The sequence below is a fragment of the Streptomyces sp. NPDC090108 genome (assembly GCF_044747185.1).
Classification (GTDB): Bacteria; Actinomycetota; Actinomycetes; order Streptomycetales; family Streptomycetaceae; genus Streptomyces.
On the sequence record NZ_JBIVDQ010000003.1, the window covers coordinates 726,197 to 783,867 of the forward strand.

At 69.8% G+C, this 57,671-nt stretch carries 54 protein-coding genes (2 of these 54 running past the window's edge); 21 read left to right on the top strand and 33 right to left on the bottom strand.

Annotation, left to right across the window (positions count from 1 at the left end):
• From ACIPRD_RS13390 to ACIPRD_RS13465, 16 genes are all read right to left on the bottom strand, one after another.
• Positions 1-145: the 5' portion of a GMC family oxidoreductase gene (locus tag ACIPRD_RS13390; RefSeq protein WP_401562739.1), read on the bottom strand. It extends 1,364 nt beyond the left edge of the window; 145 of the gene's 1,509 nt are visible here — the first part of the coding sequence; its start codon is at positions 143-145; the stop codon falls past the left edge of the window.
• Entirely contained in the window at positions 142-312 is a 171-nt protein-coding gene (locus tag ACIPRD_RS13395; protein WP_401562740.1) for a hypothetical protein, read from the bottom strand. Before ACIPRD_RS13395 ends, ACIPRD_RS13390 begins: the two co-directional genes overlap by 4 nt.
• Complete coding sequence (malQ, locus tag ACIPRD_RS13400; RefSeq protein ID WP_401562742.1) at positions 309-2,561, bottom strand: 4-alpha-glucanotransferase; 2,253 nt, start codon at positions 2,559-2,561, stop codon at positions 309-311. Before malQ ends, ACIPRD_RS13395 begins: the two co-directional genes overlap by 4 nt.
• A 20-nt stretch (positions 2,562-2,581) precedes the next feature.
• Positions 2,582-3,403, bottom strand: coding sequence for an HAD family hydrolase (locus tag ACIPRD_RS13405; RefSeq protein WP_401562743.1), 822 nt, complete (start codon positions 3,401-3,403; stop codon positions 2,582-2,584).
• Positions 3,400-4,059, bottom strand: a complete 660-nt coding sequence (locus ACIPRD_RS13410; protein ID WP_401562745.1) for an NUDIX domain-containing protein — start codon at positions 4,057-4,059, stop codon at positions 3,400-3,402. The genes ACIPRD_RS13405 and ACIPRD_RS13410 overlap by 4 nt, the downstream gene beginning before the upstream one ends.
• Positions 4,056-4,976: an SDR family oxidoreductase gene (locus ACIPRD_RS13415; RefSeq protein ID WP_401562747.1), complete on the bottom strand. Its 921-nt coding sequence runs from the start codon at positions 4,974-4,976 to the stop codon at positions 4,056-4,058. The genes ACIPRD_RS13410 and ACIPRD_RS13415 overlap by 4 nt, the downstream gene beginning before the upstream one ends.
• Positions 4,973-6,001 (bottom strand): ROK family protein, encoded by a 1,029-nt coding sequence (locus tag ACIPRD_RS13420; RefSeq protein ID WP_401562748.1) that lies wholly within the window; start codon positions 5,999-6,001, stop codon positions 4,973-4,975. The genes ACIPRD_RS13415 and ACIPRD_RS13420 overlap by 4 nt, the downstream gene beginning before the upstream one ends.
• A complete protein-coding gene (locus ACIPRD_RS13425; RefSeq protein ID WP_401562750.1) occupies positions 5,994-7,133 on the bottom strand; it encodes a sugar phosphate nucleotidyltransferase in 1,140 nt (379 codons plus the stop codon). Before ACIPRD_RS13425 ends, ACIPRD_RS13420 begins: the two co-directional genes overlap by 8 nt.
• On the bottom strand, positions 7,126-9,240 hold the full coding sequence (locus ACIPRD_RS13430) for a glycogen/starch synthase (protein WP_401562752.1): 2,115 nt from the start codon (positions 9,238-9,240) through the stop codon (positions 7,126-7,128). Before ACIPRD_RS13430 ends, ACIPRD_RS13425 begins: the two co-directional genes overlap by 8 nt.
• A gap of 16 nt (positions 9,241-9,256) precedes the next feature.
• A complete protein-coding gene (locus ACIPRD_RS13435) occupies positions 9,257-10,723 on the bottom strand; it encodes a hypothetical protein (RefSeq protein WP_401562754.1) in 1,467 nt (488 codons plus the stop codon).
• A gap of 3 nt (positions 10,724-10,726) precedes the next feature.
• On the bottom strand, positions 10,727-11,623 hold the full coding sequence (locus ACIPRD_RS13440) for an ABC-2 family transporter protein (RefSeq protein ID WP_356401379.1): 897 nt from the start codon (positions 11,621-11,623) through the stop codon (positions 10,727-10,729).
• Complete coding sequence (locus ACIPRD_RS13445; protein ID WP_356401377.1) at positions 11,620-12,435, bottom strand: ABC-2 family transporter protein; 816 nt, start codon at positions 12,433-12,435, stop codon at positions 11,620-11,622. The genes ACIPRD_RS13440 and ACIPRD_RS13445 overlap by 4 nt, the downstream gene beginning before the upstream one ends.
• A complete protein-coding gene (locus ACIPRD_RS13450) occupies positions 12,432-13,454 on the bottom strand; it encodes an ATP-binding cassette domain-containing protein (protein WP_356401375.1) in 1,023 nt (340 codons plus the stop codon). The genes ACIPRD_RS13445 and ACIPRD_RS13450 overlap by 4 nt, the downstream gene beginning before the upstream one ends.
• Positions 13,451-14,752, bottom strand: a complete 1,302-nt coding sequence (locus ACIPRD_RS13455; RefSeq protein WP_401562756.1) for an aspartate aminotransferase family protein — start codon at positions 14,750-14,752, stop codon at positions 13,451-13,453. The genes ACIPRD_RS13450 and ACIPRD_RS13455 overlap by 4 nt, the downstream gene beginning before the upstream one ends.
• A complete protein-coding gene (locus tag ACIPRD_RS13460) occupies positions 14,749-15,195 on the bottom strand; it encodes a cupin domain-containing protein (RefSeq protein ID WP_401562757.1) in 447 nt (148 codons plus the stop codon). Before ACIPRD_RS13460 ends, ACIPRD_RS13455 begins: the two co-directional genes overlap by 4 nt.
• A gap of 217 nt (positions 15,196-15,412) precedes the next feature.
• Positions 15,413-16,639, bottom strand: coding sequence for a sedoheptulose 7-phosphate cyclase (locus ACIPRD_RS13465; protein ID WP_401562759.1), 1,227 nt, complete (start codon positions 16,637-16,639; stop codon positions 15,413-15,415).
• Positions 16,640-17,257: 618 nt separating this feature from the next.
• On the opposite strand from ACIPRD_RS13465, the gene ACIPRD_RS13470 reads away from it, so the two are divergent.
• From ACIPRD_RS13470 to ACIPRD_RS13480, 3 genes are all read left to right on the top strand, one after another.
• Positions 17,258-18,262 (top strand): ParB N-terminal domain-containing protein, encoded by a 1,005-nt coding sequence (locus ACIPRD_RS13470; RefSeq protein WP_401562761.1) that lies wholly within the window; start codon positions 17,258-17,260, stop codon positions 18,260-18,262.
• A 230-nt stretch (positions 18,263-18,492) separates the two neighbouring features.
• Positions 18,493-19,539, top strand: a complete 1,047-nt coding sequence (locus ACIPRD_RS13475) for a LacI family DNA-binding transcriptional regulator (RefSeq protein WP_401562763.1) — start codon at positions 18,493-18,495, stop codon at positions 19,537-19,539.
• A gap of 186 nt (positions 19,540-19,725) precedes the next feature.
• A complete protein-coding gene (locus tag ACIPRD_RS13480; protein ID WP_401562765.1) occupies positions 19,726-20,049 on the top strand; it encodes a response regulator transcription factor in 324 nt (107 codons plus the stop codon).
• 179 nt (positions 20,050-20,228) lie between these two features.
• Here the strand turns inward: ACIPRD_RS13480 and rfbA are convergent, their stop codons facing one another.
• From rfbA to ACIPRD_RS13495, 3 genes are all read right to left on the bottom strand, one after another.
• Positions 20,229-21,122, bottom strand: a complete 894-nt coding sequence (gene rfbA / locus ACIPRD_RS13485) for a glucose-1-phosphate thymidylyltransferase RfbA (protein WP_401562767.1) — start codon at positions 21,120-21,122, stop codon at positions 20,229-20,231.
• 91 nt (positions 21,123-21,213) lie between these two features.
• Positions 21,214-22,194, bottom strand: a complete 981-nt coding sequence (rfbB, locus tag ACIPRD_RS13490) for a dTDP-glucose 4,6-dehydratase (protein ID WP_401562769.1) — start codon at positions 22,192-22,194, stop codon at positions 21,214-21,216.
• Positions 22,195-22,679: 485 nt separating this feature from the next.
• A complete protein-coding gene (locus ACIPRD_RS13495; protein ID WP_401563182.1) occupies positions 22,680-23,384 on the bottom strand; it encodes an SDR family oxidoreductase in 705 nt (234 codons plus the stop codon).
• Between the two features lie 190 nt (positions 23,385-23,574).
• On the opposite strand from ACIPRD_RS13495, the gene ACIPRD_RS13500 reads away from it, so the two are divergent.
• The 6 genes from ACIPRD_RS13500 (at position 23,575) to ACIPRD_RS13525 (ending at position 30,419) form a co-directional block, all read left to right on the top strand.
• Complete coding sequence (locus tag ACIPRD_RS13500; protein ID WP_401562770.1) at positions 23,575-24,738, top strand: beta-ketoacyl-[acyl-carrier-protein] synthase family protein; 1,164 nt, start codon at positions 23,575-23,577, stop codon at positions 24,736-24,738.
• Between the two features lie 43 nt (positions 24,739-24,781).
• Positions 24,782-25,558, top strand: coding sequence for a ketosynthase (locus ACIPRD_RS13505; RefSeq protein ID WP_401562772.1), 777 nt, complete (start codon positions 24,782-24,784; stop codon positions 25,556-25,558).
• Between the two features lie 60 nt (positions 25,559-25,618).
• Complete coding sequence (locus tag ACIPRD_RS13510) at positions 25,619-25,873, top strand: hypothetical protein (protein ID WP_356401349.1); 255 nt, start codon at positions 25,619-25,621, stop codon at positions 25,871-25,873.
• Positions 25,873-27,273, top strand: a complete 1,401-nt coding sequence (locus ACIPRD_RS13515) for a class I adenylate-forming enzyme family protein (protein WP_401562774.1) — start codon at positions 25,873-25,875, stop codon at positions 27,271-27,273. The genes ACIPRD_RS13510 and ACIPRD_RS13515 overlap by 1 nt, the downstream gene beginning before the upstream one ends.
• Positions 27,274-27,316: 43 nt before the next feature.
• Positions 27,317-29,347 (top strand): aminodeoxychorismate synthase component I, encoded by a 2,031-nt coding sequence (pabB, locus tag ACIPRD_RS13520; protein ID WP_401562775.1) that lies wholly within the window; start codon positions 27,317-27,319, stop codon positions 29,345-29,347.
• Positions 29,348-29,501: 154 nt separating this feature from the next.
• On the top strand, positions 29,502-30,419 hold the full coding sequence (locus ACIPRD_RS13525) for an aminoglycoside phosphotransferase family protein (RefSeq protein ID WP_401562777.1): 918 nt from the start codon (positions 29,502-29,504) through the stop codon (positions 30,417-30,419).
• A gap of 109 nt (positions 30,420-30,528) precedes the next feature.
• Here the strand turns inward: ACIPRD_RS13525 and ACIPRD_RS13530 are convergent, their stop codons facing one another.
• Positions 30,529-31,308, bottom strand: a complete 780-nt coding sequence (locus ACIPRD_RS13530; RefSeq protein WP_401562779.1) for an aminotransferase class IV family protein — start codon at positions 31,306-31,308, stop codon at positions 30,529-30,531.
• A gap of 217 nt (positions 31,309-31,525) precedes the next feature.
• On the opposite strand from ACIPRD_RS13530, the gene ACIPRD_RS13535 reads away from it, so the two are divergent.
• The 9 genes from ACIPRD_RS13535 (at position 31,526) to ACIPRD_RS13575 (ending at position 40,215) form a co-directional block, all read left to right on the top strand.
• Positions 31,526-31,789, top strand: coding sequence for a hypothetical protein (locus ACIPRD_RS13535; protein ID WP_401562781.1), 264 nt, complete (start codon positions 31,526-31,528; stop codon positions 31,787-31,789).
• 29 nt (positions 31,790-31,818) lie between these two features.
• A complete protein-coding gene (locus tag ACIPRD_RS13540) occupies positions 31,819-32,601 on the top strand; it encodes a class I SAM-dependent methyltransferase (protein WP_401562782.1) in 783 nt (260 codons plus the stop codon).
• A complete protein-coding gene (locus tag ACIPRD_RS13545) occupies positions 32,556-34,883 on the top strand; it encodes a xanthine dehydrogenase family protein molybdopterin-binding subunit (RefSeq protein ID WP_401562784.1) in 2,328 nt (775 codons plus the stop codon). Before ACIPRD_RS13540 ends, ACIPRD_RS13545 begins: the two co-directional genes overlap by 46 nt.
• Before the next feature lie 158 nt (positions 34,884-35,041).
• The gene (locus ACIPRD_RS13550) at positions 35,042-35,752 is read left to right on the top strand and encodes an FkbM family methyltransferase (protein WP_401562786.1); all 711 of its coding nucleotides are present in this window, start codon (positions 35,042-35,044) and stop codon (positions 35,750-35,752) included.
• A 76-nt stretch (positions 35,753-35,828) separates the two neighbouring features.
• Complete coding sequence (locus tag ACIPRD_RS13555; protein WP_401562788.1) at positions 35,829-36,323, top strand: (2Fe-2S)-binding protein; 495 nt, start codon at positions 35,829-35,831, stop codon at positions 36,321-36,323.
• A complete protein-coding gene (locus ACIPRD_RS13560; protein WP_401562790.1) occupies positions 36,320-36,595 on the top strand; it encodes a hypothetical protein in 276 nt (91 codons plus the stop codon). Before ACIPRD_RS13555 ends, ACIPRD_RS13560 begins: the two co-directional genes overlap by 4 nt.
• Positions 36,592-37,452, top strand: coding sequence for an FAD binding domain-containing protein (locus ACIPRD_RS13565; RefSeq protein WP_401562791.1), 861 nt, complete (start codon positions 36,592-36,594; stop codon positions 37,450-37,452). The genes ACIPRD_RS13560 and ACIPRD_RS13565 overlap by 4 nt, the downstream gene beginning before the upstream one ends.
• Positions 37,453-37,545: 93 nt before the next feature.
• Complete coding sequence (locus ACIPRD_RS13570) at positions 37,546-38,766, top strand: serine hydrolase domain-containing protein (protein WP_401562793.1); 1,221 nt, start codon at positions 37,546-37,548, stop codon at positions 38,764-38,766.
• A 66-nt stretch (positions 38,767-38,832) separates the two neighbouring features.
• Positions 38,833-40,215 (top strand): condensation domain-containing protein, encoded by a 1,383-nt coding sequence (locus ACIPRD_RS13575; RefSeq protein WP_401562795.1) that lies wholly within the window; start codon positions 38,833-38,835, stop codon positions 40,213-40,215.
• A 154-nt stretch (positions 40,216-40,369) separates the two neighbouring features.
• On the opposite strand, the gene ACIPRD_RS13580 is transcribed toward ACIPRD_RS13575, so the two are convergent.
• Entirely contained in the window at positions 40,370-41,218 is an 849-nt protein-coding gene (locus tag ACIPRD_RS13580; protein WP_401562797.1) for a TauD/TfdA family dioxygenase, read from the bottom strand.
• A gap of 609 nt (positions 41,219-41,827) precedes the next feature.
• Between ACIPRD_RS13580 and ACIPRD_RS13585 the strand changes: the two genes are divergently transcribed.
• Positions 41,828-43,138, top strand: a complete 1,311-nt coding sequence (locus tag ACIPRD_RS13585) for a hypothetical protein (protein ID WP_401562799.1) — start codon at positions 41,828-41,830, stop codon at positions 43,136-43,138.
• Positions 43,139-43,279: 141 nt separating this feature from the next.
• Positions 43,280-43,795: a hypothetical protein gene (locus ACIPRD_RS13590; protein WP_356401317.1), complete on the top strand. Its 516-nt coding sequence runs from the start codon at positions 43,280-43,282 to the stop codon at positions 43,793-43,795.
• A 124-nt stretch (positions 43,796-43,919) separates the two neighbouring features.
• Here the strand turns inward: ACIPRD_RS13590 and ACIPRD_RS13595 are convergent, their stop codons facing one another.
• From ACIPRD_RS13595 to ACIPRD_RS13640, 10 genes are all read right to left on the bottom strand, one after another.
• Complete coding sequence (locus ACIPRD_RS13595; protein WP_401562801.1) at positions 43,920-45,710, bottom strand: ABC transporter ATP-binding protein; 1,791 nt, start codon at positions 45,708-45,710, stop codon at positions 43,920-43,922.
• Positions 45,707-47,539: an ABC transporter ATP-binding protein gene (locus tag ACIPRD_RS13600; RefSeq protein WP_401562803.1), complete on the bottom strand. Its 1,833-nt coding sequence runs from the start codon at positions 47,537-47,539 to the stop codon at positions 45,707-45,709. The genes ACIPRD_RS13595 and ACIPRD_RS13600 overlap by 4 nt, the downstream gene beginning before the upstream one ends.
• Before the next feature lie 23 nt (positions 47,540-47,562).
• On the bottom strand, positions 47,563-48,519 hold the full coding sequence (locus ACIPRD_RS13605; protein WP_401562805.1) for a Gfo/Idh/MocA family protein: 957 nt from the start codon (positions 48,517-48,519) through the stop codon (positions 47,563-47,565).
• Positions 48,520-48,531: 12 nt separating this feature from the next.
• Entirely contained in the window at positions 48,532-49,506 is a 975-nt protein-coding gene (gene cs1 / locus ACIPRD_RS13610) for a clavaminate synthase Cs1 (RefSeq protein ID WP_401562807.1), read from the bottom strand.
• A gap of 31 nt (positions 49,507-49,537) precedes the next feature.
• Positions 49,538-50,878 (bottom strand): NDP-hexose 2,3-dehydratase family protein, encoded by a 1,341-nt coding sequence (locus tag ACIPRD_RS13615; RefSeq protein ID WP_401562809.1) that lies wholly within the window; start codon positions 50,876-50,878, stop codon positions 49,538-49,540.
• Between the two features lie 90 nt (positions 50,879-50,968).
• Complete coding sequence (locus ACIPRD_RS13620) at positions 50,969-51,910, bottom strand: NAD-dependent epimerase/dehydratase family protein (RefSeq protein WP_401562811.1); 942 nt, start codon at positions 51,908-51,910, stop codon at positions 50,969-50,971.
• On the bottom strand, positions 51,907-53,052 hold the full coding sequence (locus tag ACIPRD_RS13625; RefSeq protein ID WP_401562812.1) for a hypothetical protein: 1,146 nt from the start codon (positions 53,050-53,052) through the stop codon (positions 51,907-51,909). The genes ACIPRD_RS13620 and ACIPRD_RS13625 overlap by 4 nt, the downstream gene beginning before the upstream one ends.
• Positions 53,053-53,098: 46 nt before the next feature.
• A complete protein-coding gene (locus ACIPRD_RS13630) occupies positions 53,099-54,253 on the bottom strand; it encodes a hypothetical protein (protein WP_401562814.1) in 1,155 nt (384 codons plus the stop codon).
• A gap of 20 nt (positions 54,254-54,273) precedes the next feature.
• Complete coding sequence (locus ACIPRD_RS13635) at positions 54,274-54,582, bottom strand: hypothetical protein (RefSeq protein ID WP_401562816.1); 309 nt, start codon at positions 54,580-54,582, stop codon at positions 54,274-54,276.
• Positions 54,583-54,764: 182 nt separating this feature from the next.
• Complete coding sequence (locus tag ACIPRD_RS13640) at positions 54,765-55,016, bottom strand: hypothetical protein (protein WP_401562818.1); 252 nt, start codon at positions 55,014-55,016, stop codon at positions 54,765-54,767.
• 140 nt (positions 55,017-55,156) lie between these two features.
• Here ACIPRD_RS13640 and hchA point away from each other — a divergent pair, with 140 nt between their 5' ends.
• Positions 55,157-56,038, top strand: a complete 882-nt coding sequence (hchA, locus tag ACIPRD_RS13645) for a glyoxalase III HchA (protein WP_356401295.1) — start codon at positions 55,157-55,159, stop codon at positions 56,036-56,038.
• A gap of 60 nt (positions 56,039-56,098) precedes the next feature.
• Here the strand turns inward: hchA and ACIPRD_RS13650 are convergent, their stop codons facing one another.
• Positions 56,099-57,181 (bottom strand): DUF6397 family protein, encoded by a 1,083-nt coding sequence (locus ACIPRD_RS13650; RefSeq protein ID WP_401562820.1) that lies wholly within the window; start codon positions 57,179-57,181, stop codon positions 56,099-56,101.
• Positions 57,182-57,305: 124 nt separating this feature from the next.
• Positions 57,306-57,671, bottom strand: the 3' portion of a protein-coding gene (locus ACIPRD_RS13655) for a roadblock/LC7 domain-containing protein (RefSeq protein ID WP_356401292.1). It continues 48 nt past the right edge of the window; 366 of the gene's 414 nt are visible here — the last part of the coding sequence; the start codon falls outside the window, past its right edge; it ends in the stop codon at positions 57,306-57,308.

The following is a 57,671-nucleotide window of genomic DNA, read 5'->3' on the forward strand; positions in this document are numbered from 1 at the left end:
CGTGGTCCGGACCGGCTTCCACCAGGCAGACCGTCCGAGCCGGGTCCTCGCTCAGCCGGGCGGCCAGTACGCTGCCGGCCACCCCGCCGCCGAGGATCACCACGTCGTACCCGCGTCCGCGCTCCCGGAGCGCTACAGCCGTCATACGTGTCCTTTGGCAGGCTGGGCGGCCTCGGCCGTTCGCGGCCGGACGCTCGTCGACTCCGCCTCGGCGGCACGAGCGAGGAGTCCGGGGAAGGGGACTGGTGGTTCGGGGACATGGGCGGTCGTGTCCACGCCCGCGCCGCCCAGCACGTCGATGTCGGTGGTCATCGGGTTCCTCTCGGGCCGTCGTCGTCAGCCGAGTCAAACAGCAGGCCGGGGTCGTAGCAAGAACTTGCCGAAACTTTCAGCAAGTTCATCCCGGCTGGTGGTGACGGGTGCGCGGTCGGCGGGTGCAGCTCCTTGTACAGGTCGGCGACCGCGGCCGGGCCGGGTTGCGCACACACGTCCTCCAGCGTGAGCGCGCGGCCGTCCGGGCCGGCCACCGGCAGCCGCCAGTTGGGGTACTCGTGCGACGTCCCGGGCAGGTTCTGGGGTCGCAGGTCGCCGACGGTGTCGGGCAGCCAGACGCCCACCAGCTTGGCGGGGGTGCGGGCGAGGAAGCGGTAGAGGGCCAGGGTCTCGGGACTCGGCACCGGTTCACCGCCCCGGTCGGGCGGTCCGGTGTCCGCGTCGCCCCCTGCGGTGGCCTCGGCGTCGAGGACGCCGCAGTTCGCCAACTCGGCGAGCCAGCCCTGGCGTTCGGCCGCCGCCGCGGTCTCGGCCTCGGGCAGCGGCCGGGTGAGCAGGCCCAGACGGTCGTGCAGCCGTACGTGCTCGCCGTCCAGCCACGCGGCGGTGCTGGGCAGGTCGTGGGTGGTGAGGGTGGCCAGGCAGTCGGCCCGCCACTGCTCGGCCGGCAGCGGGCCGGAGCGCTCCGCGGAGCCGCCCGTGTACTCGAACCGCAGCACCGAGGTGCCGAGGATGCCGCGCTCGGCCAGTTCCTCGCGCACACCGTCCTCGACCGTGCCCAGGTCCTCGCCGATCACCATGCTGCCCGCCCGGTGGGCCTCCAACGCGAGGACGCCGAGCAGGGCTTCATGGTCGTAGCGGACGTATGTGCCCTCGCCGGCCCCGGCACCGTCGGGGATCCACCAGAGGCGGAACAGGCCCATGATGTGGTCCACGCGCAGCGCGCCCGAACGGCGCAGGGCGCAGCGCAGCACCTCGGCGAAGGGCGCGTAGCCGGCCTCGGCGAGGGTGTCGGGCCGCCAAGGCGGCTGCCCCCAGTCCTGGCCGCTGCGGTTGAAGTCGTCGGGTGGGCAGCCGACCGTCACGCCGTCGGCCAGCCAGCGCTGGAACTGCCAGGCGTCCGCGCCCTCCGGGTGGACGCCGACGGCGAGGTCGTGCATCAGCCCGATCGCCATGCCCGCTCCGGTCGCGGCCCGCTGCGCGCCGTCCAGTTGCTCGTCGACGAGCCAGGCGAGCCTGCGGTGGAAGTCGATGCGGTCGGCGAGCCGGGCCCGGGCCGCCGGGATCTCCGGGGCGTCCGGGCTGCGCAGGCCGGCGGGCCAGGTACGCCAGCGCGGGCCGTACTCCTCGGCGAGCGCGCACCACAGCGCGTAGTCCGAGAGCCCGGTCCCCTCGACGTCGGCGTACCGCCGGAAGGACTCCTGGCGTGCGGGTGTGAGCGCGACGGTGTGAGCGAGTTCCAGTGCCCGCAGCTTCAGTGCGCGCACTGCCTCGCGGTCGATGTGTCCGCCCGTGAGCACGTCGGTGGTCAGGTGCCGTGCCCGGTCGCACAGGTGACGCGCCTGCTCCCGCTTCTCGGCCGGGAGGGCGGCGAATTCGGGGACCGCGTCGACGCTGAGGTTCATCCAGTCCGGGTAGCGGCGACTGCCGGGCCGGTACGGGGAGGGGTCGTTCAGGTCCCCGGGGGCGTAGGCGTGCATCGGGTTGAGCAGCAGGAAGTCGGCGCCCAAACCTCCGGCCCAGTCGGCCAGTCGGGCCAGGTCGCCGAGTTCGCCCATGCCCCAGGAACGCCGGGACAGCAGGGAGTACAGCTGGACCAGGAAGCCCCAGGACCGGTGCGCGGGGCCCTGGAGACGCTCGGGAGTGACCAGCAGCGGTACGGCGTCCGCGCGCGGGCCGCGCTCGGCGTGCAGCGTGTGACGGCCCACCGGCAGGCCGGCCAGCTCCCTGCCGTCCGCGGCGATCCGGCGGCGCCGGCCGTTCGCGGTCTCCACCCACAGGTCGGTTCCGTGCGGGGCGAGCGGGCCCGCCGGGGTCCGGCCGGCGCGCAGGACGACGACGGGCGGCAGCAGTCGCCCGTCGAGCGCGTGCCGGCGTTCGGCCAGGGCGTCCCGGACTCCGCCGGGCGTAGCCGTGTCGACGCCCATGGCGGCGAGGACCGCGCGCAGGGTGTCGGGGGAGGTGTCCGCTCGCCGTCCGCGATCGGTGGTGTAGTGGGTGGCGACGCCGTACAGGCGGGCCAGGTCGGTCAGCTCGCGCGGACCACGAGTGGCTCGGGCAACGGGCATGGGTGCGGCTCGGCTCTCGGTCAGGGGGTGGGTGGGAAGAGGCGCTCCAGGACCGAGGCGACCCCGTCCTCCTCGTTCGTCGGTGCTATCTCGGCGGCGTGACGGCGCAGTTCGGCATGGGCGTTGCCCATGGCGACGCCGTGACCGGCCCAGGCGAGCATCGGGATGTCGTTGGGCATGTCGCCGAAGGCGATGGTGTCGGCGGCGCCGAATCCGAGCCTGCGGGAGGCCTCGGCCAGGCCGCTCGCCTTGCTCACCCCGGCGGGCAGCAGTTCGACCATGCCCTCTCCGGAGTGGGTGACCGCGACTTGGCCGGCGCAGATCCGCTGTGCCAGCGCGGCGAGCCGGTCGTCGTCCAGCCGACGGCTGCGGATGAGCACCTTCTCCACGGGGCGCTCCCACAGGGCGGTGTGCTCCTCGACGAGCCGCCAGCCGTGGCGGACGCGATCCCCGAAGCCGCGCGTGACCAGGAACTCGCCGTCCAGGCCCGTGGTGACCACCGCGAACTCCAGCGGGCCCGCCGCTTCGACGATGCGGTCGACCAGCGCCCTTACCAGGGGGCGGTCGAGAGTCGCCGAGGACAGCAGGCGGTGCGCACCGGCGTCGTACAGCTGGGCCCCCTGGCCGCAGACCGCGAGGCCCGCGTAGTCCAGGGACTGCAGCAGGCGGCGGCAGGCCACCGCCGGACGGCCGGTGACCACCAGGTGCCGGGCGCCGAACCGTGCGGCCCGGGTGAGGGCGGCCCTGGTGCGCTCGGAGACGGTGAGATCGGCGCGGAGCAGCGTGCCGTCCAGGTCGGTCGCGACCACGCGAAAGCGCGCCGGGCGCGTGTTCGCGGTCATCGCGCGGTCTCCGGGAACGGGCCGGCGCCAGGCGGGCGCGAGGCCTCCCCGCTCGCCGCGGCCCCCTCGGCCGTCCCTGTCCCCCCGGCCTTCTCCTTCTGTCCGCTCTCCGCCGTCTCCCCGGGCTCGTCATGGAGTGTCAGCAGGGCGTGGGCGGCCAGGGTCGCGGAGTCGGTGATCCTTCCGGCACGGACGAGTGCGCGCCACTCCCACGCGTCCACCCAGCGCTGGCGCATGTCGGCTTCGGTGGGTTCGCGTTCCGGTTCGCCCGGCGTCAGTTCCTCCGCGAGGAAGACGTGGCAGCCCTGGCTGGCGTAGCCGTAGGCGACGTGGACACGGCCGAGGTACGTCATCCTCGCGGCCCGCAGTCCGGTTTCCTCCCTCAGTTCGGCACGCGCGAGGTCGAGCGGAGCCTCGCCCTGGTGTCCTTCGGGCCAGGAGCCCTGCGGAAACTCCCAGTACCGGCCCCCGACGGGATAGCGGTACTGCTCGACGAGGTGCAGCCGCGCGGCCTGGCGGGGGATCACCAGGGCGTAGTCGGGTTTGTCCACGACGCCGTACCGGCCGGGGCTGCCGTCCGGGTGCCGGATGTCGTCCTCGCGCACACTCATCCAGGGGTTGCGGTAGACCTCGCGGGACGCGACCGTACGGATCACCGGGCGGCCTCCAGCAGATCGCGGACTCCCTCGGCGACGCCCCGCACCCGCAGTCCGTGCCGGTGCAGGAAGGTCACCAGCAGGCCGCTGGTCAGACAGGTGTTGGCAGGACGGCTGGCATACCGTCCTCGGGCCCTGGGCGTCGGGGTGACGAGGAGCCGCGGAGCACCGAGCCCGTCGGCGATCGTCTCGGCCCAGGCGGCCCGGGAGACCCGGTCGGGGCCGCCGAGATGGAGCAGTCCGGGCGTGCCCGGGGTCAGGGCCGCCGCGGTGACGGCGGCGACGTCGTCGACCAGGACCGGGGTGGTCCACTGGTCGTGCGGCGCTTCCACCGGCTGCCCGGTGCGCAGCCGGTGCGCACAGGCCGCGAAGAAGTTCAGCCACTTGGTGGACTCGGCGGACTCCCAGCCGTACACCAGGCTCACCCGGAGCACGGTGGCGTCCGCGGCCTCCCGGACGATCCGCTCGGCGGCCAGCTTGGCCGAGCCGTAGGCGTTGGCGGGGGCGGTCGGAGTGGTCTCGTCGTTGGCCGGGGACGTGCCGTCGAAGACGTTGTCGGTGGAGATCAGGACGGTACGCAGACCGGGCGCCGCCGCGATGAGCCCGGCCGCCGCCGCGGTGTGCAGCTCCAGGGCGCGCTCCGGATGGGCCTCGCACCAGGTGACGTCGGAGGGACCGTGGACCAGCACCATCCGGTCGGGCCGGACCTCGTCGACGACGCGGGCGCACGCGTCCGCGTCCGTGGCGTCCAGCCGCACCCAGGGTGCGGACGTGCCGTCGGGCCGGTGCCGGGAGGCCAGGACGGCGGTGCCGCCGTCCGCTGCGAGGCGGGCGGCGACGGCGCGGCCGACGAATCCGCTGCCGACGACCAGAGTGGTGGTGCCCTGCGCGCTCTTGCGGTCCGGGGAAGGGTTCACGCGGCGGTCACCGCCGTTCGTGCGGCGCCGCGCGCGGCGAGCAGGCGTCCGGCTCCCACGAGGCCGTGGTCGTCGTCCGGGGCGCCGAGGACGACCATGCGCCGGATCTCCGCCGCGTCGAGGCCGAAGCAGCCCAGCCGCTCCAGTTCCTCGCCGAGCAGCCGGACACAGTGCGGTCCGAGGGCCAGGGCGAACCCGCCCATGAGGACGTAGCGGCGCACGCCGATCGATGTGAACACGGCGGTGACGGCGGAGGCGAGGTGGGCCAGTCCCCCGCGCAGCACGGTGGTGGCGAAGGGGTCGCCGCCGCGCACCGCGGCGGCGAACGCCGGGTTGTCCAGCCCCTCCGGGTCGGGCGCGGCCTGGGCGAGGGCCGATCGGGCGTAGCCGTCCGGGTCCGCGTGCGCGGCACGTCGGGCGGCGGCCAGGGTGCCCCGTCCCGAGGCGATGCCGCCGAGGTGGCCGCGGCCGCCGCAGTCGCACAGCGGGGCGTCCGGTGACGGGTCGCAGGTCCAGTGGCCCAGTTCGCCGCCGTGCCCGTCGGCGTCGAGCAGCACCTCGCCGGCGCGGTACACCTTGCATCCGATCCCGGAGCTGACCGTGATCAGGCAGAACGGCTGCTGGTCCGGGCCCTCGACATAGCGCCAGACGGCGGCGGTCAGGTCGTTGACGACGACCACCGGGACACCCAGGCGTTCTTCGAGGAGCAGGCGCAGCGGCACGGGCTCGCCGCCCCCGCTCCAGACGGTGGGCGCGGCCAGGACGCGGCCGTCGGCGGTGACCGGTCCGGCGAAGGCCACACCGAGCGCGGTCGAGCCGTGCCGTCGCACGGCGTCGGCGGCCAGGGAGCAGAGCTGTTCGACGACCTTGGACTGCAGGCCGGCCGCGGACGTGCCGGGGTGGCCGGCCAGGCCGGCCGTCGGAACACGGCGGACGTCGCCGACCTCGCGCGTCGCGGTGTCGTACCGGGCGATGCGCAGGGTGGTACCGCCGAGATCCACGACGGTGAAGACGGAGTCAGACACGTGCCCCTCCGGCGGTCTCGGGCTCCGCGGGCGGGGCGATGGCGCCGCGGTGAGGGGCCGGCACGTGCTGGACGGTGCCGTCCTCGAGGACGATCGCGGAGTCGATCTCGGCTCCGGCGGGTACGGCCGCGCCGGGCAGCAGCACGCTGCGGCTCACCCGGGCCCCCGTGCCGACGCGGACGCCGGGGAAGGCGACGCTGCGCTCCAGGTGCCCCTCGTTGACGAGGTCGGCGGGGACCAGGCTGCGGTCGATGCCGGGGGCCGCTGTCACGATCCGGCGCGGCACCTCGGGCGATATGGTGCGCGGGAGGCGACCGGGCGGCAGGGCGGCGCCGTCCTCCAGCAGGGCCAGGTGGGCGCGGTGGTAGCGGGCCTCCGTGCCGATGTCTTCCCAGTGTCCTGGCACCTCGTGGCCGAGGATGCGCTCGCCGGCCGCGAGCATGGCGGGAATGACGTCCCGGCTGATGTCGTGCTGCCAGTCGGTGCCGTCGAGTTCCTCCAGGTAGTGGTGCAGTCGGGCCGCGTCGAAGACGCAGAAGGCGGCGAACACCAGGTCGCTCGTGGGCTCGCTGGGCTTCTCCACGAATGCGGTGAGCCGGCCCCGCGCGTCGAACTGCACCATGCCGAAGAGGTGGACGTAGCGCCGTTCGATGCGCTGGTAGGCGACGGTGAGCGCGGCGCCGGAGCGGCGGTGGGCCTCGATCAGGGGCCCGTAGTCGAAGCGGTAGACGTGGTCGGCGTGCAGCACCAGGACCTCCGAGGTCCCCGGACCGAAGACGTAGGGCGCCTTGCGGATCAGCGCGTCGGCCGTGCCCCGCTCCGGCGGACCGGAGGGATCGAGCGGCCGGTGGCCGGCACCTTCCCGGTACGCCCGGTCGTACGGCCCGAAGTGCACCCGGAAGCCGGGACGCCACCAGGTGCGGTGCAGGTCGTCCATCAGCTGCCGCTCCTCGTACTGGGACAGCAGCAGCACCTCCGGCAGACCGGACGCCTCGGCGTTGGCGAGCGAGAAGTCGATCAGCCGGCAGGAGCCGCCGAAGGGCACCAGCGGCTTGAGCCGGCCGCGACCGAGAAGACCCATTCTGCGGCCCTCGCCACCCGCGAGCAGCGCGGCGCGCACTCCGTCAGTCATGGCGCACCACATCCCAGGCGGAGCGGCCGGAGGCCAGGGTGAGCAGGAGATGCAACGGTCCTCCACGGTCGAGCGGTTCGGCGGTCAGGACGCCGGGCGCGAGGGGTTCCAGCGGACGTGTGGTCACGGTTCTGCGTCCGGGTCCGGGCGGTGCGAGGCCGACCAGTTCGGCGCGGACGACGTCGGGATGCCGGTAGACGATCCGGCCCTCGGTGACCGTGGCACGGCCGTCGAGGCGGTCGCGCAGATCCTTGTCGTGCTCGGCGAGGCGCGCACAGCGCGCGAAGTCGGCCCGCCGCCAGGCGGTTTCGAACAGGGCGCGGGTAACCGCGGCGTCCAGCGGCCGACAGCGCGCGTAGGCGTCCACGTCGGCGAACCGGGCGGCCGCCTCGGCGATCTCGTCCTGCCGTGTCTCGTACGCCTCGTCCGTCAGCAGGTCGAACCAGCCGTGCCGGAGCAGCAGTCCGGTGTCCGGTTCGGGCCGCCGTCCCTGCCACAGGGGTGTGAACGCGTCGACGTGGAGACGGGCCACGCGTTCCCAGGTGAACGTCCGTGCGGTGGCGATGGCGTTGGCGCGCAGCCGGCGGTATTCCTCGGGGCGGTCGCGCAGCAGGCGGGCCGCCCGGTGGATGCGGTCGGCGAGGGCGTCGACAAGCCGCGGGTCGTCCTCGGTGAAGGACCGGTTCACGGCGAAACCGGTGGCGTGGGCGGCCTCGGGGCCGTTCGACGGGTCGGCGACGTGCCCGAAGTGGGCCATGCCCAGCTGGGCCGTGGCGATGGGCACGGCGCCCACGGCCATCGCCTCGCCCTGGGCGATGAGGAACGTGTCCATCTCGAACTTGGACGGGAAGAGACAGAAGTCGGCGCTCGCCGCGTACGCGACGATCCGCTGCTCCTCGACGCGTTCGCACTCCAGGTGGATGCGGTCCTTGTGGCGTGCGACGACGTCACGGACGTACGGGTCGTCGATCCCGCCGTCGCTGAGACAGCGCAGCACGAAGTTGGCGGCCAGCCCCTCGCCGAGCACACGGTCGACGGCTCGGAAAAGCTCCGTCTGGCCCTTGTGGTTCACGGCGTAGCGGGCGTTGTGGAAGAACGTCGGCAGTGCCGGGTCGAGACCGAGGCCGGCGAGGACGGCCGTCCGGTCGACGGCGGGGGGTTCTCCGGTCGTCCAGCGGTCGCCGAGGGCGCAGCCGCCGACGAAGCTCTTCGCCGCGTTGCGGCGCACGGTGTCGTGGACGGGCAGTCGAGTGCAGAGCTGTTCGAAGGGGGTGTCGGCGAAGCCGGTGTAGAAGTCCAGGTGCCCGGGCGACAGGAAGTCGACCAGGTCGGCGTGTTCGGCCACCAGGTCGTAGACGCGGAGGTGTCCGGGCCCGTACTCGTAGTGCAGATGCGTCCGCTGCTGATAGGCGCTCATGATGGTTTCGTGCGCCGAGCGCGAGCGGCCGGGGGCCTCGTCCTCGGGAGGCAGCGGGACCTGGACGCCGAGGAGGTCGAGGAGGCGTTCGACCTTGGGCCGGTACACCTTCTTGGTGATCGGCATGTTGCTCTGCACGGTGCCGACCACGAGTTTGGACGGATCGTCGCGGAAGGCCGCCGGCATCAGGTAGTGGTAGTACGGCTCGTGCGCGTGGACGAGTGCCTTCTCCTGCCCGAACCATCCGCGTACGAACCGGATGGTGTCCACCTGGTAGGCCACCGGCTTGAAGAAGACCAGGTCCCGGCCCTTGCTGTCGTAGGGCGGGTAGAACCGGTCGGGCAGCTGGTCGAGGAGTTCGTTGGACAGGAAGTACAGGTCCACGCCGTCCAGACGCAGCCGGTGCGCGGTGGTGGTCAGGGGTATGCGTGCCTCGGCCCCGAAGCGGTCGCCCCAGACGTCGGGGTCGAGGACGAGGGGGAGTTCGTAGGTGTCCTCGTAGTCGAGGCGCTCCAGCTCGTAGGAGTCGCGCAGTTCGTCGAGCCGGCCGTGGGCCGGGGTGACCACGCTGACGCGGTGGCCCTGCGCGGTGAGCGCCTTGGAGAGGTTCCAGAGGTAGACCGAGATGCCGCCCTGGAGGAAGCGGTGGTCGAAGCCTCCGCACTCGAAGTAGGTCTCGATGATGTGCACGGGTGGTGTCCGTCCTTCACCGGGCGGCCGGGAGGCCGCTGGCCTCGACGGCGTGCCGCAGGTTGATGGCCGCGTGATACGCGCGGTCGTGGGCGTACGCGTAGTCCAGTTCGTGGATCAGCCGGCGCAGCCGGAACAGCCGCCAGGCCGGGTGTTCCGCGAGGCCGGGACCCACACCGGTGAGCAGGGTGCCCGCGCGGGCGGCCCAGCCCCGGGCGGCGAAGCGCAGCCGCTGAAGTTCGGCGAGCTTGGGTCCGGTCCAGCCGGGGGTGTCGGGCCGGACGCCCGCGGCCTGGAGGAGGGCGGTGCGGCAGGTGTCCTCGGGGTCCATGCCGAGCCGGTCGGCGGCGTGGTCGGAGAACTCGTCCGCGGTGAAGATCTCCAGACCGCGTCCGAGGGCGGCGAGGTCCTGCCACGGGGACTGCGCGGTGGCCGGGTCGTCCGGGTCGGGCACCGGGGTGGACAGGTCGATCACGCACAACTCCCACGTGCCGTCGTCGAGTTCGCGGCGCAGCACATGTGAGAGGTGCAGATCGCCGTGGCAGGGCCCGACCGGCCAGGGCTCAGCCGACGGAAGGCCGGAGAGACGTTTCAGCTCGCGGGCCAGGCCGTCGGCCGCCGCCTCGCGCACGGCGGCGGGGACGCGCGTGTCCGCGAGGATCAGCGGGGTGAGTCCGGCCAGCTTCTCCGCGGCCTCGGCGAGGCAGGCGGCGACGGGGAACTCGGGGTGCGGGCCGAGCCGGTCGGCGAGGTCCTGGTGGAAACCGCGCAGGAACCCCCCGACGGCGCGCAGGGGCTCGGTGAGCGTCCGCAGGGACTCGGCGACGGCGCTGTCGGGGTCGCCATCGGAGTGCGTCCGCGTCCACAGGTCCCGGATGCCGACGCGAAGGGGGACGTTGAGCCCCTCCCCTTCGGCGTAGCGGTACAGCACACCGAGTGGCTCGCGTCGTCCGGTGGCGGCGTCGAGGTAGGTGTAGTCGCCCACGGGCTGCTGGGTGCGCCCGCTGTCCGCCATCAGGCGCAGCAGTTCGGGCTCGCGGACGCCGGTACCGATGCGCCGGTAGGTCTTGTGGGCGTGCGCGGTGCCGTCCAGGTCGAGCAGCGAGAACGCGTTGGAGCACCAGCCCGGGTCGAAGGGCAGCCGGTCCCGGTACGAAGGGGGTCGGCCGTGGAACTCGATGAGGTTGCCGCGGTGGGTCGGCAGCCGAAGGCCCTCGCGCAGCGCGGTGACCACCGCCCGGTCGAAGGCGGCGGTGCCCACGGCGCCGCGGCCGGGCTCGGCGTCGAGGACGGGAACGAACCACCGGACGCCCCCGGGACCGCCCTCGGCGGTGCCGACGATCAGCAGCCGTATCTCGCCGAGGGTGGCCTGGTCGAGGAGGTCGAAACTCCCGGTGCGACGGCCGGCCTCGTCCATCCAGGGGGCGTCCCGCAGCAGTTCGACCGTGGCGGGCGGGGGGCTGCCGAGCAGCAGGGTGTCCAAGATTCAGCTCCCGGTCATCTCGTAGCGGTCGACTCCCCGATGCCAGACGATCAGGGCGAGCGTCACCAGTGCCGCCGTCACCACGAACAGCCACGGCAGCATGCGGGCATGCCCGAAGATCAGGTAGGACACGGGGACGTAGGCGGTGAAGGCGTACGGCAGCAGCCAGGTCAGCAGCCACCGCAGCGAGGGGTGGTAGAGGTCGAGGGGGTAGCCGGAGAACTCGCCGAGCTGGTTGGCCGCGTACAGCGCGGGGAGGCTGTTGGTGGTCCAGAACGCGAGCGACGCGAACAGCGTCTTGATCGAGGCGAGGATCAGGGTGCCGCACAGCACCAGCAGCGGGCTGAGGAGCCACTGGCCGGTGCTCGGCCCGGTTTCCAGGTGTGCGGCCGCGTACCACGTCAGGGCAGCGCCGGTGATCAGCTCGCCGAAACCGTCCGGGTAGAGGAAGCGTTCGGACAGCAGCGAGAACAGCGGGTTCACCGGCCGGACGAGGTAGCGGAAGAACTCGCCGTTCTGCACCAGCTTGCGGGCCAGGATCCACAGCTGGTCGGTGAACATACGGTCCAGTCCGCGCGGCAGCAGGGAGAAGCCCAGCAGGAACAGCACCTGGTGGTAGTGCCAGCCCGCGATCACGGGGACCTGCCGGAAGACGGTGCCGATCACGGCGATCTGGCAGATCACCCGCAGCAGCAGCCCGCCCGCGCCGAGCAGGAAGTCCATGCGGTACTCGGTCAGCCGGTGCACGCTGACGGCGCTGAGCTGCCAGGTGAGCCGGGTGTAGCGGGTCAGGGTGAACAGGGCGCCGGTCCGCGGGTCCCTGGTGGTGGACGGGGTGTCCGCGGGCGCCGCCGGGGCGTGCGAAGGAGGTCGCGTCGTGCCGGTCTCGGACCGTCTCATCCGCCGAGCACCTCCACGCGACGCACGGCGCGGCTCCAGGCGAACGCGGCCAGCGCGCTGAGCACCGCGGCCCACAGGAGCTGGACGCCGAGGATGCCGGCCGCGTCGAGCGGGCCGTCGTAGCGGCCGAGGAGCAGCCGGAGCGGACTGTCGACCATGCCCTGGAAGGGCAGGACGTGGGCGAGGGCGGCGAGCGGCCCGGGCAGCAGGGCGAGCGGGACGACCTGGCCGGCGAAGAAGGCGACGACACTGTCCTTGACGATGCGGACGCCCCAGACGTTGGTGGTGACGAAACCGACGAGTCCCACCAGCAGGTTCACACCGAACCCGATGATCAGGGAGAGTCCTGCCGAGCACGCGAAGAGCACGACGCCGGCCCAGCTGGGTGCGGTGAGCGGCAGCAGCAGGGCGTAGGTGAGCACGACGGGAACGGCGACCAGCGTCGCGTTGGTCAGCGAGACCGGCAGGCCCGCCACGAACCGGGCCAGCGGGTAGCTCACCGGGCGCAGCAGCGATACGGCGATGTCGCCGCGCTGCACCTCCCCGGACACCTCTTCGTCGACGCGGCTGGCCTGCATCAGACCGAGCACCTGGGCCAGCAGCACGTACGTGGTCAGCCGAGGCAGGTCATAACCCCCCAGCAGGCCGCCGGGGCTCCCCGCGTAGACGGCCCGCCACAGGAACACCTGGACGCCGGCCGCGGTCGCGGCGGTGAGGGCGCTCATCAGGAACGTGGAACGGTACTGGAGCAGTCCCTGCAGGGAGGCCGTGGCGAACGGCAGATAGCGGCGCGAGACGGAGGCGCGTGTCATGACACCGTCTCCGGGCTCAGGGCGGGCTGCCTGGTGTAGATGCGGCGCAGCACCATCTCCAGGTCGGGTTCGGGAGCCACACAGTCGACGACGTCGAAGCTCTCCAGCAGGAAGCCCATGACCTGGCGGGCCGACCAGCGGCCGACCGGATACTCGATCCGTATGCGTCCGCCGTGCACGGCCCGTGCCGACGCTCCCGCGAGGTGTGTCTCGATCAGCGCGATGGCCGCGTCGGGACCGGCGCCGGTGTCCTGGTGCTCGAAGACCACGGCGCGGGTGTCGGCGGTGGCCAGCAGCTCCTCCATACTGCCGCGGTGCACCACCTCGCCCTGGTTGACGACGAGCACCCGGTCGCAGATGGCGCTGATGTCCCCGATGTCGTGGCTGGTGAGCAGCACGGTGGTGCCGAGTTCGGCGTTGACGTGGTTGACCAGCTCGCGCACGGCCTCCTTCAGTACGAGGTCGAGGCCGACCGTGGGCTCGTCGAGGAAGACCACCTTGGGGTCGTGCAGGAAACAGGCCGCGACTTCGGCCCGCATCCGCTGGCCCAGACTGAGCTGCCGTACCGGGGTGTTGCCCAGCGCGTCGATGTCCAGCAGGTCACGGAAGAGGGCCATGTTGCGCAGGTAGACGGCGTCGGGAAGGTCGTGGATCCGGCGCAGGATACGGAAGGAGTCAGGCACCGGCAGGTCCCACCACAGCTGGCTCCGCTGTCCGAAGACGACACCGATGTTGGCCGCGTTGCGCCGCCTTTCCCGGTACGGCTCCAGGCCCGCGACCAGGGCACGCCCCGAGGTGGGGGTCATGATCCCGGTCAGCATCTTGACGGTGGTGGACTTCCCGGCACCGTTGGCGCCGATGTAGGCGGCCTTCACCCCGGCGGGTATCTCGAAGGAGACCCCGGAGACCGCGCGCACCAGGCGGTACTCACGGCTGAAGAGCGTGCTCAGGCTGCCCACCAGGCCCGGTCGGCGTTCGGCGACCTTGAACTCCTTGACGAGGTTCTCCGCGACGATCACCGCTGCTCCCCCATGACACGCTCCAGTGCGCGGCCGAGCAGGGCGATGCCTTCCTCCAGCAGGGCGCGGTCGATGGTGAACGGCGGGGCGAGCCGGATGATGTGGCCTCCGACGGAGGTGCGCAGGCCGAGGTCGAGCGCCGCCTGGTACACGGCGTGGGCCACCTCGGGGGCGGGTTCGCGGGTGGTGCGGTCGCGCACGAACTCCAGCCCGTGCAGCAGACCGATGCCGCGCACGTCACCCAGCACCTCGTAGGTGGCCCGCAGTTCGGCCAGGCGCTCGTCGAGCACCGCGCCGAGGACGTCCACTCGCTGGATGAGCGTGTCCCGCCGTACGACTTCCAGCGTGGCCTTCGCCGCGGCGATGGCCAGCGGGTTGCCCGCGTAGGTGGAGGCCGTCGACCCGGCGCGGGAGGCGTGCGGGTGACGCAGGACGTCGGAGCGGCCGGCGAGTGCCGCGAAGGGGAAGCCGGAGGCCATGCCCTTGGAGAGGGTCACCAGGTCCGGCTGGATACCGAAGCGCTCACTGGCCAGGAAGGTGCCGGTCCGTCCGCCGCCGGTGAGGACCTCGTCGGCCACCAGCAGCACACCGTGCTCGCGACAGCTGTCGGCGATCTGTTCCCAGTAGCCGGGCGGGGGCACGATGACTCCGGCGGCACCGAGTACCGGTTCGAACACGAGCGCGGACACGTTGGACTTCTCGGCGATGTGGCGGCGCACCAGGGTGGCGCAGCGCACCCCGCAGGAGGGATAGGCGAGGTCGAGCGGGCAGCGGTAGCAGTACGGCGAGTACCCGAGCACGCTGTTGCCGGCCAGGGACTGGTTGCCGATGTCCCAGTGCACGAGCATCCGGGCACCCTGGGTCTTGCCGTGAAAGCCGTACCGGAGGGCGCCGATGCGGTTGCGGCCGGGTTCGGCGACGGCCTGGACGGCTCGCAGCGCGGCCTCGACGACCTCGGCACCGGTGGAGAAGAACGCGTAGGTGTCCAGTTGCTCCGGCAGCAGGTCGGCGAGCAGGTCGCACAGGGCGGCGCGGTCGGGCGTGGCGAAGTCGTGCACGTTCCACAGCCGCCCGGCCTGTTCGGTGAGCGCGGCCACGACCTCCGGGTGGGAGTGCCCCAGCGACTGGGTGAGGGTGCCGGCCGCCAGGTCGATGTACTGGTTGCCGTCGAGGTCGGTGAGTACGGCGCCCTTGCCCTCCACGAACACCCGGCGGCCCAGCGCGGACTCTTCCGAGGCGCCCGGGGCCAGTCGGCGGGCTTCACGGGTCAGCAGCTCCCGTTGGAGCGGACCGGTCACAGGTCGCCGCCCAGCGGACCGACCTCGAAGACCAGCAGACGGAGCGGACCGTCCGAGTCGTTGGCCAACCCGTGCTCTCCGTAGGGGCGGTTGGGTATCACGTCCCCCTCGCCCACCTCGAACTCCTCGCCGTCCAGGGTCATCCGGCCCCGTCCGGCGAGGATCACGTACGTCTCCCGGTCGTCGGCGTGGCGGTGCCGGCCGATGGAGGTGCCGGGCGGAAGTTCGACCAGGTCCACGAAGGCGATGGGGGCCGGCGCGTCCTGTCTCCGGTAGGCCCGATGGGCGCGGATCGTGCCCTCGCCGCCGTGGTCGCCGGTGACCTCGCGGAGCAGCCCGTCGTACAGATTGCTCACCCGGGCGCGGGCGGGTCCGGGAGAGAAGGTGTCGCGAGCGCGGCCGGCGTGCGTCGATGCCGGTTCCTGGTGGGCAGGCTGGTTCATGTGCGGCGACTCCCATGGGCATGCCTGGTCCTGATGGGCATGTCCGGTCTTGACGGCTGGGCGAGGGCGCCACGTGCCGCGCGTCCCGGAGCGGGGCGTGGGGCACGCCGCGTCGGAACATCGGGCACGGACGGGGGGGGTGTGCTGCGAGCAGGTGGGATGCGGAGCGAGAGGGCGACGGGTTCCACGGCCGGGCGGGACCGGCCGGGGGTCTTCGTCAATGAGCGGCGATCAGCGGATCGGCCAACTGCTGTGCATGGGACTCCAGTTGCCGCAGTGCCTCTTCGAGGGCGGCAGCCGGGACGTCGTCGAGGTCGTTCACGAAGACGGCCGAGCCGATGCCGTCGGGCACGACGAGGTACAGCCGGCGCCCGCGGCGCTCCCAGGCCGCCTTCAGGGCCCGGTGCATCAGTTCGGGAGTACAGGTGGCGGCGTCGTGGACGGGCAGACCGAGGGCCACGAGGAGGCGCATGACGCGTTCGCAGTCGGCATCGTCGATCAGGCCCAGTACGCGCGCCAGTTGGCTGGAAAGAGCCATGTCGATCGCCACCGACTCGCCGTGCGCGATCCGGTACCGGCTGGCCGTCTCGATCACCGGGCCGAAGGTGTGCCCGAAGTCCACCAGCCGGGCCAGGTCGTGCTCGCGGAGATTGGGGCAGAGTTCCTCCATCATCAGCGCCATGGAGCTGCGCAGCACGTAGTCCTCCACACCGCGCTGCCCGAGCCCCGCCTCCGCCAGCCAGGACGGAGTCGCGTACGAGGTCTGGAAGACCTTCGGGCAGTCCTCCAGGACCCGGAACAGCGCGGGGTCCTTGATGATGGCCATCTTCGCTATCTCGCCCAGACCGCAACGGATGTGACGCAACGGCAACGTCGTGAGGAACCCGGCGTCGTTCAGAGAGGCGTGCGCCGGGTGGTAGGCACCCAGCATGTTCTTGGTGCCGAGGGCGTTCACACCCGTCTTGACCCCGACACCGACGTCGACCTGGCCGACCAGCGTGGTGTTGACCTTGATGTAGCGCACGCCCCGGCTGTACATGGCCGCGGCGAACCCGACGAGATCGCAGGTCACGCCGCCGCCCACGGCCAGCATCACTCCGTGCCGGTCGAGGCCCGCCAACTTGGCCTGGGCGCAGATCTTCTCGGCCGACTCCATGGTCTTGCTGTCTTCGCCGCCCTCCAGGACCACCACGCTCCAGCTGCCCGAGGGGAGCCGGGCTGCCAGATAGGCGCGCAACCGACGTCCGTGGAGCCGCTCGACGGTGGGCCCGACGAAGGCGACGACGCGCCGGCCCTCGCAGTACTCCGCAAGTAACGGATTTCCGGGGGCGAGAACGTCGCTCGTCAGCTCGACGCGGTACGACGTTCCGTCCGGCGCGTGGAGCGAGAAGCCACTGTCGTCCCCTATGACCCCGGGCTCGACGACGGATGCTTGCACCGTCACGACACTCCTTGGATAGGCCGGTTAGGCAACCGGGCTGGCCGTCAGCTGCGATCAACGCGCTGAGTTAAACAGTGCGGGCAGGATGCTGCAAGGGTCACCCTGGTTTGCTGAATCCTCTTGCAAGCATCCGCCCCGACATGTCCCCGGACCAGCAAATCAGCCTTGCAAGGACTGGACAGCACTCGTCCGGAAGCCGCCGGAGCCATCACTTGAGATGTCCGGGTCGCCCGACTTGCGAGCAGACAGCGGCCTCGGCAAGGCCGACGTGGCGGTGATTTCAAGCCGCGGCTTCGCGTGGCCGAAACGAAGCCCTCCGGCCACCTCGCGACCACTGCACACCCAAATGTCCGGACCTCGCGGAGTCCCCGACTGACTGAAAACGATCCAAGTAATCGTTTGCAGTTGCTGTTAACTAGGAGCCGCATCAGCGATGACGCAGGTGATCTGCTCGACCATTCCGACGGTCGCTTCCGCCCCTATCTCACAGTCACCTTTGCCCGAATTGCGCATGGTTGTCCAGTCACGGGGTCTCCCAGTCGCTGCACCCGCGCCTTCACGCATTCCACACGAGGAGATGAGTTGAGTTCTGCGCGACTGACGGGGGACTCTGCATGCGACGTGCCGGCCTACATTGCCAAGTGCCGGCAGGCGGTGGCGCAAGCGCATGTGGTGACAGTGCCGATCCGCACGCTTGTCGTCGACGACTCCCTGCGTACGGCGGGAGAAGACGACGAGCACGTGAAGACACTGGCGGAAAGCGAGAACACCTATCCGCCCCTCATGGTGCACCGGCGTACGATGCGGGTGATCGACGGAGGGCACCGGCTCAGGGCCGCACAGTTGCGGGGCCATACGCACATCGCGGTCAGATTCTTCGACGGCGAGCAGGAAGACGCGTTCCTGTTGTCCGTGGCGGCGAACGCGGATCACGGCCTGCCGCTCTCCCGCGCGGACCGGATTGCCGCCGCGAGTCGCATCCTCGGCGCTCACCCTGAATGGTCCGACCGCGCGATCGCCTCGGTCACCGGACTGTCGGCCAGAAAAGTGGCCGAACTGCGCCGCCACCGCACGGGGGCGAACGGGGATTCCACGGTCCGCGTAGGCATCGACGGTCGCGCGCGGCCCGTGAACCGAGTCCAGGGACGCGAGCTGGCGGGTGAACTCATCAGGGCGAACCCCGAGGCTTCCTTGCGTCAGATCGCCAAGGCGGCGGGTATTTCTCCCGGCACTGCGGCCGACGTCCGGGAGCGTCTGCGACAGGGACACGACCCGGTTCCCGTGAAATTGCGTGAGCAGACGGCGCGTCGAGACCAGAAGGAGCGGAATACCGCGGCCGGCACCGTGCCTCGGCGCCCCGCTCGGCCGCTCGCCGACCTCGCACCCATCTTCGACGCCTTGTGCAAGGACCCCTCGCTCCGATTCAGCGAAACGGGCCGAATCGTCCTGCGGTTGTTCGACTCCTGCGCGGCTGCCACCCGGGAACGAAGCCGGGTGGTGGACAACGTACCGGCACACTGCCGCGAGCAGGTCGCCGAACTTCTGCTGAGCTACGCCGAGATATGGCAGGGCATCGCGGTCGAGCTGAGCGAAGGCCGACGCGTCGTGGCGCGTCAGGCGATATGAGCGAGACGAAGGCACCCCTGCGGATGGATCTGCCTGCTCGCGTTGTCGCACCTCCCGTGGACCGGGCGGCCCACCTGGTCGCCGAGGTCTGTCGCGGCGCCGCGTGATCACGGTGCGAGGCGAGCAACAACGAGCACATGGGGTAGTGGCCACTCAGACGAGCACTTCCTTGACGGCAGGTGTGTGGCAAGGATGTGCTGCGGTGGTCACTGAGCGTGGGAGTTGAGTCGATGACTCGGGTGCGGCTGGCGGACATAGCGAGGAAGGCGGGGGTGAGCGAAGCGAGTGTTTCCCGCGTTCTCAACGACAGGCAGGGTGTCTCCCCCAAGATGCGGCAGACCGTGCTGGACGCAGTGGACGCGGAAACCGTCCGCTCGGCGGACCGGATGGCGCGGATCATCGCCCTCGTCACCACGGAACTGGCCGGCATGCCGGTCGTCGCCGCGTTGGTCCAGGAACTCGAACAGGCGGTGCGCCAGTACGGGTATGTGCCGGCCGTCTACGTCCAGCCGTCCGACGCCGTCCTGGCGCGCGAGTCGTTCGATCTGCTCGTCGAGCACGGCGTGGCGGGTGCCGTGTTCGTGTCCGGCTGGCCCTGCACCACCGTGTTCTCCGAGGACACCCTCGCCGGGCCGGCGGCTCTGGGACTTCCCCACCTGTTCGTCAACGGCCGGGACATGTCGGGTGACGCTCCGTCCGTCTCCGTCGACCACCGTGCGGCCGTGCGGATGGCCGTCCGTCATCTTCACGAACTCGGCCACTCGCGCATCGGGTTGGTCGTCGGAGACACTCGGCGCCCCCTGCCCGACGGCGGTGTCGACGGGTTCATCGCCGCGTCGCAAGAGATCCGCGGTGCCGACGCGGCGGGAGAAGCGCATCGCGTCTATCACACGCCGTCCACCGTGGCGGGCGGCCGAGCGACGGTGGGCACGCTCATCGAAGACGGCTGCACGGGAGTTGTGTGCGACAGCGACCTGACGGCCCTGGGCATCGTGCAGGCGCTGCGCGAGCGCGGCCTCTCGGTACCTGAGCACCTCTCGGTGATCACTTTCACCGACTCGCCGTTCATGGAGTTCACCCGACCGCCGCTCACCGCGGTCCGCCAGCCGGTCGGCCCGATCGCCGCAGCCGCCGTGGTCACCCTGCTGTCGGACGAGGAGACCTGCGGGCCCGGCCACGGTGACTTCCTGTTCATGCCCGAACTCATCGTGCGCGGGTCCACCTCGACCCGCCGACCGGCACCCGAAGCCGTGCCGGCACAGGAGCGGGGCGCCTGAGCCGTGTTCGAGAAGTCGGCGGCCGGCCAGAAAAGGCTCCGCGGGAAAGAGGGGTTGACGCCATGGAAAAGATGGATTGACAATGCAATGGCCGGTTACGGATCATTCATACTCCAGGACTGGTGAAGGCGCACAAAATCCCCTTGGCACGGCATCCGTTACACGGCATTTCCACGATGGAGAAACATGATAGCTGGAAGCGGTATCGGACTGCGCGACGAGATCGACGAGATTCACTCCAGGGTGTCCGCCCTGAGCGCGCGAGAGTTCGAGGTTCTCCGCCTGGTCGCCACCGGAATGACCAATTACAGCATTGGTATGGAGCTGGGAATCTCCGAACGAACGGCGAGAGAGCACATCGCGCGCATCATGCTCAAGCTCCGCGTGAGCTCCCGGGTCGAGATAGCGGTCATCGCCACCAAATGGGACTTCTTCAGGCTGGTGCACAGCGACCGTTTCAGCGATTCCGATGAATCGAGTCGCGGGCGACGGAAGAGCACTGGACGATGACGCGAGAGAGTTCTTCCTTTTCATTCTGAGCACTCGCGCGCCAGGACCGAGCAAGACTCCTCGGACGAGGCGCGGGCGCATGGAGAACACCAGCGCAACGACCAGGAGCCCCGCCTCTTTCGCACATGCCCCGCCGGCCACCTCCTTCACCCCGCCGAGACAGGATGAAAAAGGCCCGGTCAGGAGAAATCAGCGGGCACCGTGCACTCGTCGGCCACATCTGCGATATATCGGCCGTATTCCGAGCCTATGGACAACTCCTTGCCGAGCAGGTGGAGCTGGTCCCGGTCGATGTAACCCATCCGGTAGGCCACCTCCTCGATGCAGGAGATGCGTATGCCCTGCCGCTTCTCCAGGGCCTGGACGAACATCGCCGCTTCCAGCAGGCTGTCGTGGGTGCCGGCGTCGAACCATGCCGTCCCCCGGCCGAGATCCACCAGCCGGGCCCGGCGCTCGTGGACGTACTGGAGATTGAGGTCGGTTATCTCCAACTCACCACGCGCGGAGGGGGTCAGGCGCGCGGCGCGGTCGGCCACGCCCTTCCCGTACATGTACAAGCCGGTGACGGCCAGGTTGGAACGGGGGCGCTCCGGCTTCTCCTCCAGCGACAGGACGTCCCCTGCGGCGTTCACGGTGGCAACACCGTAACGTCGAGGGTCGCTCACCCTGTATCCGAACAGTGTGCAACCGTCCAGCCTCTTCGCTTCCTCGCGCAGCAGACCGGGCAGGCGATGTCCGTAGAAGATGTTGTCCCCGAGGATCAGGCAGATCGGCTGGTCGGCAATGAACTCCCGCCCCAGCAGCAGAGCCTCTGCCAGACCTCCGGGGCGCTCCTGGGCTGCGTAGCTCAGCGAGATGCCGATGTCGCGCCCGTCACCGAGGAGAGTGCGATAGGCGCCCAGATGCTCCGGATTGGAGATCAGCAGAATCTCCCGGATCCCCGTCAGCATGAGCACGGCGAGGGGGTAATGGATCATCGGCTTGTCGTAGACGGGAAGCAGGTGCTTGGAATGGATGGTCGTCAACGGCCGTAGCCGCGTGCCGGAGCCTCCGGCCAGAACGATTCCTCGCAAGAGAGGCGGCCTTTCTTCCTACGGGGCGGGGAACGCCGTCAAGTGGACTCCGGGGCGGGGCACGAGTCTCCGTACACGGCCGCCGGCGGCATCAGTGCACGGCGGCCGGCAGCAGTGGTCGCCACCAGGCGGAGTTCTGGCGGTACCAGTCGACGGTCGCGAGGAGGCCGTCCTCGAAGCGGATCCGCGGCCGGAAGCCGAGGGCCTGTGCCTTCCGGTCGTCCAGCGCGTAACGGCGGTCGTGTCCCTCACGGTCGGCGACCTCGCGCACCATCGACCAGTCCGCCCCGCACGCCGTCAGCAACCGATCTGTCAGCTCTCGGTTCGTCAGCTCCGTGCCGCTGCCGAGGTGGTAGACCTCTCCCGGTGCACCCTTGTCGAGCACGAGCTGGATCCCCCGGCAGTGGTCGTCCACGTGCAGCCAGTCGCGCACGTGGAGCCCGTCCCCGTAGAGGGGTACGGACCCGCCCTCGAGCAGCGTGGTGACGAAGCGGGGAATCACTTTCTCCGGGAACTGATACGGGCCGTAGTTGTTGCTGCACCGGGTGATGCCGACGTTCAGACCGTGGGTACGGCCGTAGGAGCGCACCAGCAGGTCGGCGCCGGCCTTCGACGCCGCGTAAGGAGAATTGGGCTGAAGCGGGCACTCCTCCGTCCAGGACCCCTTCTCGATCGAACCGTAGACTTCGTCGGTCGAGACCTGGAGAAACCGGGGCACCTGAAAGCGCACGGCCTGCTCCAAGAGCCGCTGGGTGCCAAGGACGTTGGTGCGGACGAAGACGTCCGGATCCTTGATCGACCGGTCGACATGTGTCTCCGCCGCGAAATTGACGATCGCCCGGGTACCGGGCAGCAACTCGGCCAGTGCCCCGCCATCGACTATGTCACCTCGTACGAAACGCAGCGCCGGATGATGCTCGACGGGCGCAAGGTTGGCCATGTTGCCCGCGTACGTGAGTTTGTCGAGGACAATCACCTCGTCCGGCACCGCGCCGTAGGCCCCACCGAGCAGTCGACGGACGTAGCAGCTGCCGATGAAACCTGCCCCACCAGTCACAACAATCTTGTACATGGGTCACTCTCAGAATCGGGCTCTCGGGCATTGACGGTGATCGTGGAACGCACGTCCCGGCCGATTTCGCGAGGACGCGGACCTACCCCACCCGGCGTACGTGGATCCCGTGATGACAAGGGAGGTCGGGTGACAAGCCGGCGTCGCCGGCCGTCTGAAGCAGCCGCCCGACAGGGGACGCCGGGTGTTTGCGCATCGGGGTCTCAGGCACAACTCCCGCTGGGCCTGGCGCAATTCGCTGCTCGCGTATGCGCTGGCACAGTCCGAGTGGAAGATGCGGCCGGCCAGGCCGATGACGGTGGCCAAGCTACCACCAGCCCCCGCGGCCGGGCAGAGAGTGAGGTCGCCGGTCCCGGCGAGTGGGGCGTCGTCCAACCGAGGACACTCCGCAGTTGGACAACCCGGCTGCCGGCCGGAAGCCGGTCGTCGATCCACACCGGTTCCAGCCCGGGGCCGTGCGAGGGGAGCGGCGCGCCGGGGCCGCCTCAGTGCCCCATCCCGAACCCGCCGTCCACGGGAATGATCGCCCCCGTGACGAAGCCCGCGCCCTCCGAAGCGAGCCAGGTGACGGCCGACGCCACCTCCTCGGGAGTGCCGCACCTGCGCAGGGCCGTCTCGCCGATGACCTGCTCCTGCCGGTGCCCGGGGAGGTCCTTCGCCAGGTCGGTGGCGACCAGCCCGGGGGCCACGACGTTCACGGTGACGTTGCGAAAGCCGATCTCCCTGGCAAGCGACCTCGCGAAACCGACCAGAGCGGACTTGCTCGCCGCGTAGTTGGCCATTCCCTCGGCACCGCGGAGGGCCGCTGCGGAGGAGACGAACACGATCCGCCCCCGGCCCATTCTCACCATGTCCGGATATGCGCACCGGGTGGCGTAGAAGGAGCCGCCCAGGTTCGTCTCCAGGACGCGGAAGAACTGCTCGTCGCTCATTCTCATGAGGAGTGTGTTGTCGGCGGTCCCCGCGTTGTTCACCAGGACCTCGACGGGTCCGTGGAGTTCGCGTGCCTCCTTGAAGGCGGCGGCCACCTGCTGGGGGTCGGCAACGTCGCACTTGATCGCGTGCGCACCTGCCGGAACTTCGGATCCGCGCTGGGCGACAGCGACCCGGTCTCCCTGTTCGAGAAACGCTCTGACAATAGCTGCGCCAATGCCTCGGCTGCCACCGGTCACCAGTATCGAGCGCTGCACGAAATACCCTCCGATGTCATCACCGACGGCCATGGATCGACCGGATGCTTGCAGTTTCCCGCGTCGGCCGGCAACCCGCTTCCGACGATTTCGGAACTCTGGCGCCCCGTCGAGTGGGGCATGTACAGTGCAGCCGATTCCCGCTTTGCCGCCGAGTCGGCAAAGGGCCTACTGCTTGGAGGTTCCCAGCTTGCACGAGGTCGTCGTCACCGGTTACGGCGTTTTCACGGCGTTCGGGTTTGGCGTGCAGGCGCTCAAGGAGGGAATCTTCTCCGGAAAGCCGGCCTTTGCGAAGGTCAGCCGTTTCGACTCGTCCCGATACCGTGCACAGTATGCCGCCGAGTATCCGGGTGAAGCGCCGACTCAATTGGCCGTGTTGCGCGAATGCGTCAAGGAAGCGCTTGCCCGGGCGGGCCAGGACGGAGCGGGTGCGCCCGTTCTGCTGGGCACCGACGGGGACCACGCGGCGAACATCGACTTCTGGGCGGCTCACGCCACGGAGAACCAGCCTGAAGGAACCGGTGTGCTGCACAGCCTGCCGGCGATGCTTCCAGAGGCGATCGGTGAGGAATTCCGTCTCGGGCGCCCCCGATTGGCGTTCGTGAACGCATGCGTGGCGGCAACCAACGCGATCGCGTACGGGGCACATCTCATCAGCATCGGAAAGGCCGACTCCGTGGTCTGCGGAGGCGCCTACGTGGTCAATGAAGATCTTTTCGCTCATTTCGACTCGGGTCGGGCCCTCACCACCGAGGCCCTGATACGGCCCTTTTCGGCGGGCAGAAAGGGACTGCTGCACGGCGACGGCGCCGCCGTGCTCGTGCTGGAGTCCGCAGAGCACGCACGGCGACGGAACGCCGTCTCGTACGGCAGTGTTCTCGGATGGGGCCTTGCCGCGGACGCCCATCATCCTGTTCAGCCGCACCCACAGGGCCGCGGCCTTGCCACCGCCGCCCTGGCCGCCCTCCGGCGTGCAGGCGTCGCCGCCGAGGACATCGGTTACGTGAACGCGCACGGCACGGGCACACCGCGCAACGACCCCGCCGAGTCGCTGGCGCTGCGCCACGTGTTCGGTGACCGGGCCGGTACGGTCCCGGTGAGTTCCACCAAGAGCACCACCGGCCACATGCTGGAGGCGACCGGAGCCGTCGAGGCCGTCATCACGCTCCTGGCCCTCACGGAAGGGCTGCTGCCCCCCACCGCGGGCTTTCTCGAAGCGGACCCCGAGTGCCCCGTCGACTGCGTCCCCCACACCGCGAGGCCCGCGAGGGTCTCCCGGGCCCTGTCGCTCAACGCCGCGTTCGGCGGCGCCAACGCGGCCCTTGTACTGGGTGCTCCGCAGTCCCTTGAATGACGCCACCGCCGCGCCGTGAAGGCAACAGCAGCAAAGGATTCCCATGCCGTCAGGGCTCGTGTCCCACCGTGCCATCGTCGACGCCGCCTGTCTGACCCCCTGGGGAGACGAGGCGTCCGGTCTGCCGGGGGCGGCTCCGGAGGAGCTTCCCCGGATCGTCGGCTTCGCGATCTCACGCTTCGGCCCGCTGGTGCACGCGGTGGCGACAGCCTGTCTGGGGCCCGCGGACGCCCCGGACAACCACGTCGGGCGGTACGGCGCCGAAACCGCGATCGTGCTCGCGACCGTGTACGGTGACGCGGTCACGGTGGATACGGCGACCCGGCGAACGGTCGCGGGCGAACCACCCAATCCGCTGCTGTTCTTCCAGTCGGTCAGTACGTCCATCCTGAGTCATCTGACCAGGCGCTACGGCATTCATGGACCGCTCACCTGCATCTCGGCCGTCTCCGACCCCGCCGGGGAAGCGCTGAGGGTCGCCGACGCGCTCCTGCACGACCCGGAACTGCGGCAGGTGCTCGTCATCGGGGTCGAGACCAAGCCGAACGAACGGGTCCGCCGTTCCGGTGAGTTGGCCTCGGCCGCCGGCCGGGGGCCCCGGCTGCCCGCCGGAGACGCCGCGGCCGCCCTGCTGCTGCGTCGGCTGGAGAGCGACACCGGAGCGGCACGGCTCACGCTCGCGGAGACACCCCCCGGGACAGCCAGCAGGGACAGCGGCGAGCCGGCGGGACCCCTCGGTTGGCTCAGCAACTTCATGGAACTGTGCGCCGCTGCGCACACCGGGCGACATGAGGCCCACACCTACGAGCTCTCCCCGTGACCCGAGAGCTGTCGGACACCACTCATCAATGGTCCAACCCACCAGGCAAGGAAAACCCGGATGATCACTCTTGAAAGCGTCAAGAGCATAGTGACCGAATGTCTGAGCATCAGGGACGAGCCCGTCGAGATCGACCTCGACAGCCCCATCACGATCGACTCCTTCTCACTGGTCTGGATCCAGCAGCTGCTGGACGAGCGCTATGAGATCGAGATCGAACCCGAACACTCGGATGTCTCCTCGTTCACGTCGGTCAGGGCCTTCCACGGATACCTGGCCGAGAAGTTCCCCGATCGCGTGTCCATGGAGGGCTGATGACCGTCGTCGACCCACCCTCCTGGTGGGGGGAACGACTGCTGGGACGATGGCACGACGACGACGTGTGGACGCTGGCCGACCGCGCCGTCTCCTACGGGGAGTTGCGGGAACGTGTCGGACTCCTGGCGGCCGGGCTGGCCGCCGAGGGGATCGGCCGCGATTCCACCGTCGCCCTGTGCATGCCGCCCAGCCTCACCCTCCTGCACGCCATGCTCGCCGCGTGGACCCGCGGAGCCCAGGTCATGCTCATCGACGTCCGGTCGACGGCCTTTGAAATCGACCGGTTGCTGCGTATCTGCGAACCTCAGTTCCTGCTCTCCGCGCAGCCTGTGTCCCCCATGACCAGGTATCTCGTCGAGGACGTGCCGTTCACCCTGGAGCGTCGTGCGACAGGGCGGCCGGCCGTTCCGGAATTCTGTCTCGTCCAGGCAAGTTCGGGCTCCACCGGGGAACCGAAGGTGATCGGCCGTAGTTCCGCCTCCTTGCTGGCGGAACTCGACCGCTACGCCGCGCTGGAGGGGATGCCGGGGGCCGGGGAGCGCGTCCTGCTGCTGAACTCCGTCATCCACACCATGGGTTTGGTCGGAGGAGTGCTGCACGGTCTGAACTCCGGGGCGCAGATGGTGTATCCGTCCCGCATGCGGGCCGAGTCGATAGTGGAGAGCGCACGGGCTGCCGAAGCCGGCGCGATCTTCGGTGTGCCGGTTCACTTCGCTCTGCTCGCGCGCTCCGCGCCGGGCCCCCTCCCGTCGCTGCGCCTGGCAGTCTCCGCCGGCGAACTGCTGCCCCTCAGGGTCTGGACCCGGTTCCAGGAGCGGTACGGGCTGCCGATCAGCCCGGTGTACGGCACGACCGAGACCGGGATCATCGCCGCGGATCTCGTCACGGGCCCGGAGCCTCCGGTTCTGGGCAGGCCGACCGCCGGGATGGAGGTGGATGTCGTAGCGGGAGAACTCCGGGTACGGACGGAACGCACGCCGTACCTCTGGTCGGACCGTGCCGACCGGTTCGACGACGGATGGCTTCGGACGTTCGACCGATGTGACCGGGATCCGGTGAGCGGAGTTCTGACGTACCGCGGCAGGGCCGACTCGGTGGTCGCGGTCGGCGGACTGAAAGTCGATTTGACAGAGGTCGAGCAGACGCTGCTCCTCCACCCCCATGTACGGGAAGCGGTGGTCGTCTTCGACGGCGTCATCGAAGCGTATGTCGGCGGCGACACCGCGCTCACCCCGGCGGGCATATCGGAATGGTGCCGGTCCCGCCTCGCCGACTTCAAGATTCCCAAGGTCTTCCGGCTTTCCGCATCGGTGCCGCGCAACGCGAACGGAAAGGTGATCCGCAATCGGGACACCCTTCGAATGCAGGGGGAGACAGATGCGCACGCTCATCATTGACAACTACGACTCTTTCACTCACAACCTTGCCCATTACATAGGCGTGATCAACGGAGTCGCCCCGACCGTCATCAAGAACGACGCGGCGGACTGGAACCTGTCGATGCTGGATGACTTCCACAACGTCGTCATCTCGCCGGGCCCGGGGAATCCGTCGAAGGCCGAGGACTTCGGCATCTGCGCGGATGTCATCCGCCACGCACGGATTCCCGTCCTGGGCGTGTGCCTCGGCCACCAAGGGATATGCCACGTCCACGGTGCCCGGGTCGTCCCGGCACCCGAGATCTTTCACGGCCGTGAGTCGCTGGTGACGCACGCCGAAGACCCCCTCTTCGCAGGCGTGCCCTCGCCGTTCACCGCGGTCCGTTACCACTCCCTGGCGGTGACGGACCTGCCCGACGAACTGGAGGCCATCGCGTGGACGGAGGACGGGGTGCTCATGGGGGTCCGGCACCGGAGCCGTCCGCTGTGGGGAGTGCAGTTCCATCCCGAGTCGATCGGCACCGTCCAAGGGCGGCGCATTCTGCGCAACTTCATGCGTCTCACCCATGAGGCGGACCCGCCGCACCGGGCCGGGGCCCAGCGGCGCCGCCCTGACCGGCGCGTGGCGGTGCGCCGGCTTCCGTTCGAGGTACCGGCCGAGCGGGTGTTCGCCACGCTGTACGCCGACGCCCCGCACGCCTTCTGGCTCGACAGCAGCCGTGCGGGCGGACGAAGAGGGCGGTTCTCCTTCATGGGAGACGCCGGCGGCCCGCTGGCCCGGGTGGCCGAGGCACACGTCGACCGCCGGTGCGTGGTCGTCACCTCCGCTGCCGGGCGGGAGGTCGTCGAAGGTCCGTTCCTCGACTGGCTCGAGCACGACCTCCGCGCCCACCGGACCGAGGTACCCGATCTCCCCTTCGACTTCGCCTTGGGGTGGGTGGGATACCTGGGGTACGAGCTGAAGGCGGAGTGTGGCGGCGAACCGGCACACCGCTCGCCCCACCCCGACGCGGGAATGGTCTTCGCCGACCGAGCCGTGGCCTTCGACCACGAACTGCGCGAGATCCATCTCCTGGCACTGGTGGACGACGACGACACGGCCTCGGCGACACGGTGGTTCGACCGGACGCAGCGCCACCTGGAAGAACTGGCCGCGACGGCGTCGGACGACTTCGCGGACACCGCCACGCCCCCAGGAGCCCCGGGCACGCTCGACGAAGGGGAGCTGCGGCACGACAAGCAGCGCTACCTGGAGTTGATCGGCGCGTGCCACAAGGAGATCGACGCGGGTGAGTCCTACGAGATCTGCCTGACCAACGTGCTGCACGGCACCGGCATGTTCAGCGCCTGGGACGCCTACCGGCTTCTGCGCCGCCAGAATCCCGTACCCTTCGGCGCCCTGCTCCGGTTCGGCCCCCTGTCCGTGCTCAGTTCTTCGCCCGAGCGGTTCCTGCGCATCGGCGCCGACGGGACGGTGGAATCCAAGCCGATCAAGGGCACGCGGCCACGGTCGCGGTTCGCCCCCGAGGACGAGCGGCTGCGCCTGGAACTCGAGAACGACCCCAAGGACCGCGCCGAGAACCTGATGATCGTCGATCTGGTCCGGCACGATCTGAGCCAGTGCGCCGAAGCCGGCTCCGTGCGGGTCGATCCGCTCTTCGAGGTCGAGAGCTATGCGACGGTGCACCAGTTGGTCAGTACGGTGCACGCGCAGCTGAGGCCGGACCGCAGCGCTGTGCACTGCGTACGCGCGGCCTTCCCGCCCGGTTCCATGACGGGCGCGCCGAAGGTCCGCACCATGCAGATCATCGACAGGCTCGAAGAGGGACCGCGCGGGATCTACTCCGGCGCCCTGGGCTACTTCTCGCTGAGCGGAGCCGCCGATCTCAGCGTCGTGATCAGGACGATCGTCATGACCGGGAATGAGGTCTCCTTCGGAACCGGAGGAGCCATCACCACACTCTCCGACGCCGACGCCGAATTCGAGGAGACCGCCGTGAAGGCGGCACCCCTGCTCAATCTTTTCGGCATCGAGTTCCCCACCGGCGAAGCCGACCCGGCGGTCCGCCTTCATCCTGTCTCCGCGGGCTGAAAGCGTCGGTCCACGGGAAATGCGTGCGACCGGACGAGGCTCCTGCTGGTTGTCCGAGGAGCCTCGTCCGGTCGCGTCGTGGTGAGGCAAATGGGCTGCTGACGCGGTCAATTGACCGTCGCGAAAGATCCATGCCAGGGATACAGTTGCGTTTGTGACGCACACGGAAAATGAGATCACCGCGGATCTGATCGCAGAGTTGCTCGGCGAACAGCACCCCGACCTGGTCGGCTTGCCGCTGACGTTCGGTGCCCGTGGCTGGGACAACCAGTTGTGGCGGCTCGGCGACGACCTTGCGGTCCGGCTGCCCTGGGCCACTCAGGACGCAGGCGAACTGCTCCTCAAGGAATACGCCTTGCTGCCTGCCATAGCTTCGCGCCTCCCCTTGCGGACACCTGTTCCGAGGCGTCTCGGCCGGCCGTCCGAGCGGTTCCCGCACCCTTGGCTCGTCACCACCTGGGTCGCGGGTGAACCCGCCGACCGCGCCCCCGCGACGCGCGGCGCCGAGGCAGCCGACACCTTGGCGGCCTTCCTGACAGCCCTGCATCTGCCCGCGCCCGACGACGCGCCCACCGGCCGGAACAGTCGAGGTGGCCTGCTGGCCGATTCCGGCGATGGCTTCGCGTATTTCCTGAAGGAGACGACCGACCGTGGGTTGATCTCCGACCCGGACACCGTGCGTGAGGTATGGGACGACGCGCTGGCTGCGCCTGACTGGACAGGCCCGGCGCTGTGGCTGCACGGGGACCTGCACCCGGCCAATGTTCTGACAAGAGACGGCAATTTCTGCGGCGTGGTCGACTTCGGCGACATGTGCGCGGGGGACCCGGCCTGTGACCTTGCTGCCGGCTGGGCACTTCTGCCCGACGAGGCCGCCATCGACCGTTTCCATCGGAGCTACTCGTCGGCCGACGCGGCGACCCTGCGCCGCGCGCGCGGCTGGGCGCTGCTCAAGGCACTCGCCTGCCTGGTCATCGGCGACAACGGAGTCCACGGCCGCCCGGGCGGAAAAGCCACGTGGGGACCGCCGGCAGCCGCGGCCCTGCAACGCCTCACCGCGACTCGACGCTAGGGGGCGTCTCTCCGATCTCCGTGGCCGCGGAGATCCGTCGGAAGCCCCTGAGTGCTGTCCCGTGGCCCCCGAGCTCGGACCGGCAGGCCGCTGTCGCCAGGGCCGCGCCTCACGGCCTCTCTCCGGGGATCGACAGGTACGTCTCGCGCAGTCGGCCCAGCGCGGGGTGCTCGGCGGACAGTTCGGTGCCGTTGATCGCGGCAAGGGCCCGCACGCCGACACTCGTGTTCGTCGCGAAGGCCGCTGCCATCCCTTCGGCCTGCTCCAGGGTGATGGTGGCGTCCCTGTGATCGGCATGCTGCCTCAGCAGCGCCACGGTGACCCCGGGCAGTACGGGAGCCTGCGGCCACACCACACTGCCGTCCTGATCGACGAAGCCGACGTTCCAGGTTCCGCCTTCACTGACGAGCCCGTCGCGTCCGACGAACAAAGCGTCGTCGAACCCGGCGAGTTGGGCGGTGCGCCGTGCGTGCAGGGCGCCGAAGAGGCCGACGTGCTTCACCTCGGGCAGGTCGCGCTCGTACGGCACACTCATGGCACGCAGCGGGGCCGGTGGCGTCGTACCGGCCCCGCGAACGGTGACCAGGACATGCGGTTCGCCGGCGCCCGCGGGGTGCCCCATGTCGACCGTGGGGTCATAGACGGTCACGCGGACGACGCACGGCTGTGTCCGCCCGTCCAGGGCCTGGCGGACGTAGGTGCGTACGCGTGAGGTGTCCAGGTCCGTACCCCACACGGCCCTGCAGTCCTTCGCCAGGCGTTCCATGTGCAGGGAAAGCCCCCGGATGCCGCCGTCATCGGCGCGCATGGACGTGAAGTGACCGAGATTGACCAGGGCGAGCGCGAGCAGGGCGTCAGAGGACACCGGCTTTCCATTGAGTGTCGCCATGTCGCCCAGCATGTCAGCACAGCCGTCGCGGACGACTGCCGGCGCTCTCTGGACATGCCTCGTGACCAGCGGCTCCTGGCGCGCCGCCGGCCCCGCATGTCCGGAGCGACCCGGCTGGTGTCCCGTGGCCGAAGCGCCAGTAGGCACGCCGACAGCGCGATAGGAGTATGGGTTCGCGTTCCGACGAGCGTGAACGCGCCCGGCTACGGGAGGAAACATGGACCTGGGATCCCTGCAGCGAATCGGCTGGGACAACAAGGTGCTGAAGGGCTACAACACCACCGACATCCCGCTGGAGCTCTGCATGCTCCAGGAAAAGGCGGCCGCGGCCTTCACCGCGTGGCGAAAGGGCGAGGGGCGTCTCGGCGAAGAGCTGGCCGACGCTGTGCTCTACGTGGCGAGCATCGCCGAGATGACCGGTCTGGATCTGCAGAACGAGGTCGAGGCGAAGGTCGCCAAGAACTCGGCACGTCCCGACTGAGGACCATGGGCGACGAAAAGGTGATGGGCATGGCCGAGAGCGGAACCCGAGGGTTGTCCTTCGGTGAGATCGCCGATCGTTACGACCGCTTTCGCCCCAGCGCGCCGGCACCCGCCCTGGACTGGCTTCTTCCGGACGGCTGCGAGACGGTGGTCGACCTCGCCGCCGGCACCGGCGCGCTGACCCGGCGCCTGGTGAGCCGCGTACCGCAGGTCGTCGCCGTCGAGCCCGACCCGCGGATGCGCGAGACCCTCGCCCGCAACTGCCCGGAGGCGCGCCTGCTGGCGGGAACAGCCGAGCGGATGCCCCTGCCCGACGGCGGGGCCGACGCGCTGCTGATCTCCATGGCCTGGCACTGGATGGACCCGCAGCGTGCCATGCCGGAGATCGCGCGCGTGCTCCGGGGCGGCGGCACGTTCGGCGTCCTGTGGAACCACCGGGACCTGTCCGTCCCCTGGGTCGCCGGGCTCGACGTCTTCACCCGCGCACTGCGGGCCCGCGAGAGCGGCCAGGACGTCACCACGCAGGCGCCGACCCGCAATGTCATGGACCCGCCGACCGGGTCACTGTTCAGCCCTCTCGTCGAACTGCGCCTGACCTGGTCGATGCCCGTCACCGCCGAGGAACTCGTCGGGCACCTGGGCACCGACGCCGGCGCGATCGCGCTGTCGGCCGACGCCCGGCATGCCGTGGACGAGCGAGTGGCCGGGTACCTGCACGACGAGCTGGGCCTGTCGGGGGACCGGAAGATCGAGTTGCCGATGGCGTGCCGCTGTCTGCGCACCACCAGGAACCCGGACGCCGCAACGTGAACGCCTTCGGTACCCGGGTGAACCGGGTGGAGGACACCCGACTGCTCACCTCGGGCGGCGTCTACGTCGACGACCTGCGGGTACCGGCGCTCATCGGGGCGGCGTACGTGACCTTCGTGCGTTCCCCGGTCGCCCATGCGGTCATCACCGGCATCGACACGTCCCGGGCGAAGGCCCACCCCGGCGTGGTGGCCGTCTACACCGCTGCGGATCTGACCGACCTGCCGGCACCACAGCCCTTCCGGCGGCCGGAGCACGGCGAGGGGTTCTTCGCCGAACCCCTGCTCGCCGGGGAGAAGGTCCGGTACGTGGGCGAGCCGGTCGCGGTCGTGCTCACCGACGCGCGGTACGACGGCCAGGACGCCGCGGAGCTCGTCGACGTGGGCTACGAGCGGCTCCCCGCTGTCGTGGGACCCGCTCAGGCGCGTCTCGACGACACACTCCTGTTCGAGGAGGCCGGAACCAACGTCGCCGACCAGCGGGACCGCGACACCGACGACACCGCAGTCTTCGCCGACGCCGACGTGGTCGTCGAACGGGAGATCGCGAACCACCGCGTGGCCTGTGTCCCCATGGAGGCCCGCGCCACCGCGGCGGCCTTCGACGGTACGAGGCTCACCGTCTGGCACAGCAGCCAGAACGCCCAGCGCTGTCGCAGCACCCTCGCCGAGACCCTGGGCATCCCGTCCGACGCGATCCGCGTGATCGTCCCCGATGTCGGCGGCGGGTTCGGCGCGAAGATCGGCATCGACCGGGACGCCATCGTCGTCGCCTGGACGGCGTGGAAGTCGGGCACCGCGGTGCGGTGGACGGAAGGCCGTGCCGAGAACCTCGTCGCCATGTCCCAGGGCCGTGCCCAGCTCAACCGCGTCAGGATCGGTGGCAGACGCGACGGCACGATCACGGCGTACTGCCTCGACGTCGTCCAGGACGCGGGTGCCTACCCGCGCACCAGCACCCTCGCGCCCGTGACCTGCACGATGGCCCCCGGCGTGTACGACATCCCCCACGTGCGGACCGGTTACCGCGTCGTCGTCACGAACGCGACGCCCGTCAACAAGTACCGCGGCGCGGGCCGGCCGGAGGCCACGGCAGCGGTCGAGCGGGCGGTGGACCTGTTCGCCGCCGAGATCGGCATGGATCCGGCGGAGGTCCGCCGGCGCAACCTCATCGCCGCGAACGCGTTCCCGTTCCGCACCGGAACCGGGGCCCGCTACGACTCCGGTGAGTACGAGGCGGCCCTCGACAGGGTCCTCGGCGCCGTCGACTACCCCCGGCTCAGAGCCGAGCAGGCCGCCCGCAGGGACAACGGGTGCGTGAACGTGCTCGGCATCGGCATCTGCGTCTACGTGGAGATGACCGGTGGCGGTGGTGAGACCGCCAAGGTGATCGTGGACGGCGATGGACAGGCGACGGTCCTGACCGGCAGCTCGGCGCAGGGCCAGGGCCACCAGACCGCCTGGTCGATGCTGGTCGAGGCCGAACTCGGCATCCCCATGGACCGGGTCACCGTCGTGCACGGCGACACCGACCTCATCCCGAGGGCCGTCGGCACCTACTCCAGCCGGTCGCTGCAGCTCGGCGGTTCCGCGGTGCTCAAGGCCGCCTCCGACGTCAGGGATCAGGCCCGACGGCACGCCGCCGGCCTCCTCGGCGCCCCCGTGACCGACGTCGTCCTCGACACCGGTTCCGGGACGTGGCACGCGGCAGGCGACCCCGGCGGATCCGTGTCCTGGGCCCAGGTCGTCAAGTACGCCGAGGTGGAGAGCATCAGTGCCGACGTCGAGTTCCACTCGGACCGGCCGACGTTTCCGTTCGGCGCGCATGTCTCGGTCGTCGAGGTCGACACCGGGACGGGAACGACGACGGTGCTGCGCCACGTGACCGTGGACGACGCGGGGCCGGTTCTCAACCCGGTCCTCGCCGAAGGCCAACGCCACGGCGGCATCGCGCAGGGGATCGCCCAGGCCTTGTTCGAGGAGGTGAGCTACGACGGAGACGGCAACCCGCTCCACGCGACGCTCGCGGACTACAGGGCCGTCGCCTCGGCCGATCTGCCCGACTTCGAGCTGGAAGCCGGCGCGACCCCCACGGACGCGAATCCTCTCGGTGTCAAGGGAATCGGCGAATCGGGGACGATCGGTGCCACTCCCGCCGTGCAGAACGCGGTCATCGACGCGGTCGCTCACCTCGGTGTCCGGCACATCGACATGCCGTTGACGCCGAGCCGTGTCTGGGCGGCGATCAAGGAAGCGGGCGGCGAAAGCCTCTCTCAGCGTTGAACAGCGAACAGATCACCGCCCGGCAGCCCCTGGTCGCCCCCTCGACCGATGCCGGTGAGGTGGACACCCCCACCAGTCCTCACGCCGAAAGGGCGGATGCCGTGGTACGTCCAGCACCCCGCGATGTACGGGATCTCCCGCCGTACTCCGCACATCTGATGACGTCGCAGGAACGACGACGCATTCTTCTCCGCGACATCGATGTGGTCATCGACGGCGGTGCGAATGGCGGTCAGTTCGGGAAGTGGATGCGCCAGTGCGGTTTTGACGGGGAGATCATCTCGTTCGAGCCGGCGTCCGGGACTTTCGACGTGCTGCGCGAAGTCGCCCGGTCCGACGACGACTGGCACTGCCACAACGTGGCGCTCGGGCCGGAGGACGGCCAAGTCCTCCTGCACCTGACCCGCACGTCGCTCGGCTCGTCGGTCTTCCGGCGGACCGACCTCCACTCCCGCATGTGGCCGGCCGACGTCGAGGCCGGTACCGAGCTGGTTCCCATGCGATCGCTGGGCTCACTGTGGAATGAACTGGGCCTCGACGGCCGCCGGGTGTACCTGAAGCTGGACGTGGAGGGCGCCGAGCTGTCCGTCCTCAAGGGTGCGGGTCCGTTCCTGGACCGCGTCGCGCTGCTCGAACTCGAACTGCCGCTGGCCGATCTGCACCACGAGGCGCCGACGTTCGACGACATGCTGAACTTCCTGACCGCCCGGGGCTTCTCCGTGGTCGCCCTGGAGCAGAACCACAGCGGCGACGACGCGACCGGCCAGATGCTGATGATCGACGGCATCTTCCGGTCGTCGATCGCCGGCCCCACGGCGCCGGGCCAGGCCGACCGTGACGACGGTACCGGCAGACCGCCGAGGCCGTAGCGCTCGGAGTCCGAGTCCTGGCGTGGCGCGCGTCCTACCCCATCGGCGGCGCTCACCCATCCCCGAGGGAGGGCACATGAACCGCATATCCGTGAACGTGAACGGCACGGTGTACGAGGACGAGGTGGAACCCCGGCTCCTGCTCGTTCACCATCTACGGGACCGGCTGGGCCTGACCGGCATCCAGATCGGCTGTGACACCGGCAACTGCGGGGCGTGCACCGTCGATCTGGACGGGATGAGCGCCAAGAGCTGCTTGGTCCTGGCGGTCCAGGCGGACGGGTGCGAGGTGACCACCGTCCAGGGGCTCGCCCAGGACTGCGCACAGCACCCGCTCCAGCGGTCCTTCCACGAGCAGCACGCCGTGCAGTGCGGCTACTGCACTCACGGCATGATCATGGCAGCCCGCGATCTGCTGCGGCACAACCCCGACCCCGGCCCACAGGAGATCCGGCACGCGCTGAAGGGCAACCTCTGCCGCTGTACCGGCTACCAGAACATCGTCAAGGCCGTGCGCGCCGCGGCGCCCGGCCGGGAAGCGTCCGCCTGCGTGGAGGAGTCGCGGACGTGACCACCATGAAGCCCACCACGCGGGCGGGTCGCACGGAGGACATCCGCGTCCCCTCCGTGCCGGACCTGCCGGAGTTCACGGTGGTGGACGCGCCGCGTCCGCCGGGCATGAGCGACGTGCCGATGCTCTGTGGTCCGCACCGGCTCCAGCGGGCGCTGCGCGAGGCGCGTGGTGGGGGCGGCGCGGCGAGCGGCGGCCCGGGTGGTCCGGCACGCGGCTCCGCCGCTCAGGACCACACGCAGGACCCTGCGGACCAGAAGGGAGCGGCATGATCCCCGCGGCGTTCGACTACGCCCGCCCGACGACCGTCGAGGAGGCCGTCCGTGTGCTGGCCGAGGGCGGCGAGGGGGCGAAGGTGCTGGCCGGCGGCCAGAGCCTGCTGCCGATGATGCGCTTGCGGCGCGCCGTGCCGAAGTCGGTGGTCGACGTGGGCCGCGTGCCGCAGCTGCGCGGCGTCCGGGAGGAGGCCGGCCGGCTCGTCATCGGCGCCATGACCACCCACCACGACGTCCTCCACGACACGCTGGTCCGACGTCACGCCCCGCTGCTGGCCGCCGCGACGGAGACGGTCGGTGACCCCGCCGTACGCCACCGCGGCACTCTCGGCGGCTCCGTCGCCCATGCCGACCCGGCCGGCGACCTGCCCTCGGTGGTGCTGGCGCTGGACGGCGAGCTGGTGGCGGAGGGCCCGCGCGGGCGGCGCACCATCCCGGCGGCCGAGTTCTTCGTCGGCTGCCTGAGGACCGCTCTGGAGCCCGACGAACTGCTCGTCGAGATCCGGATACCCGAGCTGGGGGCGGACTGGGGCTTCCACTACGAGAAGTTCCAGTTCTCGGCGCAGGCCTCCACCGTGGTCGGCGTGGCCGTGGCGGTACGCCGTGAGAACGGCGGTATCGCCGAGGCGCGGATCGGACTGACGAACATGGGCGCCACGCCTCTGCGGGCATCCGCGGCCGAGGCGGCCCTGGCGGGTGCGGACGCCACCGCGGGCAGCGTGGCGCGGGCCGCCGAGGCCATGGCCGAGGGCACCTCGCCGACGTCCGGTCCGGGTGTCTCCCCCGAGTACCGGGCGCACCTGGCACGGGTGTTGGGGTGCCGCGCCGTCCTCGCCGCAGCCAGGACGCGGTGACGGGGCTGGAACCGCGCGCGGCGGCCCTCTCACGTCGGTCACATGACAGAGCAGCACAAGCGCAGATGAACAGCGACGAGCAAGGAGGAGGAAGTGGCCAAAGGTGGTCTTTCCTCGGCACGGCTGACCCGTGTGGGAGATGTCCTCAGGCGCCACGTCGATGCCGGCCTCGGCCCGGGCGCCATTGCCGTGGTCGCCCGCCACGGCGAGATCCACGTCGAGGCAGTGGGCTGTCTCGCCTTCGAGGGACCGGGCTCGCGGACACCGATGGCCGCCGACACGGTCTGCCGCATCGCATCGTGGACGAAGCAGATCGTCGCCGCCTGCGTGATGACGCTCGTCGAGGACGGCACGCTCCGCCTCGACGACCCGGTGGACGCGCTCCTCCCGGAACTGGCGGACATGACCGTGCTCGCCGATCCGAACGGGCCACTGGACGACACCGTCCCGGCGAAACGTCCGGTCACGCTGCGGGATCTGCTCACCTGCCGCCTCGGCACCGGCACGGTCCTCGCCGAACCGGGAACGGTCCCGATCTCCGACGCGCTGAACGCGCTCGAGCACGGGGCAGGCCCGGGCGATCCCCCGCCGTCGCCGGACGAGTGGATCCGCCGCCTGGGCACGCTGCCGCTCGTCCACCAGCCCGGTGAGCGCTGGATGTACAACATCGCCCCCATCGCGCTCGGCGTACTCGTCGCCCGCGCCACCGGCATGTCTCTCGGGGACGCCCTGCGCGAGCGGATCTGCGAGCCGCTCGGGATGAAGGACACCGCCCTCAGCGTGGGCGGCGAGAGCGTCGGCCGGCTGGCGACCGCGTACACGCGCGACGACGCCACCGGCGCGCTCGTCGTCGAGGACGGCCCCGACGGGCTCTGGAAACGCCCACCGGCGTTCAAGGCGGCCGGAAGCGGACTCGTCTCGACCCCCGCCGACTTCCTCGCCTTCACCTCCGCCCTGCTCGCCGGCGGCACCCACCGCGGCAGACGGGTCCTCTCGCGGTCGTCGGTGACGCTGATGACGACCGACCACCTGACGCCAGCGCAGAAGGCGGTCTCCACGTTCGTCTGGCCGCCGGGGTACTTCGAGGAGCTGGGCAACCTCGGCTGGGGTTTCGGGGTGGGGATCAACACCCGACGCACGCCCCTCGGCCCCTCGGCCGGGAGCTACGGCTGGTACGGCAAGTACGGCACCGCCTGGTTCAACGACCCCGCCGAGGGGATGACGACGATGCTCATCCTCCAGTTCACGGAGGCGTGGGGGCTGCCGATCTTCCGCCGCTTCTGGAGGGCCGCCTACCAGGCGATCGACGACTGACCGTGGCCCGCGGACATTCCGTCGATGAAGCCCGAGAGACCACACGCCCGACTGAAGTTCCTCTGCATGGGATTCTTGATGACATATCACGAAATTCGTTTCACCGGGAATCGGACAGGCGACGCTCCGCTCACCTGGGGGCAGCAATGCATCTGGGACGAGGCGAAATGGTTCGCCCCTCATCACGAACACTTCAACCTGAAGGCCGTCATCGAGGTTCCGGAGGGCGTCGGCCTGCCGGGAGTTCTCGGCGCCCTGCGGGACTTCATCGAGGATCGCGAATCCCTTCGGACCACATACCCGACAGACTCGCAGGGCGTGCCGTACCAGCACGTTCCGATGGGCGGTTCCCTCAGCGTGGTCGAGGAGTCCTTCCCGGCCGAGGAGGCTCGTTCAGCTGCTCGCGCCCTCGCCGAACGGCTCCAGGGGACCCCGTTCTCGCTCGACGAGTTCCCCGTCCGGGCCGGCATCATCGCGAGCGGATCCAGCCCACGGTTCCTGATCCTCGTCATATTCCACCTGGCCGCGGACATATGGGACATGAGGAATGTCGTGAGCGAGATGAAGCAGCTGCTGGCATCTCCCGACGGAGCGCGGGGCACGGTCACCGCAAGGGATCACCCTTTTGATGAGGCCCAGCGTGCGCAGGAACCCAGGGGGCGGGCAGTCTCCGAGCGGGCGTTGAAACATTGGAGAGCGCAGTTGGCCCATGCTCCGGTGGACATGCTCGCCGGGCGCGCCGCCACCCCGGAGTCGTCGCGTTTCCAGGAGATCTATATCGGATCCGAGGCGCTGTCCATCGCGATCCACGCCCTGGCCCGTCGCCTGCGCGTTACTCCGACAGTTGTCTTTCTGGCTGTCGCATCGATAGCGATGGGCGATCTGGGCGGCCAGTCCAGAGCATTCTTTCTGCTCGGCTGCCACAATCGCTTCACCGCCAGGGACAGAATGGCCACCGGCACGGTTTCCCAGGACAGTCCGGTGACCGTCGACCTGTCCGGGGGCGATTTTCGAAAAGTTGTACAGAGGGTTTGGAGTGCCGGCTTGTCGGCGTACGCGTCGGCCAAATGGGACCCGACCGCGGTGGCGGCTGCCGTCGAAGAGGCCGAGCGGCAACGCGGGGAACGCGTCGATCTGTCCTGCAACGTCAACGTGGATCTGGAAGCCGGCGCGGGTGCGGCGGAGCCGGAGAGCCCGGCCGGTGCGGAGTTCGTACAGGAATTGCGGCATCGGACTCGGATCGTCAAGGAGCTCGGGACGTCGCAGGACCGGACCGGACGGAGATTCTTCTTGAGGGCCAGCACCTATTCGAAGGAAATCATCGTGTCGCTGAGGGCAGACACGACGGTGCTCTCCAGCAGCGACATCGTGAAGTTCCTCGAGGACATGGAGGAGCTGGCCGTACGGGAGTACGAGGCAGGACGTGCGGCACCGGCCGCGGACGGGTGAGCGGATCGGCGGCGAAGCCGAGGACGCCCGGCCTGGCCGCCCGGTCATGAGCCGATGCGCCGGCGGCCAGGGCGGCGGATGTGCGCCGCCCTGGCCGGGACGAGCCGGGCGCACGGTCGGCTCCGTTGCCGTGCCGCCGGGTCCGACGCCGGTCCTACACGCCACTCACCGCCGGAACCCCACCGGGAGCCCGGCGGTAGAGACCGCGCACCAGATGCCGCGGCTGCTCGGGATCGCTGACGAAATCCTCGCGGGCGTGCGACAGCCGGTCGTTGCGGATGATCAGGCACTGCCCGGCACCGAGCCGGATCGGCGCGCAGTACCGCGGCTCCTTGACCGCTGCCCGGAAATAGGACAACGCACGGTCCAGCTCGGCCTCTTCACCGACCGGTGCGTGCCATCGCTCCGTCCTTCCGTCGGAGTACCGGGTCATGAGCAGACCGCTGTCGTCGTAGGCGAAGGCCGCGGCGTGCACGCTGCCGCGCACATCCGGAATCGTGGCGAGGCGCTCCAGCACCCCCTCCCCCAGGAGCACCTTCGCCGCGGCGGGATCCTGCTCCCTCAGGGCCATGAACACGGCCGACGCGTTGAAGACGATCGTCCGGCCGCCTTCGACCGCTGGTCGTACGCAGTAGAGCATCGAGGACCGGATGGCACCCACCGGGTCGAACAGCCCGTCCACATGGAACGGCTGCGCCTGGTCGGAGCCGAAGCCCGGGTGGTTGCTGTCGGCCCGCGGCACGATGTCGGCGTAGACGTACGGCTTCGAATCGGCCCTGCGGCGGTACATCAGGGGGATGTACGGCTCCCCGAGGTCCAACCAGTCCGCAAGGGTCTCCAATGCCTGGGTCGACGGGGTGAGTTCGGTCGGTTCCATGACAGCGAAACCGAAGCGTTCGAGTTGATCGGCCACCGCGGCGCCGTCCTGCGGACCTGCCACGCGGATGATCCGAGTGGCGTCGCTGTCGGTGTAGTCCACGGTGTACAGCGTGCTGTTCGGCATGATCGGCCCTCCGGATTCAGAAGTTCGCCTCGCCGGCCGGACGTCTGCGCGGTCCCTCTGGGCCGGATGCCGGTCGTGCGGTGGTACACCCGCTCCGCGTCGTCCGGATGAATGACCTGTGCCCGCACGTGCCGGAGCAACTCGGCCGTGGGCACATCGAGAATGGATTACGCGCGGCTTTCGTGCGCTCGAAGTTGCCGGGTGCACGTGGAAATGCCGCCGAAAGGCGGTTGGTTCATGGAGCCGTCGGCCGGTGTCCGCTCACATGCGGAGCAAGACTTCCAAGATCGTAGGCTCGGCCTTCCACCCGGTCAAGGCCCGCCTTGAACGGGGTCTCCGAACCGGGAAGGACGCCTCCCGCGTTTCAGAGCAAGTGAGCACGCGGTGATCGTCGATCATCACTCTTGACAGTCGACATAGGCCCTGAGTACTTTCCGATCACTGTCGACTGATCCTCCGGATCGTTCCACTCGTTCGTCCCGGATGGGACATTCTATTCACTCGTCAGGGCGCTCTGATATTCCACAGGAAAGCGCCTCTGTACTGAGAAGTCAGAAATGGCCGGCAGGGTCCATCCAAGTGCTGTCGGCCGTCCCAGGCCGCTCTGTGATGCGGGGTAACGTGTCTGCAAGTAGAAATGCCGTCCCTGACGCCGAGTCACGCGAAGAGTGTGCTCGTGATCTCTACGACCTGGCCCGACGTCTGCGCGTCGGCCATGAGCACAGCCGGGCCGGACTGAACCTGGTTCCGAGCGAGAACCGGCTCTCGCCCCTGGCGCAGATGCCGCTGCAACTCGATTTCTACAACCGGTACTTTTTCAACGAGGACCACGATCCGGGATTCTGGCAGTTCCGCGGCGGCGAGGGCATCGCGGACATCGAGACGGATGTGGCGCACAGCAGTCTGTCCGCGCTGGCCGACGCTCCGTTCGTCAATCTGCGCCCGGTCTCCGGGCTGAGCGCGATGATCATCGCGATCTCGGGCTTGGGCGGCGCGACGGGCAGCACCGTGGTCTGCGTCGCTCCCGAGAGCGGCGGCCACTACGCCACCGCGAGTGTGATCCGGCGCTTCGGCTACCTCCCCGCCACGGTCGCGGTGGAGGCCGGCGCCGTGGATCTCGACGGTCTGCGGCAGATCCTCGCCTCGCAGAAGGTCTCCCTGGTCTACCTGGACCTGCAGAACAGTCTTCACCTGCTGGACGTCGCCGCTGTCGCAGCCTGCCTCGCCGAGCACAGCCCGGACACACTGCTGCACGTCGACGCCAGCCACACGCTCGGCCTCGTCCTCGGCGGAGTGGTGCCCAACCCGCTCGACCTGGGGGCGACGTCCTGGGGAGGCTCCACACACAAGAGCTTCCCCGGACCGCACAAGGGTGTGCTGTTCACCCGGCTGCCGCACGTGCGCCGGCTCATCAAGGACGCGCAGTTCGTGCTGCTCAGCAGTCACCACTTCGCCGCGACGCTGTCCCTGGGCCTGGCCGCACGCGAGTTCCAGCACTTCGGTCCCGCCTACGCCCGCCAGGTCGTCATCAACGCCCGACGACTCGGTGCGGAGCTGTCCGAGCGGGGTTTCGAGGTGGCGCGGAGCGGCGACGGGATCACCGACAACCATCAGATCTGGGTCGACGTCGGCGACGAAGGCACCACCAACAAGCTCTCGGCCGCCCTGGCCGAAGCCGGCGTCCGGGTCAACATCCTGCCGGACATGCCGGGCTTCTCGCGGCCCGTCTTCCGGCTGGGCGCCAACGAGGTGACGTTCGAGGGCGCCTCCGAGACGTCGATGGGCCTGATCGCCGAGGCGTTCGAGGCTGCCCGGGACGGCGCGGTCGACAGTGCGGCCAAGACGGCTGTGGAGGCCCGCCGTTCGTTCGGGGACCCCTATTTCTTCCCGGACCCGGAAGCGTCTTCGGCAGACCGCTAGGACATCCGGCGGCCGAGGCCGGCCAAGGGCGGCAGCCTCGCGACGCCCTGCGACCACCACTCCGGCGCGGCCCGCCGGGGCGTCCCCCGCACCCGGCCGCCTGCGTCACCTGACCCAGGGCCCCATCCAGGGAGAGAAGCATTGCGGATCATCGAGGGAACACCAGAGGAGATCTCGGAGTACCTGCGGCGCACCGAGCGAGCAGCGAAACCCGAGGAACGGCCGGACCCGGTGGAGCAGGAGGGCAGCCCGCACCCGTGGTCCGACATCGAGAGATACGTCTATTACAGCCGAGGGATGGAACAGGACACGACCCGTCGCATCGTGGCGTACCTGAAGGGCGTGGCCGCCATCCCCCGCGTCCACATCCAGCCCGGCCTCACCCGGGACGGTGACGGCTTCGGCAACGTCGTCCTGATTCTGGACTCGGCCAACCGGCACCTGGCGCCCGTGGCGAGCCTCGACGCGACCTATGGGGTGCTGAGGCTGAGGCTGAGCCCCCATGAGATGAAGGAGGTCGGTGACGGCCTGCCCATCGACATCCTCGACGTACCCACCGACAGCCAGGACACGGTGGAGTGCCCGCTGGTCCGGGACGAAGCCGTCGAGCTGGCCCTGAAACTGACCACGCTGGCGCTTCGGACACCGCGCCCGTGACCGACCTCGGACGCGCCCCCGTACGCGCCCCTCGCTCTCGGCGGCGCGTGCACGACCCCGCGTAGGGATCACCGGGCGCGGTGAGGCGTCCGCCCGTGGACCAGCACGCGAGACGGCCGGCCGGTCAGGCACTGTAGGCCGCCGCCTGGATGCCGTACAGGTCGGCGTAACGGCCTCCGTCGAGAGCGCTCAGCTCGGCGTGGGTGCCGGACTCGACCAGTCGGCCCCCCTCGAGAACGAGGATGAGGTCGGCGCCGGTCACCGTGGAGAAACGGTGCGAGACGATCACGGTGATCGCCCCGGTGTGCTCGGCGAGTCGACGTGCGCGTTCCATCTGGCGCCGGAAGATGGCGTGCTCGCTGGGGGCATCGAGGGACGCGGTGGGCTCGTCCAGGACGAACAGCAGAGGATCGTCCCGCATGACGGCACGCGCGAGCGCGACCCGCTGCCACTGGCCCTCGGAGAGGTCGACGCCGCCGAGTTCGCGCCCGAGCCGGGTGTCCATGCCCTGGGGCAGCCGCTCCACGAGAGCCGTGGCGTCCGCGTCCCGCACCGCGCGTGTGACGCGTTCGCGGTCGTTCAGGTGCGGCAGGTCGCCAAGGCCGACGCCCTCGGCGAAGGTGGTCTCCAGGCGTCCGAAGTCCTGGAACGCGGCGCTGATGCGCGAGCGCCAGCCGGTGGTGTCGAGACCGGCGAGGTCCGCGCCCTCGACGGTGATCCGGCCCTCGTCCGGCCGGTAGAACTTGGCGAGGAGCTTGACCAGGGTGGTCTTGCCCGATCCGTACTCCCCGACGATCGCGACCACGGTCCCCGCGGGGATGCGGACGCTGATGTCGTCGAGGGCGAGGCGGTCCGTGCCGGGGTAGCGGTAGGAGACGTGCTCGAAGTCGATGCCCTTGTCCAGCCGGGCGGGGGCGGGGGCGGTACCGGCCGTGCGGGCCGCCTCTGCGGCGGCGTACTCCCGCAGCCAGAAGTACGACTCGATGGCCGTCCTCGTCGCGAGCGTGCTCGACGTGCGGCCGACCACCTGCTGCACGGTCTGCCGCAGGCCGGACGCAACGGTGACGGCCATCACCACGTCGCCCGCGGTGCCTCGGCCGTGCGCCGCCTGGTAGGAGACCAGGGCGAGCGCTCCGACGAACCCGCCTGCGAACACCGCCCAGCCCCCGAACTTCCACCCCGCGGCGCGCACCCGTGCCCGGTAGCGCAAGTGCGTCGCTTCGTCCCAGGCCGCGGCCTGCCTGCGGGCGATCTCCTCGCCGGCGCCCGCCACGCGGATGTCCTTGCCACTGTCGGCGCGGCTGCCGAGCTGGAAGAGGTGGCGCTGCAGCCGGAACACCTCGGCGGTCGCCGTCTCGGTGACCACCACAGCCTGCTTTCCGCGGTGATCGAACCACAGCGGGAGCGCGGCGAAGGGCAGCAGGAGCAGCAGCCAAGGGGTGACGGTACCCAGGATCAGGAGCATGACGCCCAGTTGCAGTCCTGAGCGTACGGCCAGAACCATCTGCCACAGGCTCATGGATATCTGCCAGCTGTTGGTGCGCGCTCCCTCCAGTCTGTCCAGGAAGTCGGTGCGCTCCAAGTGGTCCAGACCCTCGATCCCGGCGATCCACCCTTGGATCCGCGGACGCAGCTCTACGCCCGTCTTGTCCAGCAGCAGTTGGAACAGGTCCCACATCGTCTGCTGGAACGTCACGCTCACGCCGTAGCAGACGGCCGCGCCGCAGGCCGCCGCCACGGCCGTGCCCAACGTGCCGTGGACGCCGGCGTCGACCACTGACCGCAGCGACACGGCGATGCCGGCGGCGGCGGCGATGGTCAAGGCGCAGACACCGAACATCGCGGCCGTGGCGGCCGGAGCCCGCCGCCAGGACGTCCTCAGCATCTCGGCCCACAGAGCCAGGTAGCGTCTCACAGCAGTTCGCCCTCCTCGATCGCGTGCCGGTAACCCTGCTGGAAGCGCTCCGCCTGGATCGCGAACATCCTGGCGTAGCTGCCGTTGGATGCGATCAGTTCGTCGTGGGTGCCGGATTCGGTGATCCGGCCGCCGTCGAGCAACACGATCCGATCGGCCTGACGCACCGTCGACAGGCGGTGCGAGATCAGCACGACACCGGCCTCGTCGCGCTGTTCGGCCAGCCGCTGGAAGACGTCGAACTCGGTCCGGACGTCCAGGTGGGCGGTCGGCTCGTCGAGCACGAGAAGCTCCGCGCCCGTACGCAGCGCGTACAGCGCGCGGGTCAGCACCACCTGCTGCCACTGGCCGCCGGACAGATCCACGCCGCCGGTGCGCGAGCGTGCCAGCGGCGTCTCCCAGCCGTTCGGAAGGCGGTCGAGAACCGGTCGCAGTCCTGCGTCCCGGGCCGCCGTCTCCAGCACGGTCGGGTCCGGTACGACGCCGGGGCGGCCGAGAGTGACATTGTCGGCGGCTGACAGTTCGTACTTGGCGAAGTCCTGGAAGACGACGGATATCCGCTCCCGCCAGGCTTCGGCCCCCAGCTCGGACAGGTCCTGGCCGTCGCCGACGAGGATGCGCCCGCTGGTCGGCTCGTACAGTCCGGCGAGCAGTTTGATGAGAGTCGACTTGCCTGCCCCGTTGAGCCCGACGATGGCCAGCAGCTCGCCGGGGCGGATCTCCAGGTCGACTCCGTCGAGCACGGCATGTGTCGTTCCCGGGTAGGTGAAGCCGACCTGCTCGAAACGGACCGGGCCGGAGGGGACGGTACGGGCCGGGCCTGCGGGAAGCGCACGCCGGCGGTCCCTCCCGAGCAGCTCGGCCAACTCGTCGTACGCCTTGAGGGCTTCGAGCCCCGCCAGCCGGGTCAGGGCGCTGTCGCCCGACCCCACCATCGTGAACAGCGCCGCGCCGGCCGTCACCACCGCGGTCTCCGTCGCGACCGAGCCCCGCCCGTTCACCGTGCCCGCCGCCACAGCCGTGATCGCGATCAGCAAAGGGGGTGCCACCAGCAGAGGCATCCACAACTGACCCCGGATATGGCGCTTCCACATGGCGAACATGGGCTCGCTGCGGGCCAACTGGTACGACAGCAGCCTCCGCACCGCCCAGTCGCCGAAACCGAAGACCCGCAGGTCCTTGCCCACTCCTGCCGAGGCGAGCATGTCCTGCCAGCGGTCCGCCTTCAGGAGCTCATCGAGCTGGGCCCGCCAGAGCCGGATGAACTCCAGTCGCTGGCGGTAGCGCAGCCGGACACAGACCAGCGAGGGGATCAGCAGCAACGGCACCAGCCACCAGGCGAACTGAGCGACCACGAGGCAGGCCGCGGCGACCCCCAGGGCGTCCGCCGCCTGATCAAGCTCCGCCAGGGCGGCCTGTCCCGGCGTGCGCTGCGTGTACTCGTCGGGATCCGCCTTGGCCTGCCGGATCAGGTGCTGCGCGGCGGGCTGCTCCAGCAGGTCGATGGTCGGGCTGCTCGCCACCAAGCGGGTCACCGCCGCGCGATGCGCCCCGTCGATCCGCTGCTGCGCCAGATAGGCCAAGGGCTCCACCACGGTCTGCGCGGCATGACTCACGAGCAGCACCGCACCGAACGCCGCCAGCGGCAACAACACGGTACCGAGACCCCGGGCGCCGTCCAGCGCCGTCACCCGGTTCACGAGCAGTCCCACCGCCATGGCGGTGGCCGCCGGAACCAGCCTCTCTGCCAGCCGGATCACGGTGATGACAGCCGTGATGCCTCTTCCCGCCGACCACAGCACCCGCAGCAGACGAAGCGTGTTTCCCATACGTGGTGTCCTCTCGCTACCGGTCATCCTTGAGGGAGCGATGCCGCTCGCGTGAGACGAGCGAGCGCGCGGGCGTCGCTGAGCAGGGAGGCGTCGAAGTCCCGTGAGCCCCCCTTCGCCGCGGCGAGGACCTCGGACAGGAACACCCGCATGCTGTCGGCGGGTTCCACGGTGTGCACGTACACCTGGTCGCCGGCCTGGACCCGCAGGTCGACCGCCGTCCCCGGCGGTGCGGAGAAGGGCCTGTCGACCTCGATCGTGAACCCCTTTCCCATCAGCCGGACCGTGTTCTGGTAGGCGGTCGTGAAACCGAACTGGCCGACGACGGTCCGGCCGCCCGGGTATCCCGCGAGCATGCTGTACGACGTCTCGAGCGCGTCGGCGGTGCGATCGCCCACGATGACGTCGATCCGCTCGGGCTCCGCGCCCCACAGCACCCGCCCCAGGGACACCGCGTAGGGGCCGGTGTCCAGCAGTGCCCCGCCACCCCTGGCCCGGTCGTACCGCCAGTCGTCGGGCGGCACGGGGGGAGTGAAGAGGGCCAGCGCCTTGGTGACCTCGGCGTCCAGGTCGGCGAGGACCGACCTGACCGCCGCGAACAGCGGGTGGAACGAGTAGCAGGTGGCCTCGGCGACGACCAGCGATGAGGACCCGGCCAGCGACACCATCTCCGCGGCGGTGTCCGGGTCCGGCAAGCCCGGTTTGTCGACCACCACATGGTGCCCGTGGTCGAGCGCGCGGCGAACCACCCGCGCGTGGTCGCTGTTGACCAGCGAGACGTAGACGAGGCCGGGGCGAGCGACGCTCAGCGCCTCGCGCCAGTCGGTGTACACCGTGCCCGCCTTCGCGACGTGCCCGAGGGTCTCGGCGTCGGCGTGCGCGCTGACGACGTTGATCCTCTCGATCTCGGGGATGGACGCGGCGGCCGGCAGCACGCGCCGCCGGGCGAAACGCGACATGCCGATCAGTAGTAGTTCCATGGCCTCGGGGGGTCAGCGGCGGGCGGCGAAGGGGACGACGTCGCCCGCGCGCTCGCCACCCGACAGCTGGCCATTGCGGTCGGTGCGGACGTACGCCCGGTGCAGCCAGCGGTCCTTGCCGTCCCAGCGCGCGGTGAACGGAGCACGCCCGTGGGCGATCCGGAAGTTGTCGATGATCAGCAGGTCGCCGCGGGTCAGCAGAACCGGTTCGATGACATCCGTCAGGGCCGTCGACAGCGCGCTGAGGGCCGCGACGTCCTGCGGGGTCTCGGCGGAGACGCACGACCGGTTGAAGCTGACGTACGGGTCGCTCCTGTCGCCGTACAACGGCCTGGTGCGGACCGTGGCTTCCGGATCCGTGGCGTCGTACCGCAGCGTGAACTTCCCCTCGAACAGCTGGTCGCGCACCTCGTCGCTGAGCAGCGGCAGCGCCTTGCGGATCGAGCCGACGAGGGTCGCCGCCTTGCCCTCGTGATCGCCGCGCGAGCAGGACAGGAGGATGTAGTTCGGCTGGTGGGCGTGGTGCGAGAGGTCCGTGTGGAACTCGAGCTGGGTCTTGGAGGTGCTCCCGGACAGGGGATGCGCCTCGGGTGTCGGGTACAGCTCGTGCAGGACCGTGATGGAGCGGCGGTTGCCGTAGCCCTGGTCGTAGGCGGTGAGGAGCCCCAGCGCCCCGCCGACGACGCAGAGCATGGCCTCCATGTTCAGCAGCTGCCGGTCCGCCGGCGCCGGGCTGGACGCAGGAGTGGCCGGCAGCTCGTCGTCCGGTTCGACGGGAAGACCCCTCAGGAGCAGGTAACCGTCCGCGTTGCCATGGGCGTTGAAATCGTCCAGACCGTCGCGCAGTTCCTGCGGCAGGCGTTCCGCCAGCCGCTTCGCGTCCTCGAAGAAGGCATACAGGTCGGCCCGCGGCACTGTCGGCAGTGTCGAGGCGAGAGCGAGCAGTTCTGCCTGGTACGGAGCGCAGTCGATGATGGATGAAGGCACGGGTGCGGATCTCCCTTCGGTGTGGTGTGAGTCAGAGCAGGCAGGCGATGAGACTGCGAGCCTCGACGTTGACGTAGTAGCCGGAGTTGATCAGGTGGTTGAGCAGGCCCAGGGGCATCCACCGGTAGTTGTCCGGCGCGTTGACGGTGTGCTCCTCGGGGACCTCGACGACGACGTGTGTCGTGTCCGCGCGCAGGAACCGCCCACCGTCCTCCGACTGCACGGTCTTCAGGCGGATCCAGGACTCGGGTGCGTCGAGGTACTCCGCGAGCGGTGGGACGTCCTCCGGTCCGCTGTAGCTTCCCGGGGTCAGCTGCACCGTCGCGGCGAGCTCCAGCCGGTCCGTGAGGCCGGGCTGGACCATGGCCTGAACGAGGAACTGGAGCACTCCCCCACGGCGCTGGCAGATCAGGGCGACGGCATTGCCGCTCGTCGGTTCGAGCATGGGCTGGGACCACGTGCCGACCTCCCGGCTCGTCGCCGCGACCGACAGTCCGACGATCCGGAAGTAGTGGTCCTCGCGGTGGCGGATGCTGTCCGTGCCGCACACCCACTCGTCCATGTCGCGAAGGCTGATCCGCCTGACGTCCACGCTGAACTTCGCCTTCTGGTCGATGAGCCAGGTCATCGCGGCGCAGACGTCGGCGTTCGAGCGGCCCGCCCTGTGTGACTCGACGGCCTGGAGGCGGAACTCGTCCCGGATGTCGCCGTAGGAGTCCGGGGCGTCCTGCGCGGCGTACGAGATGCCGGACAGCACCGTGCGCGCGTTCATGTTCACGCGGTTCCCCCGCTCGAGCTGGAGCCGCAGCTGCCCGAGCGTCAACCACGTGAAGTCGTCGGCCACCTCGATGTCCTCGTGCTCGGGAACCTCGACGATCATGTTGCGATTCCGCTTGTACAGATACCAGGACGCGTGCTCCGAGAGGAGCTGGTCGAAGACGACGCGTCGTCCGGTGTGCTCCTGGAAGTACTCCAGGTACGGGGTGGCCCGACCGCCGTGCACGCGTTGGTAGTTGCTGGGGGTTGCCTGAACGGTCGCGGCGTACTGCACCAGTTCGCTGTTTCCCGGCTCCATCTTCGCCTGCATCAGGAAGTGCTGGACGCCGTTGATGCGCTTGACGATGATCCCGAGGATTCCGATCTCCGGTTGGACGATGATCGGCTGACACCATTCGGGGTTCGGCCCGAAGTCCGTGCGTACCGACAGTCCCTCCACCGCGAAGAACCGGCCGGACGCGTGCGAGAGGCGGTCGTCGATCCGCCAGTCGGGCAGTGCGTCCAACGGTATTTCCTCGACGCTGTAACTGGAGGAGGCCAAGCGCTTCTCGAGGAAGGAGTCGGGGTCCGGTGTCTCCGCGGTGCTCGAGGTCATGGCCGATGCCAGGAATCCATCGGAACGACTTACCTTGGCCGGCATGAAGCAGTTCCCTTCCGGGCTACGCCGATGCAGTGCGACGAGTTGTCACGGGCTTTCGAGGGGACCACCGGCCGCGATGTCGCGGGCCATGAGTCCGATGCCGGCGTCGAGGTCGCGCGGTTCGAAATCGATGAGGCTTCGGAGCAGCGACAGGTCGACCGCCAGGTTGCCGGTGTCGGTGTGCGCGTGGGGACCGGGAGTGGTCGCGACGGTGGAATCCGTGGCGGCTCCGACCGCGTCGAGCACATCGGCGATGGAACGGCCCACGCCGGTGCCCACATTGATCGTTCCGGGGAGTTCCCGGCCGTATGCGAGCAGGTCGAGTGTCGCCGTGACGAAATCGTCGACGTGGATGAAGTCTCTGGTCTGCCGGCCGTCGCCGTGGAGCGTGAAGGGCTTCCCGGTCAGGGCGCTCCAGAACGCCGCCGACACGACACCCTGCCCTCGCGACCGTGGCAGGAGGCGACCATAGATGTTCACGCAGCGCAGCGAATGGGTGGACAGGCCGTGCACCCGCCTGTAGTACTCCATGTACTCTTCGCCGACGCGTCGCGACATCCCGTAGGGAGACGTGGGCTCCCCTGCATCCGACTCGCACTTCGGCTCGTCGCCGGGCGCGTACACCGCACCGGCGGACGACAGGAAGAAGATCTTCGTGCCGGGGCTGAGTGAGCGAACCGCCTCACAGAGCCCGATCACCAGCGAGAGCGTCCCGATCGCGTCGGCCGCGGGTGCCGCCGACGAGGGCACCGGAAAACGGCCGCCCGCGGCGATGACGATCGCGTCCACGTCCTGGTCCAGGGTCTGCGGCAGACGCTCGACGCCGTCGCCGGACAGCCATCGGATCTCACCCGGCCCGGGATCCGCGTCCTTGGTGGCGAAGGGGTCGGAACGACCGACCACGCTGGCGCTCCAGCCACGGCGTGCCGCGCCCAGGGCGAGCGCGTTTCCCAGGAATCCCGCCCCGATCAGCGTGATCCGTTTCATCGTGCCGCCTCTGCGCCGGTCCGTGCGCCACTGTGGCCCGACAGCACTTCCTCCAGCCGCCGGACGACCGCTTCCTCCCCCTCGGGACTGAGCGCGCGCGGGTCGACCTCGAGTTGGCCCAGGTGCAGCTTGAAGTCGCGGAGATGGATGGACGGCACACCCGCTGTCATCTCCTCGGCGAGGCCGGCGGCGCTCAGCCCGGCCGATGCCGGGTCGACGGTCAGCAGGACGCGGTAGATCAGGCGCCCCGAATCGCACAGGGCGACGCCAGCCGAGAGGCCGGGGAGCTTGTCCAGCCGGTCCGCGAGCTTGGCCATCCGCACCGCTTGCTCCGCGGCACGCTCCTCTTCCGTGACGGCGGTGTACTCGCGGACGGCCTGGAGCAGCCCCAGCAGGTTCTCCTTGCCGACCTTCATGGGCCGGGCGATACCGGCGTACTGCGCCCGGCAGGCCGCGACCAGTTCGCCGGCCCCGCAGACGAACCCGGAGGTGGGCGCGCCCAGCATCTTGGGCCCGCTGTAGATCACCAGGTCGGCCCCGCTCGCCACCCAGCTCCGCAGGTCGCTTTCGCCGGCGGCGTCGACGATCACGGGGACGCCGTGCTCGCGGCCGATGGCGACCATCTCGTCGAGCGAGAGCTGCCTGCGGTGGACCGCGTGCGTGTGGGAGGCGACGTACACCAGCGCGGCGGTTCTCGAGTTGATGGCGCCGGCGACCTGGCTCCGCAGTGTCTCGTTCACGGCGCCCACCTCGACGGTCCGGCCGCCGCCCAGCGCGATCATCTGTGTGATGGGCGCACCCCCATAGGTGATGGAGTGGCCCTTCTGCAGCACGATCTCGTTGGGCCGGTCACCGGGGTCGGGCAGGCGCTGGATGCGCGGGGCGTCCGTCCCGGCGACACAGGCGGCCACCGCGATCGCCATGCCGGCGGCGGCGCCGATGACAGGGCACGCGTCCTCGCTGCCGGTGGCCTCGGCGAGGAACCTGCCCGCGGCCCGCCAGAGCTGGTCCATGTCGACGTGGAATCGCGCGGCGTTCCCCATGGCCATGATGACGCCGTCGCTCAGCGTGCAGCCGCCCAGCGGGGTCGAGTTGGCCTGCGCGCTGACGATGGGTGCGACACCGAGGTCCTGGTACTCCATGTTCTGGCTCCCTGTACGCCTGTCGATATACGGGTGGAGGTCCGACTCATCCACCGCGCAGTTCCTCGTCCAACCAGTCCATGAACGCGGCCATGCTGTTCTCGTAGAGCCGCTCCATGCGCCGGCCGGGCCTGCCGACCGCGCCGGACTTCACCTGCTGAAGCGCGTCGGCCAGGCTTTCTGCACTGGGCTCGCGCAGGACGACTCCCAGGTTCTCGCGAGCGACCAGGTCGCCGGAGATCCCGTGGGGGTCGATGATCGCGGGTATGCCGTGCAACCAGGTGTCGCGCAGGCGCAGCCGGGTACCGGTCTCGTTCTCCGCGCCCGGTTTCGCTATGCACACGTACGCCTCGGCTGCCTTCACGTACTGGTCGCGTTCGGACAGCGCGAGGGGCTCGGTGTGCAGGTGGACGCGATCGCCGAGTTCGAGGTCGTCGATCGCCTTGCCGACCTCGGCGATGGTGGACCGGGTGTCCTCGATCGGCGCCGCGTGCAGGAACGCGGCACTGGCGTCCACGCCGCGGTCACGGAGGATCTTCATGGCCTCCACCAGCATGAGCGGCTCGAAGAAGGCCCAGATGCCGCCGGTCCACAGAAAGTCGGCCATATGGACCGGCTTGACGGCGTCCGCCGCCTCGAGACCGCGCCGGCTGAATCCGACCGGCACGGTGCTGACCAGGTGGTCCAGCGTCGCGGAGCGTGCGATGTCGGCAGGCGTCGTCCGGCCGAACGCGCACAGCGTCGACAGAAGCGCCGCTCGCTCGACCTGGGAGCGGCAGAGGAAATGGTGCGTCACCTGCAGCATGCGTCGGTAGGTTCCGAGGAATCGCTGGTGCTCGCCGGTCGGGTCGGCACAGGCGAGCACCGAGGGGAAGCTCATGTGCTCGATCGGCGCCCGGCATTCGCCGATGATCAGTTTGCGGTGGGCGACAGCGAGCTCGATTCGGTCCCTGTCCGGGGTGTCGAAAAACATGACGGCGTCGGCAGCCGCGATGGCGCGTGCCGCCTCCTCACCCAGGGCGACCTCTTCCGCGGCACCCAGGTCGACGGTGTCCGAGGCAGATCGCGCGATCACTCGCACGGAAAATCGCCGGCTGAGGACCTGAGCGATCTCCGCGAGGCGCTGGCCCACGCCGGCGATGGAGGTCTCGGACAGGGAATATGAACCTGCGTCGATGACGACGATGGGTCGGTCGGTCATTGCTCTGCGCACACCATCCGTCAGGAGGACTCGACGAAGCAGAAGGGCGGGCCGCACCGGTGGTGAACTCGTCGGCCGCCGCCGTCCCGGCTGCCGCCGGCCCGCGCGCTGCCGATGCCCAAGGCCACGTCCTGGGCACCCCGGGATTTCCCGAATCCAGGATTCAACGTTTCTTTGAGGAAATGTCGGCCGCGGCAGTCGATGCTGACGGGCGGCCGGGCCGACGGTGACAGCACGTTCTCGCGCACGAGATCGACGGCGGCGTCCGCCTTTCTCTGCCGAGCACAGAATCGATCCGTGGTCGTATGGAATTCCCTGATGTCAGTCACCTCCCCGGACCCCGCGAGTACGTTTGTCCACTAGGCATATATCAGGCGGTTCGTGAATTCCTGATATCCATGGAGTCCATTTGATCCATGCGCTTTCCCAAGCGAGTGCCTAGTCTTCTGGGCACACAACCGGCTGTCCACCGACTCTTCGTCATCGGCGGATCGGCCGCCCCACCCGGCCGTCAAAGACTGCACCGACTGCACCCTTCTCGTCCGGACCAGGCGAAATGGCGTGATTCCTTGCCGACGGTGACCGTTTCCCGGCCCTCGGTGTCGGTGTCGGTGTCGGTGTCACGCTGTTCGGAGACCATCCGCAGCAGCGTGGCCACCCACGGCTGTGCCGACCTGGGGACCTGGCTCAGCAGCGCGCGGGCGCGGCGGGCGCAGTGGGCCGCAGTGGGCGCGGCGGGCGCGGCACCGTTGCCGGCTCGCACCGGGCAGGATGACGCCAGGTACCACCGCTTGATCCACCTGCCCCGGCGCCCCAGCCGCGCTAGCATCGAAGTGGATCATTTCGAACGGGCAGTCCGCGCCGGTGCCCGGACCCTTTCAGCCTTGAGAGCAGGTCGCCGCTATGTCATCTGCCACAGACGATCTGAGCAGGGACCCCACACCCGATCCGGCGGAGGACAACGCGTTCTTCCCGTCACCGTATTCGCTGAGCCAGTACACGTCGCCGAAGACGAACTTCGACGGCGTGCAGCACAAGGGCGCCTACACCGGGGGCAAGTGGAAGGTGCTGATGATCGCGGCCGCGGAGCGTTACGTGCTGGTGGAGAACGAGAAGATGTTCTCCACCGGGAACCACCCGGTCGAAATGCTCCTTCCCGCGCATCACATGATGGAGGCCGGCTTCGACATCGACGTCGCCACCGTCGGCGGCTACCCGGCGAAGCTGGAACTGTGGGCGATGCCGGAAGAGGACGAGGCCGTACAGGCGACCTACGAAGCCCTGAAGCCGAAGCTCAAGCAGCCCCTGAACCTCGCCGATGTCGTCGCCGACGGACTCGGTGAGGACTCGGACTACATCGCCGTCTTCATCCCGGGCGGTCACGGCGCCGTGGTCGGACTGCCGACCAGCGAGGAAGTGACCAAGACGCTCGACTGGGCCCTGTCCAACGACAAGCACATCATCACTCTGTGCCATGGCCCCGCCTCTCTGCTGGCCGCCGCCCTCGGCAAGGACGAGTCTCCGTTCAAGGGGTATTCGGTCTGCGTCTTCCCCGACTCTCTCGACGAGGGGCCCAACCTCGAGATCGGCTACCTGCCAGGACGCCTGCCGTGGCTGGTCGCCGGTCTGCTGAGAGAGCAGGGGGTGAACGTCATCAACGACGACATGACCGGCAGGACGCACCAGGACAGGAAGCTGCTCACCGGTGACAGTCCGCTCGCCTCCAACAGTCTCGGCCTGCTCGCGGCGGACGCCCTGGTCGAGGCAGTCGCCGCGGCGGACTGAACACGGCCGAGCCGGACCGGTCGCACCTGACCCGCCTGACGGGATCTCAGCGAGGCCTGATCACGCGTCCTCCCGCCGGCGGCCTCTCCGGCGCAGCCAACCGCGCAAGCCGCGCCGCATCGATGGCGGGCCCGGTGTACCGGACCGGTTCGAGCTCGTGGTGCCGTCGGCGTCCGCGGCGCCGACCCCGCCCGGGTCCGCAGTGCCGGCCCGGTCCGCGTCCGCGGTGACGGCCCTGCCCGGCTCCGCAGCGACTGCCCGGTCCCGCATCTGGGCGCGCGCCTCCTCCAGCACCTGCGCCAAGTCGGCCCGGAGCCAGTCGATCTCGTCCGGGGCCTGCGCCGTCATCAGCTCCTCGGCCAGGCAGGCAGCGGGTGAACCCGGGGCCCCGGCACCGGGCGGTGAGGTCCGCAGCCCGTCCAGCCGGGCACGCTCACGCGGATCACCGACGATGTCCTCGATCTCGGCGGAGGCCAGAAAGGTGGCCAGTGCCCCGGCTCGCTCCCAGGGTCCTTCCGCCTGTCGGAGCAGCAATCCGAGGTGCCGGCCTCGCCAGTTGCGGGCGCGGAGATCGACACCCGACGCCAGCTGGCTCCTCAGTGTCTCGGGTGTGCGTCCCGTGAGCAGGCGCGCGTTCTCCTCGCCTGCCGCGAACTGCCTGAGTTCCTCGGCCAGATAGAGCCAGACCACCGCCCGGTAGCGGTTGAGGTAGAAGCGCACCGGCACCAGCAGTCCCAGGCGTGCGAGTCGCGCGAACCGGCCTGCGGAGACCCCCATGATCGCGGCACCCTCCGCCGTACCCACGACCTGCACGCGCGCCCGGAGTTCCGTGGGAGATCCACTCGCTGCACGCGGCCGGTCGATCTCGGAGCGGGCGACCCTGCGATCTCCTCCGCCGCCCTCGTCGGGCACGGTACAGATGCGGCCTAGGCGGACGGCCAGGTCGAACTCATTGGGCCTGAGCCCCAGTTCCCGGGCCGCGCGGCTTGGCGGGCAGGTGACGGGGCGGGACGGTCCGCCGGCACCGGACGGGCCGTCACGTGGGACCGGTACGACGGCGTGGAGCGGGGTGACCGTGCGACGTGGGGTGGCTGTGCGACGTGCGGTGATTGTGCGATGTGGGGTGACCGTGCTGCCCGACATGTGTACTCCCCCGTGGAGCGGGTGGCTCACGCCCTGTGCGATCGCCGTACACACACGGTAGCCGGATCGGCACTTCTCGTGGCGGTCCTGTGGATAACTCCATGGAGCAGGAAGAACATGCAGGTCAGAGGTCCATCAGCGGAGTGTGCTCGGGTTGGCGGGCGTCCACGCCGAGGTGCTCGCCGACGCGGTTCACGAGCAGGGTCATCTCGTAGGCGATGATGCCGATGTCGGCGTCCGCCGCACTCAGCACGCACAGACAGCTGCCGGCCCCGGCGGCGGTGACGAACAGCACCGCGTCGTCGTACTCGACCATCGTCTGACGCACCCGGCCCGCGCCGAAGTGCCGTCCCGATCCCTTGGCCAGACTGTGCAGTCCGGAGGCGACAGCGGCCAGATGCTCCGCGTCCTCGCGCCGGAGGCCGGTGCTCGCTCCGGTGACCAGTCCGTCGTTCGACAGGACCAGCGCGTGCCGCACGTGGTCCACCCG

Excerpts from the sequence above, each read along its gene's own strand:
- ACIPRD_RS13530 (WP_401562779.1), bottom strand. The coding sequence starts at position 31,308 with ATGGCGACACTCAATGGAAAGCCGGTGTCCTCTGACGCCCTGCTCGCG.
- ACIPRD_RS13515 (WP_401562774.1), top strand. The coding sequence starts at position 25,873 with ATGACCGTCGTCGACCCACCCTCCTGGTGGGGGGAACGACTGCTGGGA.
- ACIPRD_RS13510 (WP_356401349.1), top strand. The coding sequence starts at position 25,619 with ATGATCACTCTTGAAAGCGTCAAGAGCATAGTGACCGAATGTCTGAGC.
- ACIPRD_RS13540 (WP_401562782.1), top strand. The coding sequence starts at position 31,819 with ATGGCCGAGAGCGGAACCCGAGGGTTGTCCTTCGGTGAGATCGCCGAT.
- ACIPRD_RS13425 (WP_401562750.1), bottom strand. The coding sequence starts at position 7,133 with ATGACTGACGGAGTGCGCGCCGCGCTGCTCGCGGGTGGCGAGGGCCGC.
- ACIPRD_RS13585 (WP_401562799.1), top strand. The coding sequence starts at position 41,828 with ATGCGGGGTAACGTGTCTGCAAGTAGAAATGCCGTCCCTGACGCCGAG.
- ACIPRD_RS13650 (WP_401562820.1), bottom strand. The coding sequence starts at position 57,181 with ATGTCGGGCAGCACGGTCACCCCACATCGCACAATCACCGCACGTCGC.
- ACIPRD_RS13440 (WP_356401379.1), bottom strand. The coding sequence starts at position 11,623 with ATGAGACGGTCCGAGACCGGCACGACGCGACCTCCTTCGCACGCCCCG.
- hchA (WP_356401295.1), top strand. The coding sequence starts at position 55,157 with ATGTCATCTGCCACAGACGATCTGAGCAGGGACCCCACACCCGATCCG.
- ACIPRD_RS13600 (WP_401562803.1), bottom strand. The coding sequence starts at position 47,539 with ATGGGAAACACGCTTCGTCTGCTGCGGGTGCTGTGGTCGGCGGGAAGA.
- ACIPRD_RS13405 (WP_401562743.1), bottom strand. The coding sequence starts at position 3,403 with ATGACCGCGAACACGCGCCCGGCGCGCTTTCGCGTGGTCGCGACCGAC.
- ACIPRD_RS13575 (WP_401562795.1), top strand. The coding sequence starts at position 38,833 with ATGGGATTCTTGATGACATATCACGAAATTCGTTTCACCGGGAATCGG.
- ACIPRD_RS13630 (WP_401562814.1), bottom strand. The coding sequence starts at position 54,253 with ATGACCGACCGACCCATCGTCGTCATCGACGCAGGTTCATATTCCCTG.
- ACIPRD_RS13580 (WP_401562797.1), bottom strand. The coding sequence starts at position 41,218 with ATGCCGAACAGCACGCTGTACACCGTGGACTACACCGACAGCGACGCC.
- rfbB (WP_401562769.1), bottom strand. The coding sequence starts at position 22,194 with ATGTACAAGATTGTTGTGACTGGTGGGGCAGGTTTCATCGGCAGCTGC.
- ACIPRD_RS13555 (WP_401562788.1), top strand. The coding sequence starts at position 35,829 with ATGAACCGCATATCCGTGAACGTGAACGGCACGGTGTACGAGGACGAG.
- ACIPRD_RS13460 (WP_401562757.1), bottom strand. The coding sequence starts at position 15,195 with ATGAACCAGCCTGCCCACCAGGAACCGGCATCGACGCACGCCGGCCGC.
- malQ (WP_401562742.1), bottom strand. The coding sequence starts at position 2,561 with ATGCCCGTTGCCCGAGCCACTCGTGGTCCGCGCGAGCTGACCGACCTG.
- ACIPRD_RS13565 (WP_401562791.1), top strand. The coding sequence starts at position 36,592 with ATGATCCCCGCGGCGTTCGACTACGCCCGCCCGACGACCGTCGAGGAG.
- ACIPRD_RS13550 (WP_401562786.1), top strand. The coding sequence starts at position 35,042 with ATGACGTCGCAGGAACGACGACGCATTCTTCTCCGCGACATCGATGTG.
- ACIPRD_RS13625 (WP_401562812.1), bottom strand. The coding sequence starts at position 53,052 with ATGGAGTACCAGGACCTCGGTGTCGCACCCATCGTCAGCGCGCAGGCC.
- ACIPRD_RS13505 (WP_401562772.1), top strand. The coding sequence starts at position 24,782 with ATGCCGTCAGGGCTCGTGTCCCACCGTGCCATCGTCGACGCCGCCTGT.
- ACIPRD_RS13535 (WP_401562781.1), top strand. The coding sequence starts at position 31,526 with ATGGACCTGGGATCCCTGCAGCGAATCGGCTGGGACAACAAGGTGCTG.
- ACIPRD_RS13395 (WP_401562740.1), bottom strand. The coding sequence starts at position 312 with ATGACCACCGACATCGACGTGCTGGGCGGCGCGGGCGTGGACACGACC.
- ACIPRD_RS13475 (WP_401562763.1), top strand. The coding sequence starts at position 18,493 with ATGACTCGGGTGCGGCTGGCGGACATAGCGAGGAAGGCGGGGGTGAGC.
- ACIPRD_RS13620 (WP_401562811.1), bottom strand. The coding sequence starts at position 51,910 with ATGAAACGGATCACGCTGATCGGGGCGGGATTCCTGGGAAACGCGCTC.
- ACIPRD_RS13480 (WP_401562765.1), top strand. The coding sequence starts at position 19,726 with ATGATAGCTGGAAGCGGTATCGGACTGCGCGACGAGATCGACGAGATT.
- ACIPRD_RS13605 (WP_401562805.1), bottom strand. The coding sequence starts at position 48,519 with ATGGAACTACTACTGATCGGCATGTCGCGTTTCGCCCGGCGGCGCGTG.
- ACIPRD_RS13615 (WP_401562809.1), bottom strand. The coding sequence starts at position 50,878 with ATGACCTCGAGCACCGCGGAGACACCGGACCCCGACTCCTTCCTCGAG.
- ACIPRD_RS13445 (WP_356401377.1), bottom strand. The coding sequence starts at position 12,435 with ATGACACGCGCCTCCGTCTCGCGCCGCTATCTGCCGTTCGCCACGGCC.